Source organism: Streptomyces sp. NPDC005496 (assembly GCF_042872045.1).
Lineage (GTDB): Bacteria > Actinomycetota > Actinomycetes > Streptomycetales > Streptomycetaceae > Streptomyces.
The window spans coordinates 1-54,697 of record NZ_JBIAJQ010000004.1 but is presented as its reverse complement, the minus strand read 5'-3'; the positions used below and the strand labels follow the sequence as shown (position 1 = coordinate 54,697).

The window sequence follows — 54,697 nt, the reverse complement described above, 5'->3', positions numbered from 1 at the left end:
CGAGAGGTGTCCGTCGTCACCGAGGTGGGGCACGAGGACGAGCGCGGGGTCGTGCAGCCCGTCGACCAGGTCCATCAGCTCGGAGACGTCGGCCGTCAGCGGGCCGCGGGCCTCGGGGCCGTCGATCAGCAGCGGCTGCGTCTCCAGCGTGTGGGCGCACAGCTCCGCCAGGGCCTCGACCTGACGGACGACCTGAGGTGACTGCGGCTCCAGCGGGGACGGCCAGGCGATCTCGAGGACGCCGTGGATGCGGCCGCCCGCCCCGGCCGGCGCGGCGACCCGCCCACCACCCGGGAAGTGCCCGTTGCCGATGGTCGGCAGGCCCTCCTCGGCCAGCGAACCGGTCCACTGGGTCGTACGGTGCGACAGGGCACGGCGTGCCACCGTCGCCACACCCGGCGGCACGTAGCGCCAGCGGGCCGCCTCCGCCGTGGAGAAACCGGCGCAGCCCGCCAGCGTCAGCGAACCGTCGGCGCCCGCCGCCCAGATGGCCACGGCAGCCGCACCCAGCGGAGCCAGGGCGTGCTGCAGCAGCGAGTCGGCGACCGCCTGCGTGTCGTCGGCGGCCAGCGCCCCGCTCTCCGCCTCCCGCAGCCGTACGGCGGAGGAGGCGTCGGGGGCGGACCCGGGATCCGTCGCGGTGGCGAGGAAGGTGCTCGTCACCTCGGACAGCCGGTCGCGTGCCGCCTGGTTGATGACGTCGACGGCCAGTTCGAGCATGGGCACCTTGGCCTGCTCGGTCAGCTCGGCCAGCTGCCGGGCCGCCTGCGCCGGGCCGCAGCCCAGCCGCTCGACCAGGATGCCCTTCGCGAGTTCGATCAGCGCACGCCCGTCGGCCTCGGCCTGGGCGGCCTGGACCTCGCGCCGCAGCCGCTCCACGGTGGCGGCCAGCCTGCCCACCGGGGACGTGGACGGGGCGTCCGGAAGGTCGTCGGCGGGCACGGCGGCCTCCGAGCCGGGACCGGCGACCTCGTCGAGCTCGCTCGAAGCGGCAGGCGGAAGGGAGGGAGCTGTGGATCCGACGGGCTGTTCGCCGGGGCCGGACTCGCCGGACTCCTCAGGAATGCTCACTGTGCGGTTGCTCCTCGGCTGGGACGCCGGACGGCGGGGGGAAGGTGGGGTGCGGGACGGCGCCCGGCCGGCTCGGCGAACCGGCCGGGGCCATCCGGTGTCACACGCTCAGCCAGCGCCGGACGCAGGCGATGAGGTCGTTCGTGTCGACCGGCTTGGTCACGTAGTCGCTGGCACCCGACAGGAGACTCTTCTCCCGGTCGCCGGGCATCGCCTTCGCCGTGACCGCGATGATCGGCAGGTCGGCGTACTGCGGCATCTTGCGGATCTCCGCCGTGGCCGTGTAGCCGTCCATCTCCGGCATCATCACGTCCATCAGGATCAGGGCGACGTCGGGGTGGTTGACCAGCGTCTCGATGCCCTTTCTGCCGTTCTCCGCGTGCAGCACCTGGAAGCCGTGCAGCTCCAGGATCCCGCTGAGCGCGAAGAGGTTGCGCGCGTCGTCGTCGACCACGAGCACGGTCGCCCCCTGGAACGCCTCCCCGACGAGCTGCGCGTCCTGCTGCTGGGCCTCCTCGGCGCCGCGCACCAGCGGCAGCACGTCACCGGGCTCCTCCGCGGAGAGGTGCAGGGCGATCCGCTCCCGCAGCTCGTCCAGGCTGGAGAGGAACTCCAGCGGCCGGTCCCCGCACAGGGACCGCAGCGTCCGCTCCTGCGCCAGGTCCAGCCGGTTGCCGTTGTGGATCAGCACGGGCACGCTGGCCAGCGCCGAGTCGCCCTCGACCGCCTGGAGGAAGTGGGCCGCCTCGCCCTCCGGCATGCCGAGTTCCAGGACCACGCAGTGGCAGGGCTCAGCGGCCAGCGCGCTCGCCGCCTCCTGCGCTCCCACGACCGTGATCACGTCGACCGTCTCGCGGCCCTCGACCTCCTCGCGGCTGCGGCTGACGTCCCCGACCGCGCTCTCGGCGACGAGGGTCAGCAGTCCGCGGGGGCGTTCCTCGACGACCAGCAGCCGCCGCCGGGCCTGCCTGGCGGCGCCGGGCGCGGCCGGCACCGTACGCCGGACGGACACGACCTCGGCGGTCGGCTCGGCCGGCGCCGGCTCCAGCTGGCGGGTGCCGCTGAGCAGCTCCTCGAAGTCGGGGCGGGCGACCGGCAGGAACAGCGTGAACGTGCTGCCCTGGCCGGGCGTGCTGTCCACGGTGACCGCGCCGCCGAGCAGGTGGGCGATCTCACGGGTGATCGACAGGCCGAGACCGGTGCCGCCGTACTTGCGGCTCGTGGTGCCGTCCGCCTGCTGGAAGGCCCCGAAGATCGTCTCCAGCTGCTGCTCCGGGATGCCGATACCGGTGTCCTTCACGCGGAAGGCGACGATCGTGCCCTCACGCAGCACGCCCTTGGGCACCTCGTCGCCGGCCGCCGGTTCGATGCGCAGTTCGACGCTGCCCTGCTCGGTGAACTTGACCGCGTTCGAAAGCAGGTTGCGCAGGACCTGGCGCAGCCGGGAGTCGTCGGTGAGCAGATCACCGGGGGCGCCGGGCGCCGTGCTGATGGTGAACTCCAGGCTCTTCTGCGACGTCATCGGCCGGAACGTGGCCTCGACGTACTCCAGGAGCTGCCGCAGCGGGACCCGCTCCGGGGTGACGTCCATCTTTCCGGCCTCGACCTTGGACAGGTCGAGGATGTCGTTGATCAGCTGCAGCAGGTCGGAGCCCGCGGAGTGGATGATGCCCGCGTACTCGACCTGCTTGGGGGTGAGGTTGCGCGAGGGGTTCTGCGCGAGCAGCTGGGCGAGGATGAGGAGGCTGTTGAGCGGCGTCCGCAGCTCGTGGCTCATGTTCGCCAGGAACTCCGACTTGTACTTCGACGCCAGCGACAGCTGCTGGGCGCGGGCCTCCAGCTCCTGGCGGGCCTGCTCGATCTGCAGGTTCTTGGCCTCGATGTCGCGGTTCTGCGTGGCGAGCAGCGAGGCCTTGTCCTCCAGTTCGGCGTTGGAGCGCTGCAGCTCGTCCTGCTGGACCTGCAGTTCCTCCGAGCGGGCCTGGAGCTCGGCGGTGAGCCGCTGGGACTCGCCGAGCAGCTCGTCGGTGCGGGCGTTGGCCACGATGGTGCTGACGTTGACGCCGATGGTCTCCATCAGCTGCTCGAGGAAGGTCTGGTGGACCGGCGTGAAGCGGGCCACCGAGGCCAGCTCGATGACGCCGAGCACCTGCTCCTCGACCACGATGGGCAGGACGACGAGTGCGGTGGGCACCGTCTGGCCGAGGCCCGAAGAGATGGTGACGTAGCCCGGCGGCAACTGGTCCACGGTGATGGCGCGGCGGCTGCGGGCCGCCTGTCCGACCAGCGAGCGTCCCATCGGGATACGGGCCGGTCGGTCGTTGTCGTCGGGGTACCCGTACGAGCCGACGAGCCGCAGCTCGGTGCCGCGGGGGGTGTCCTCGGCGAGGTAGAAGGCGCCGAACTGGGCGGACACCAGCGGTGTGAGCTCGTCCATGATCAGCTCGGCGACGACGTCCAGGTCCCGGTAGCCCTGCATGAGACCCGAGATGCGCGCCAGGTTGGTCTTGAGCCAGTCCTGCTCCTGGTTGGCCCGCGTGGTCTCACGCAGGGACTCCACCATGGAGTTGATGTTGTCCTTCAGCTCGGCGACCTCGCCCGAGGCCTCCACGGTGATGGAGCGGGTCAGGTCGCCCTCGGCCACGGCGCTCGCGACCTCGGCGATGGCCCGCACCTGGCGGGTCAGGTTCCCCGCCAGCTCGTTCACGTTCTCCGTCAGCCGCTTCCACGTACCGGAGACGCCCTCGACCTCGGCCTGGCCACCCAGGCGGCCCTCGCTGCCCACCTCGCGCGCCACTCGGGTCACCTCGGCGGCGAAGGCGGAGAGCTGGTCGACCATCGTGTTGATGGTCGTCTTGAGTTCCAGGATCTCGCCGCGGGCGTCGACGTCGATCTTCTTCGACAGGTCGCCCTTGGCCACCGCGGTGGTCACCAGCGCGATGTTGCGCACCTGGCCGGTGAGGTTGTTGGCCATCGAGTTGACGTTGTCGGTGAGGTCCTTCCAGGTGCCCGCCACGTTCGGCACGTGCGCCTGGCCGCCGAGACGGCCCTCGGTGCCCACCTCGCGGGCCACGCGGGTGACCTCGTCGGCGAACGCGGACAGGGTGTCGACCATCGTGTTGATGACGTCCGCGAGCGCCGCCACCTCGCCCTTGGCCTCGACGGTGATCTTCTGGGAGAGGTCGCCGCGCGCCACGGCCGTGGCGACCTGCGCGATGGACCGCACCTGACCGGTCAGGTTCGACGCCATCACGTTGACGTTGTCGGTCAGGTCCTTCCAGGTGCCGGAGACACCGCGCACGGTGGCCTGGCCGCCCAGGTTGCCGGCGGTGCCCACCTCGCGGGCGACTCGGGTGACCTCGTCGGCGAAGGCGGACAGCTGGTCGACCATCGTGTTGATGGTGTCCTTGAGCTCCAGGATCTCGCCGCGGGCGTCCACGGTGATCTTCTGGGAGAGGTCGCCCTTGGCCACCGCCGTGGCCACCTGGGCGATGGACCGGACCTGCGAGGTCAGGTTCCCCGCCATGAAGTTCACGGAGTCGGTGAGGTCGCGCCAGGTGCCCTTGACGCCCTTGACGTCGGCCTGGCCGCCGAGGCGTCCCTCGGTACCGACCTCCCGGGCGACTCGGGTGACCTCGTCGGCGAAGGCGGACAACTGGTCGACCATCGTGTTGATGGTGGACTTCAGTTCCAGGATCTCGCCGCGGGCGTCCACGGTGATCTTCTGGGAGAGGTCGCCCTTGGCCACCGCCGTGGTCACCTGCGCCACGTTGCGGACCTGGGCGGTGAGGTTGCCCGCCATGAGGTTCACCGAGTCGGTGAGGTCCCGCCACACACCGCCGACGCCCGGCACCTGGGCCTGGCCGCCGAGGCGCCCCTCGCTGCCCACCTCGCGGGCGACGCGGGTGACCTCGTCGGCGAAGGCGGACAGCTGGTCGACCATCGTGTTGACGGTCTCCTTCAGCTGGAGGATCTCGCCGCGCGCGGGGACGTCGATCTTCTGGGAGAGGTCGCCCTTGGCGACGGCCGTGGCGACCTGGGCGATGTCGCGGACCTGGGTGGTCAGGTTTCCGGCCATGGCGTTGACCGAGTCGGTCAGATCCGCCCAGGTGCCGGAGACTCCCGGGACCTCGGCCTGGCCGCCCAGGGTTCCCTCGGTGCCCACCTCGCGGGCCACCCGGGTCACCTCGGAGGTGAACACCGACAGCTGGTCCACCATGCCGTTGAACACGGTGGCGATGTCGCCCAGAAGGCCACCGGCCTCGTCCGGCAGACGTGTGCCGAAGTCTCCGTCGCGCACGGCTGTCAGGCCGGCCAGCAGTTGCCGCAGCTCCTGCTCGCCCGGCGTCCGGCTCGAAGGCTCGGTCGTTGTGACGGTCATGCGTACCCCTCGTTCCGCTCCCCAAGAGTCCCCGGGAGAAGGACTCGGAACCACGCCGCACCCGCGGACGGTCTCACATGCCGTACACGGTATTCCCGCAGATCACGGATCTGCCGATGAGAAAATACGCCGCAGGCTAACCCAGAAGGCACGTGCTGAACAAAGCGGTGGGCGTAACCAACGGTACGGCCGAGAAAGTTGCCGGGACGAGGCATGACTTCGCGAAGTGGGGATACACAGAACCCTCTCGGTCTGTCCCCCTCCGGGCCGCCGCGAAAACCGCTGCGTCCCGAGTCCCCGCCGGTGCCGCCGAGGTGCGGGGGACGGCGTACGTGGGCGGACGCGAAGATCCCGCCGCCCTGGTGCACCGAGGGGACGGTGACGACCGGGACGGCGGGACCGGGGGCCTCGCGGGGGTCAGGGGTGTCAGGCGACGGCCGGGTCCAGCAGGCCCTTGCGCAGGCGCTTCAGGATGCGGGTGATCAGCCGCGAGACGTGCATCTGGGAGATGCCGAGCTCCTCACCGATCTGGGCCTGGGTGCGCTCCTCAACGAACCGCAGGTGGACGATCTGCCGCTCGCGGTCGTCGAGCTCGGCGATCAGCGGGGCCAGGGAGTGGAAGTCCTCGACGAGCTGGAGGGAGGGGTCGTCCTCACCGATGAAGTCGGCCAGCACGCTCTCGCCGTCCGCCCCGCCGTTGCCGACGAGCGCCGCGTCCAGGGACGTCGGGCTGTAGGCGTTGGCGGCCTTGCGGGCCTCGATGACGTCCTCCTCGGGGAGGGACATCAGTTCCGACAGCTCGCGCGTGGTGGGGTTGCGGCCGAGGCGGGTCTGCAGTTCCTCGGTGGCCTTGGCGAGCTCGACGCGGGCCTCCTGGAGCCGGCGGGGCACGTGGACGGCCCAGCTGGTGTCACGGAAGAAGCGCTTGATCTCGCCGACGATGTAGGGGACGGCGAAGGAGGTGAACTCGACCTCGCGCGTCAGCTCGAACCGGTCGATCGCCTTGATCAGGCCGATGGTGCCGACCTGGACGATGTCCTCCATGGAGTCGCCGCGGCTGCGGAAGCGCGAGGCGGCGTAGCGCACCAGGGAGAGGTTCATCTCGATCAGGGTGTTGCGCACGTACTGGTACTCGTGCGTGCCCTCCTCCAGCACCGCGAGCCGGTCGAAGAACTGGCGCGAGAGGTCGCGGGCGTCCTTCGGCTTGACCTTCGAGGGGTCGTCGATGAAGGGGAGGTCCGTCTCGGAGACCTCGGCCGCCTCGCGCGCCGTGCCCGTTGCCTGCACCGCCGTCACGGCTGCCATGCCGTCCACCCCAATCGTCGAAGATCTTGAATGACAGAGCGCGCCTGCCCGGGTTCGAGAGATCTAATCCACCCGAACTGACGAAAACATGCATACCAGAGTGACTGGAGTGACGGCCGTCCGCCCCGGGCCGGCCGCGGTGGGGCGGCGCCGCGGCCCGGACGGGTGACCCCGTCCCGGTGCCGGAGCCTCGGGGAAGGCGGCGGGCCGTCGGTACGGCCGAGTACGCTTGGGCCTCTCAGGTGAGGCGGTGCAGATGGCGTACGGCGGTGGGGGGCCGGAGATGGCCCCCGTGTCTCGGCAGCTCGGTGGAGCCGTGCTTCAGGCATACGCACTCGCGGAGCGACCGGGTATACGTATGATCGGCGAGATCAGCCCGCCCACCCGTCCAGTCTGGCGGGACGCCCTGGGCCGGCTGGCGCGCCGGTCCGACCACGTCTGCTTCCTGGAGATGTCGGCGATCACGTTCGTCGACGTCGCCGGGGCCGCCGATCTGGCGCGCACCGCACAAAGCCTGCATGGGAAGCGGCGTCTGGTACTGGAACAGCCTCCGCCCGAACTCGAGCGGATCCTGCATATGTTCTGGCCAGACCTTCGGACGATTGAGGTGGCGGCATGACGAGTACGGCCACCCGACCCGACCCCTTCGTCCACCCCGCGCTCTTCTACCGCGGCGACCAGGACTACGTGGAGGGGACCGTGCCCTTCCTGCTGGGCGGCCTGGAGGCGGCCCAGCCGGTGGCGGTGGCGGCGCCCGTCCGGCAGCTGGACCTGATCAGATCGGCGCTGGGGGAGTCGGCGGCCGAGGTGCACTTCGTGGACATGACGCAGGCGGGCCGCAATCCCGGCCGCATCATCCCAGCGGTCCTGCGTGCGTTCGCCGACCGACACTCCGGCAGCCACGTCCGTATCATCGGCGAGCCGATCTGGGCCGGCCGGACCGCCGTGGAGTATCCGGCCTGCGTCCAGCACGAGGCCCTGATCAACGTGGCGTTCAGCGGCCGGGACGTGACGATCCTGTGTCCCTACGACGCCGAAGCGCTGCCCGCCGACGTGATCGACGACGCGCGGGCCACGCACCCCGTGCTCATCGACGGGGGCGAGGAGCAGGTCAGCACCGCCTACGCGGTCGACAGCGTGCTCGCACGCTTCAACGAAACGCTTCGCCACCCGCCCGGAGCGGCGACGGCCGCCTTCGACGCGGAAGCCCTGCCGGTCACCCGCGACTTCGCGCTCGCCGAGGCCCGGGAGCTCGGGATGAGCGCTCCCCGGCTCCAGGACCTGGCGCTCGTCGTCGCGGAGCTGACCACCAACAGCGTCGTGCACGGGGGCGGCTCCGGCACGGTGCGGATCTGGGCCGAGAACGACCAGATCGTCTGCGAGGTGCAGGACGACGGGAAGCTGACCGACCTGCTGGCGGGCCGGCGCCCCGCGCCCCCGCAGCAGCTCGGCGGCCGCGGTCTGCTCCTCGTGCACTACCTGTCCGACCTGGTCCGCGTGCACAGCGGAGCGGTGGGCACGACGGTGCGCAGCTACCTCCCCCGCGCCTGACCCCACACCCTTTTGGGGCCGGCGGGACCCCGACCCCGTGACGCACGAAAGGCCCGGACCCCCGAGGGGCCGGGCCTTCGCCGGTGAACGGGCGGACGGCTAGGGCCTGTCGTTTGGATCAGGTCGGCCGTGACAGACGGTTCGTCCCGGCCGACCCGAGCGGGGTCTGGTGCGTGCAGCTGCAAGGCGGCGGAGGGAGTCGAAGCGATGGGGGTCCCCCCGCTCGAGCGGAGCCGAGAGTGGGGGAGTCGGCGACCGACGACAACGCCGCAGATGTGCGTGCCAGACCCCGCGACACCGGCCTGATCCAAACGACAGGCCCTAGCGCGTCCCGCCCTGCTCGGCGTCCTGTGCCGCCTGGCGCTCGGTCTGCGCGCCGGCCGTGGACAGGGTGCCGCCGGAGCTCTCCAGGTGCGCCCGTACGAACCACTGGAACTGCTCCAGAGCCCGCAGCTGCTCGATGAGGATGTCCTCCGTCACCGGGTCGGTCTTGCCCACCTCGGTCATCGCCGCGCGATGGTCCTCGATGATGCCGGTGTAGACCAGGTCGAGGGCGCCGAGGTGGGCGATGGCGTCGGCGCGACCGACGTCGTAGTCGTCCCAGGTGCGCTCGGCGACCAGGGCGCCCGGGGTGCCGTGCGGCACGCCGCCGAGGGCGGAGATGCGCTCGGCGGTGTCGTCGGCCATCTCGCGCACCCGGTCCACCTGCGGATCGAGCATTTCGTGCACGGCGATGAAATGCGGCCCGACGACATTCCAGTGGACGTGCTTCAGCGTCAGGGAAAGGTCGTTCAGGGCGTGCAGACGCATACGCAGCAGATCGATGACCTTTCCGCCGTCGTGCGTGCTGAGTCCGGGGACCGTGTAGTTCGGGGTCGTGGACGTCGACATCAATTCTCTCCCTTCGTGTGGGGCTGATTGCGGTGCGATTCGCCGTGTCTTCTACCAGCGGTACCAGCGTCCGCGCCGCCCGCCGGACGCTCCGGAACGCATCACGAAGCCCAGCAGCCAGACGACGAGCACGATGACCGCGATCCACCAGAGCGCCTTGAGGGCGAAGCCGGCTCCGAAAAGGAGCAGGGCGAGCAGGAGAACCAGAAGAAGCGGAACCATTGTCATCAACCTCCAAGCCCTCACGTGCCCCGGTTCTTTCCCGATACACGTATGCCGGGGCGAGGCGGACGAAAGGGCCCGGACGACCGGGCGGGAACGCGCCGGGCTCTCTGTCAGACGCGTACGTATTCCCTGCGCACCATCGCCGCGAGTTCCGTCAGTGCCTCCTCGGCAGCCGTCCGGTCGGCGCGGTCGAGGAGCGCGAGCGCGTCCGCCGCGGCCTTCCTGACGGTCTCCGGGACCTCGTCGACGGCCGCCATCCGGTACGCCAGGGAGCGGCGCGCCGCCCGTTCCTCCGGGGTGACGCCCGAGGGTCCGGAACGCGGGAAGACGGCGGCCTCGTAAGCGGCGACCTGGACCAGCACGCCGTGCGCGATGCCCTCCGCGTATCCGCGGGCCCCGGCCCGTTGCTGCGCCGCGCCGAAGTCCGCCAGGGCACGCCGCCGGACGAGGACCGAGGCGGTGGCGCCGGCCGTGGCCGCGGCGAGCGCCGCGAGGAGGCCCACGACCGTGCCCCCGACAAGAGCGCCGAGGAGCCCGCCCGTGGCCGCGAGGAGGCAGGTCAGCCCGCCGGTGAGGAGGAGGAGCGCGCGGGCGGGGGTGAACGAGGCCATGGCGAGCAGTGTGCCAGCCGCCGCCGGGCGGACGGCCGGGAGGTGGCGACCCTCACATGCCGAGGCCGGTGATTCGGCCGATGGCCGGCCCGCCCGCAGGCGCGAGGCTGCGTTTCCCCGATCCGTATCCCTCGGCCCGATGGAGGCAACGCATGCGCAGTCCCGACCGGTTACTCCGGCGGTGGGCCACCGCCACGACCCTGGGCGCGGTGCTCCTCGCCACGCTCCTCGGTCCTTCCCCCGCCGAGGCCGCGCCCTCGCGCGCCGAGGCCGTCAACCCCGTGATCACCGTCCCGCCCGAGGGCAGCCGCGGGTTCCCCTTCCTCGCCGCGGCGGAGGATCTCGGTTCCCTCGGCTACACCGAGAGCGAGTACTTCACGACCGGCACCGCCACGTCGTACGCGAAGTCCGGCATCTGGGGCTCGGACGGCCGCTGGACCGTCCGCGCGAACACCCGCGCCGAGTACCGGACCCGGCTGCTGGTCCGCCGCCCCGTCGACGCCGCGAAGTTCAACGGCACCGTCGTCGTCGAGTGGCTGAACGTCAGCGGCCAGATCGAGCTGTCCCCGGACTACTGGTTCGCCCGGGAGGAGCTCCTGCGCAAGGGGTACGCCTGGGTCGGCGTCTCGGCACAGTCCGTCGGCGTCAACGGCGGCAGCGGCGAGATCCACGGCCTCAAGGGCTGGGACCCGGACCGCTACGGCAGCCTGATCCACCCCGGTGACGCCTACGCCTACGACATCTTCTCCCAGGCGGGGCAGGCGCTGCGTACCCCGAACGGTCCCGATCCGCTCGGCGGGCTGCAGGTCAGGACGCTGCTCGCGGACGGCGAGTCGCAGTCGGCCGGCTTCATGACGACGTACGCCAACGCCGTCCATCCGGTGGCACGCGTCTACGACGGGTTCATGGTGCACAGCAACAGTGCCATCGCTGCGCCGATCAGCGGGCAGCTGGGGGACACGCTCCTGATGCCGTACCCGTCCCGCGTCCGCACCGACCTGACGGTGCCGACCTTCGTCGTGCTCACCGAGACCGACGTGCCCGGCGCCGCCGCCGCACGGCAGCCGGACACCGACCGCGTCGTGCACTGGGAGCTGGCGGGTACCGCCCACGGCGACCAGTGGGCCTACGACACCGGACAGCCGACGGTGATCAGGTCGGCGGGCTCCGCCGCCCCGGCGCCCGGTTGCGCCGCCGGGTCGGCGCCGTTCAACGACGGCCCGGGCCACTGGTCGATGAACGCCGCGCTGCGCCGGCTGGCCGACTGGGCAAGGGGCGGTCCCCGGCCCGCGAGCGGGGCACAGCTGAGCGAGCTGCGTGATCCGGCCACCGGACTGGCCCTCGGCGGCATCCGGCTGCCCGACGTCGCGGTGCCGACCCGTACGCTCACCGGCGAGCGGGACACCAGCGGCAGCGGGCTCTTCTGCGGCCTCTACGGCGCGCGGGACCCGTGGAACGGCGACACCGACCCGTGGGACCGGCACGACGACGGCGATCCCTCCGACCCGTCCTTCCCGGACCGGGCGGAACCGGTGCTGAGCCGGCTGTACCCGACGCACGAGGGATACGTGAGCCGGGTCCGGACGGCCGCGCAGAACTCCGTGACGGCCGGCTTCCTCCTGCCGGAGGACGCGACCGCGATCGTGGCCGCTGCACAGGACTCGAACGTCGGCGGCTGATCCCGCACGCACCGCGAGATCACCTCTCGCGGCCCGAAGTCCCGCTCGCCGAGCGGGACTTCGGGCGTCCGCGCCGTCCGGCGTGGCCGTCGTCCGCGGGCACGCGGTCACGTGAGCACCCACGCTGCGGGCTTCCGGGCCCGCCGTGGTCCGCGGTGGCGCCGGTGCCCCCGCGGGTGCGGGGCGGACAATGCAGGCATGAGCCGACTCGTGAGTGATGTCAGTGGTCCCGCCCGGCTGGCCGGACCGGAGGAGGGCATCAGCCAGGAGGAGCTGGCCCTCGCCGCCCGCAACCACGGGCTGCCCCTGGAGGCGCTGCGCTACGACGTCACCCCGCCGGGGCTGCACTACGTGCTGACCCACTACGACATCCCGTACGCGGACGAGAGCACGTGGGAGCTGACGGTCGGCGGCCTGGTCGACCGGCCGCTGCGCCTCACGCCGGCGGACCTGCGGTCGTTCCCCGCGGTCACCGAGCGGGTGACCATGGAGTGCGCGGGCAACGGCCGGGCCCTGCTGACGCCCCGGCCGGTGAGCCAGCCGTGGCTGGTCGAGGCGGCCGGCACCGCGGAGTGGACCGGGGTGCCGCTGCGGCTGCTGCTCGCCGAGGCCGGCGTCGACCCGGCCGGGGTGGACGTCGTCTTCACCGGTGCCGACCACGGGATCGAGCGAGGCGTGGAGCAGGACTACCAGCGTGCGCTGCCGCTGGAGACGGCGACGGGCCGCGATCCCGACGTCCTCGTCGCGTACGCGATGAACGGCGCACCGCTGCCGCCCCAGCACGGGTACCCGGTGCGGCTGGTGGTGCCGGGCTGGTACGGCATGGCTCATGTGAAGTGGCTGCGGGACATCACCGTGACCGACACCGCGTTCACGGGATTCCAGCAGGCGGTGGCCTACCGGCTCAGGCAGGACGCGGACGACCCCGGGGAGCCGGTGACCCGCATCGCGCCCCGCGCCCTGCTGATCCCGCCGGGGTTCCCGGACTTCATGTCGCGGTCGCGGGTCGTGCGGCCCGGCGTCGTGCCGCTGGAGGGGCGCGCCTGGTCGGGCCGCGCCCCGGTGACCTCCGTGGAGGTGAGCTGGGACGAGGGCCACTCCTGGCACGAGGCCGAACTCGCTCCCGACGCCGGTCACGGGTGGGCGTGGCGTCACTGGCACCTCGACTGGACGGCCGTACCGGGCAGTCACGTGCTGAGCGCCCGTGCCACCGACGCCGAGGGTCACGTCCAGCCCCTGCAACAGCCCTGGAACCGTGGCGGGTTCGCGAACAACCTCGTCCAGCGGGTGCCGGTCCTCTGCCTCGACGCATCGGTGTGAGCGCTCCGGAAGATAGCTGACAGCCCATCAGTTACCCAGCCTGGTAAGTGAGTTGGCGAATTCAGGCAGCCGGATCGCTCATGGGCCTATGAACCTTCGGGTCCTCTCGCTACCCTCCGCCGCATGATTCCCACGGTCGTATGGGGTACCGGCAACGTGGGCCGCGCGGCCATCCGCGCCGTCGACGCCCACCCGGCGCTGGAACTGACGGCAGTACTCGTGCACGACCCCGCGAGGGTCGGGCGTGACGCGGGTGAACTCGGCGGCCTGGACCGGCGCCTCGGGGTCTCGGCGACCGACCGCGTCGGCGCCGTGCTGGACGCCCGACCGGGCGCGGTGGTGTACGCGGCCTCCGGTGACCTCCGGCCGGACGAGGCGCTCGCCGACGTCGTCAGGGCCGTCGCTGCGGGGGCCGTGGTGGTCACTCCCGCGCTGTACCCGCTCTACGACCAGCGCGGCGCGCCGCCGGAGTTCCGGGACCCGGTGCTGGCGGCCGTCGCCGAGGGCGGCGGCTCCCTGTTCGTCTCGGGCGTCGACCCGGGATGGGGCAACGACGTGCTGCCCCTGCTGGTCAGCGGACTCGGTACCGTCGTCGAGGCGGTCCGCTGCCAGGAGATCTTCGACTACTCCACGTACGAGCAGGAGGAGTCCGTCAGGCACCTGATCGGCATGGGCCACCCGATGGACTACGAACCGCTGATGCTCGCGCCCTCGATACCCACCATGGTCTGGGGCGGCCAGATCCGGCTGATGGCGAGGGCGCTGGGCGTCGAACTGGACGACATCCGCGAGACCCTGGACCGGCGCGCCCTCGACGCCACGGTCACCACCCGCACGATGGGCGTCTTCGAGGCCGGCACCCAGGGCGCCGTGCGGTTCGAGGTGCGGGGCGTCGTCGACGGCAGCCCGCGTATCGTCATCGAGCACGTCACCCGCATCCACGCCTCCTGCGCCCCCGACTGGCCCGCCCCGCCCGACGGCGGCGACGGCGCACACCGGGTGATCATCGAGGGCCGCCCCCGGATCGTGGTCACAGTGGAGGCGACCGACGAGGGCGAGAACCGGTCCGCCGGCGGGAACGCCACCGCGGTGGGCCGGCTCGTGGGGGCCATCGACTGGCTCGTGGACGCGGAGCCGGGCCTGTACGACGCGCTCGACGTCCCGCTGCGTCCCGCTACCGGCCGACTCGGAAGGAAATGACCATGCGGATCGACATCCCCGACGGCCAGGAGCCGATCGGCTACGTGTGGGGCGAGATGGTCCCCGGCATCGGCCAGGCCGCCGCGAACTTCTCGCTGTCGGTGTACGAGCACACGACGCTGGGGCTGCGGGAGTTCGAGGCGGCGAGGCTGCGGGTCGCCCAGATCAACGGGTGCCTGTTCTGCCTGGACTGGCGCACGGAACGGGACGGGCGGAAGGTCGAGGAGGAGTTCGCCCTCGCGGTCACCCAGTGGCGTACCACCGACGCGTTCGACGACCGCACGCGGCTGGCCGCGGAGTACGCCGAGCGGTACGCCCTGGATCATCACGGTCTCGACGACGGGTTCTGGGCCCGGATGACCGCCCACTACAGCCAGCGCGAGATCGTGGAGCTCAGTATGAGCATCGGCTCCTGGCTGGCGTTCGGACGGCTCAACCACGTGCTGGGCCTCGACGCCGTGTGCGTCCTGCCGGGCCACTGAACCCGTAAGGGCCGCCGAGCGGGGCCGGTTCCGCTACAGATCGGTGGCGATGATCCGCTCGATGTTCCGTTCGGCGAGGGCCGTGATGGTGACGAACGGGTTGACGCTGGTGTTGCCGGGGATCAGGGCGCCGTCGATGACGTACAGGCCCCGGTACCCGTGCAGCCGGCCGTAGTTGTCGGTGGCCTTGTCGAGCACGGCGCCGCCGAGCGGGTGGTACGTGAGGTGGTCGCCCCAGATCTTGTAGGTGCCGAAGAGGTCGGTGCGGTAGATCGTGCCCTCCTTCGCGTTGATCTTGTCGAAGATCGTCTTGGCCATGTCGATGGACGGCTGCTTCCAGGCGGTCTGCCAGTTCAGCTCCGCCTTGCCCGAGGCGGGGTTCCACGTGAACTGAGCGCGGTTCGGGTTCTTGGTGATGGACAGGTAGAACGAGGCGTAGGTCTCGATTCCCGTGGGCAGGGGTGCGACCTCGGCGAACGCGCCGCCCGCGGCCCAGTTGTCGATCCCGCCGCAGGGGATGCTCGACTGGAGTTTGCCGGTCGGGTCCCACATGTGGTTGGCGCGGCCGCACATGACGTTGCCGTTGTCGCCCCACCCTTTGCCGACCTCGTCGTTCAGGGCGGGCAGGGCGCCGGTGGCCTTCAGCCTGACGAGCAGCTTGCTGGTGCCGACGCTGCCCGCCGCGAAGAACACCCGGTCCGCGGTCACCGTCTTGGTGGCCGTCGTGGCGCCGCCGGTGTCGATCTGGTCGATGACGACCGTGTAGCCGCCGCCGGTGGCCGGGGCGACCGAAGTGACCTTGTGTAGCGGGGAGATGGTGACCTTCCCGGTGGCTCGGGCCCGGGCGATGTACGTCTTCTGGAGTGACTTCTTCCCGTAGTTGTTGCCGTAGAGGATCTCGCCCGCGAGCGCCGACCTGGGGACGGTGCCGGCCGCCTCCTGCTCCATGTAGCCCCAGTCGTACACGTCCGGCACGAAGACGAAGGGGAAGCCGGACCGCTGGGCGTGCTTGCGGCCGACCCGTGCGTACTGGTAGCACTCGGCGGTCTCGAACCACGTCGGGTTCACGGTGGCCACCCCGAGGCCCTGGTTGGCGCGGGGGTAGTAGGTGGCGTACATCTCGGCGGGGTCGACCGACGGGAGGACGGCGCCGAAGTTCTCGCGCCTCGGTGTGACCGCCATGCCGCCGTTGACCAGGGAGCCGCCCCCGACGCCGCGGCCCTGGTACACGATGATGCCGCCCATCTCCTCGGCGTCCAGGATCCCGGTGTAGCGGGGGATGTCCCTGTCGATCGGGAAGCCCAGGAAGTTGCTCAGGGGCTGCTTGGTCCTGGTCCGCAGCCAGTAGGAGCGCTGATCGGGGCTGGTGGTGTTGGCGAAGATCTTGCCGTCCGGGCCGGGGGTGTCCCAGGCCATGCCCATCTCGATCATGTGGACGTCGATGCCGGCCTCGGCGAGCCGCAGGGCGGCGACGGAGCCGCCGTATCCGGTACCGATCACCAGCGCCGGGACATGGGCTCCCGGAGTGATGACGTCGGCCGCCGCCGCGGTGGGCGAAGCGGCCGCCGCGGCGTGGCCGGCGAGCGCCACGACGCCAAAAATAGAACTTGTTCCAGCGATGAATCTACGACGCGAGACACTCCTGGGATCGTTGTCCTGCACGGTAGTTTGGCTCATGTGAGGTTCCTCACTCTCGATGAGTGAGAACAGGTTCTACTGTCACTTGCGCGTCAAGTCACTACATACCTATAGGTAACTTGCGGTCGGCCTTCGGCGGCCTCCCGATGCCCGGGATGCGGCGCGGCGCCCTGGCTTCGATGCTGGGAGGCACAGCCCCGACCAGACGAAGGACGGCCATGGCGAAGGACAAGAAGCTCTCCAAGGGTGACGAGGTGTCGTGGAGCAGTCACGGCCAGACCGTGCCCGGCAAGGTGAAGAAGAAGATCACCCGGCGCACCGAGGCGGCCGGCCGGACCGTCGACGCCTCACCCGAGGACCCGCAGTACGAGGTGGAGAGCGACAAGTCGGGGCGGTCGGCCGTCCACAAGCCCGGTTCGCTGCGCAAGAAGGGCGGCAAGGCGTGAGCGGGCAGGGGGACGGGGACCGCGAGGAGACGCTCACCCGGTTCGGCGAGGCCGTGAACATGACGCCGGGCGAGCTGGAGAAGTGGCTGGAGACCGACGAGTCCCGGAGCGTCGGGCAGAAGGACGGCGGGGAGAGCGTCGGTCACGCCTCGGGGCGCCGGATCGTCGGCCTGCTGCGGGCGAGGAAGTCGGACCTGACGGAGGACGACATCGCGCACATGCGCAAGGTGGTCGGCTATGTGCACCGGCACCTGGAGCAGCGCCCGAAGGGGGACGTCGCCGACACGAGGTGGCGCTACTCCCTCATGAACTGGGGCCACGATCCGCAGAAGTGAGGGACGGCCGGTCCGAGTCGGGCCACAGGTACGGCAGGTCGTCCGGGACGTCCGGGAAGCGGGCGGTGTAGAACTCCGGATCCTTGCGCACGAGGGCCGACCGGTGGCTTCGGTGGAACGCGGGATCGCCCAGCCAGGGCGGCAGTTCACCGTCCTTCGCCAACTGGTCCTGCGTGCGCACGGGGAGACCGGGGCGGTGTGCGGACAGGTCGGTGACGAGCGTGGCGGCACAGGTGTCACCACGGCCCAGTGCCGTCCACACCCCGCAGATCTCCAGGCCGTAGCGCACGAGCGCCTCTTCGTAGCCGTGCCACATGCGGACCGCGGGGTGATGGCGCCAGCCGTACCCGGGCACGGTCAGGCCGCGCAGCACCTGGACGGCCTCGACGCGCTGCTTGCCCAGCCGGCGGGGGTCGAGGACCTCGGCGGACCGGGTGAAGTCGGGGTAGGGAAGAAAGGTCTGCACGCCTCATCCGTACCGCGCGCGGGCTGAGTCCAGACGGCCGACTCGGGTGGCCGCCGCCGGTGCCCTCAGGACTTCACCCGGGCGCGGGCGGCTTCGAGGATCTCGTCGGACAGCAGCGGGTCGCCCTTCACGGCGCGCGCGAGCACGAGGGCGCCGACCAGGGTGCTGAGGTTCGCGAGCCCGTCGTCGTCGGCGGTCGCGAGCCACGCGGCGAACCGGCGTACGCCCTCGGTGTAGGTCTCCTGCGCGGTGCTGTCCTGGGCGCCACGGGACATGTCCGCCGCGAGGGCCGCCGTGGGGCAGCCGCCCGCCGCGTCGTCGCGGTGCTCGGGGGAGAGGTAGTAGTCGATCAGGTGCTCCCGGGCCGCCGCCGGATCGCCCTCGTGGGCCCGGACCGCGTCGGTCCGCCACTCCTCCAGGGTGGTGAAGGCGTGGGCGGTGGCCTCGTCGACCAAGGCCTCCTTGGAGGCGAACTGCTTGTAGAAGCCTCCGTGCGTCAGGCCCGCCGCCTTCATGAGATCGGCGACGCTGACCCCGTCGGTGCCCTGCTCCCGGAACAGGCGCGAGGCGCTGGCGACGACGCGCTCGCGGTTCTCCCGCGCCTGGTCCTTCGATACACGGCCCATGATCGGCTCCCCGTTTTGGATGCTCAGTGACATCTATCCTACGGCTTTCCCTTCCCTTTTTAGATTATGGATGTAATCTAAAGAGGCGGGTGCGGCCGACCGGGCCGCCTCCGATCCGTCTCGAAGGGACAGCACCATGGACCTGAACAACGCCGTCGCGGTCGTCACCGGAGCCAACCGCGGCCTGGGGCGCCACGTCGCCGAGCAGCTGCTCGCACGCGGCGCCAAGGTCTACGCCGCCGCCCGCCGCCCCGAGACGGTCGACCTGCCCGGCGCCGTCCCGCTCCGCCTGGACATCACCGACCCGGAGTCGGTGCTGGCGGCGGCCCGCACGGCGTCCGACGCGACCGTCCTGGTGAACAACGCCGGCATCTCCACCCACACCCAGCTCGTCACCGGCGACTGGGACAACGTGCGGCTGGAGATGGAGACCCACTACTTCGGCACCCTGCAGACCACCCGCGCCTTCGCCCCCGTCCTGGAGGCCAACGGAGGCGGCGCGATCCTGAACGTGCTCTCCGTCCTGTCGTGGCTGCACCCGGCGGGCCTCGGCGCCTACAGCGCGGCAAAGGCCGCGGCCTGGGCCCAGACGAACTCGGTGCGCGAGGAGCTGGCCCCGCGCGGCATCCAGGTCACCGCACTGCACGTCGGGTACATGGACACCGACATGGCCGCGGACGTCGACCCGGCGCAGAAGATCAGCCCCGCGACCGTCGCCGGCCTCGCGCTGGACGGCCTGGAGAAGGGCGCTCACGAGGTGCTGGCCGACGAGCTGACCCGCCAGGTCAAGACGGGACTCGGCGTGCTGGCCGGCTGACCCGCGACGCGGGTCAGCCGGCCCCGCCGGCGCTGCTCCGCCTGGAGTACGCCCGCGCGACACCCGGCGGGCCGCCCGACAGGGTGGAGGGCATGACTGAGGAGAGCACCGTACTGACCGGTCAGGCCCCGCCGCCGGTCCGCGACTGGCCCGCGCTCGACCTGGACGGGACGGAATTCGACCCGGTGCTCGCGGAGCTGATGCGAGAAGGGCCGCTCACCCGGATCAGCCTTCCCCACGGTGAGGGCTGGGCCTGGCTGGCGACCCGGTACGACGACGTCAAGATGATCACCAACGACCCACGCTTCAGCCGCGCGGAGGTCGTCGGTCGTGAGGTCACCCGCCTCGCACCGCACTTCAAGCCGAAGCCCGGCTCCCTCGCGTTCGCCGACCAGCCCGACCACAACCGCCTCCGCCGGGCGGTCGCGGGCGCCTTCACGGTGAGCGCGATGAAGCGGCTGCGGCCCCGGGCGCAGGAGATGCTCGACGGCCTGGTCCACACCGTGGTGCGCGACGGGCCGCCCGCCGACCTCGTCGAGCGCGTCCTCGAACCGTTCCCGATCGCCGTGGTCTGCGAGGTCATGGGCGTACCCGCGGCCGACCGCGAGCAGATGCACGCGTGGACCCGGCAGATCATCTCCACGGCGGGCGGCGCGGAGGCCGGCGAGCGCGCCAAGAACGGCATGTACGGATGGATCGCCGAAGCCGTCCGCGAGCGCCGCGACAGCGACGGCGAGGACGTCCTGTCCCTGCTGGGCGCCGCCGTCGGACGCGGAGACCTGAGCGAGGAGGAGGCGATCGGGCTGGCCGGCCCGCTCCAGATCGGCGGCGAGGCCGTCACCCACAACTGCGGACAGATGCTCTTCGTCCTGCTGACCCGCCCCGACCTGCTCGACCGGCTGCGCGGAGCGCCCGAGCTGCGGCCCGCGGCCATCGACGAACTCCTGCGCCACATCCCGCACCGCACCTCCGTGGGCCTGGCCAGGATCGCGCTGGAGGACGTCGACGTGCGGGGCGTGCGGATCGGCGCCGGGGACGCCGTCTACGTCTCCTACCTCGCCGCCAACCGCGACCCGGACGTCTTCCCCGTGCCCGACCGGATCGACTTCGACCGGGAGAGCGGCGGCCACCTCGCCTTCGGCAACGGGCCGCACCACTGCACGGGCGTCGTGCTGGCCCGTATGCAGACCGAGCTGCTGATCGACACCTTGCTGGACCGGCTGCCCGGACTGCGTCTGTCGGTCCCCGCCGATCAGGTGCCGTGGCGCCGGAAGACCATGATCCGCGGTCCCCGGACGCTGCCCGTCACCTGGTGACGTCGCCCCCGCCTCAGCCGACGGGCGGCCGCCAGGCGAGCTCGGCGGCTTGCGCGGTGGGGTGCGTGGTGAACACCTGGTCCAGGCCGATGACACGGAAGGTCCGGTCGACGCGGTCGGGCACGGCGCTCAGGGCCATGCCCGCGCGCGCCGCCAAGGCGTGGTTGCGGGCGGCGATCAGCGTAGTGATGCCGCTGGAGTCGCAGAACGTGACCCCGGTGAGGTCGATGACCAGTTGCTGTCCCGCCAGCAGGCCCAGGCCGGGCAGCAGCGCCTGGACGCCGGGCGCGCTCAGGTGGTCGAAGGCGCCCACGAGTTCGATCACGGGACCCGCCGGGGTGTTCCGTGTGTGGACCTGCAGACGGTTCATGGACGCTCTTCACTGATCTGTCGGGGCACGTTGATCGCCAGTACGGCGGTGTCGTCGTCCACGCCCGTGCCGAACGTGTCGAGCAGTTCCCGGATCGCCGCGACGGAGTCCGCTGCCGTGGTCGGTGCCAGTTCGCGGGCGAACTCCAGCAGTGCCTCGTCGCCGTAGCGGTCGCCGGCGGCGGCCGTGTGCGCCTCGGTGAGTCCGTCGGTGTAGAGCAGGAGGGTGTCGCCCGGGTCCAGGCGCAGCGAGGTGGTGGCGATGTGCGCGTCGGGCAGCACGCCGATCAGCTGGCCTCCGGGCGTGGGCAGGTAGTCGGTGCTGCCGTCGGCGCGCATCAGCAGGGCCGGCGGGTGCCCGCCGCTCGCCAGCGTGATGCGGAAGCCGCCCTCGTCGCCGTCCGGGGTCAGCAGTCCGAGGATGACCGTGCAGAAGCGCGGGTCGGGTCCCTGGTACTCGTGGTTCAGGACGGTGTTGAGGTTGCCGAGCACCGCGGCCGGGTCCGGGTCGTAGACCGCGGCTGCGCGCAGTGTGTAGCGGGCGAGCGAGGTCACGGCCGCCGCGGCGGCGCCCTTGCCGCACACGTCCCCGAGGAACATCCCCCAGGTCCCGGAGCCGAGCGGGAACAGGTCGTAGAAGTCGCCGCCCACCTCGTCCGTGGAGGCGATGTGGTAGTACGCGGCGACGTCCAGTCCGGGCACGTCCGCGAGCGTCGGCGGCAGCAGGGTCCGCTGGAGGGCGTCGTTCAGCCGCTTGAGGCGCTGCCGTTCCTCCTCGGACTCCTGCCGGGCGCGCAGCAGTTCGGTCTCGTAGGCGCGACGGTCACGGGCGTCGAAGACGGTGGTGCGGATCAGGACCGGTTGCCCGTCGCCGCCCAGTTTCACGTGCGAGGTGACCAGGACCGGAAGACGGCTGCCGTCCGCGGCTTTCAGCTCCAGCGCGATGCCGCTGATCTCGCCCTGCATGCGCAGCAGCGGGGCGAAATGCGTCTCGTGGTAGAGCCGGCCGCCCACGGTGAGCAGGTCGGAGAACCGCATGCGGCCCACGAGGTCGCCCCGTTCGTAGCCCAGCCACTTGAGCAGGGTCCCGTTGACCTTGGCGATCTGCCCGTCCAGGAGAGTGGAGAGGTAGCCGCACGGGGCGTTCTCGTAGAGGTCCTCGATGCTGTCCTCGAGCAGGGCCGAGAACAGCGCCTCCTCGTTCCGCGCCCGGTCCTGCTCCGGATCCCGGCCGTCCTCCTCGCACATCACCGCAGGACGCCGGCGCGGTCACGGACGGCGGCGACGCCTCCAAGGGAACCGGACAGCGGGCGGTGGCAGGTCGCGGACGTCCGGGAGGGGCGGCGGAAGACGGTCACGCCACGCCGGACACCGCGCTCGCGGACGGACCGCGGACGCGCCGGACCGCGGCACTCGCCGCTCACCCGCACGTGGTCTCCGATCCGCACGTCCATGCCCTACATCCTCGCAGACGCCCGTCCGGTTCACCTTCCGCATGCTCCCTCCGGTACACGCCCCGGCACGGTGGACCGGTGTCCGGGCATCACCTCGGCCGGCGGCGGCTCAGGGAGCGATCCCGACACCGTCCACACGGCTCCACGCCTTCTCCTGTACGGCGGTCATGGCGGGCCAGTGGAGTCCACCCGGCCGGGGCCCGACCCGTGAGGCGTACGAGCCGGGACGGTACTCCGGGCTGAGGAAGCAACCGGTGCCGTACGTGCGGTCGAACGCCGCGCAGGACGCCGCGACCGACCGCGGCGTCGGCTTCCGGCCGGTGCGCGTCCACGCGTCGAGGGCGGACAGGGCGTTCGCGTACTCGGAGTCGCTCAGCGCACTGTGCTCGCTCTCGGTGGTGAACGTCTGCACCAGGTGCCTCTCCCGGTGCGCGCCCTCCAGCGTGGCCCGGTAGGCGGACTCGTGCTCGACGAACGCCGTGGGGTCGCCGATCGCGTGCAGGGTGAGGACGGGGACGTCGACCCCGCCGGTGAGGTCGCTGTCGTACGACAGGTCGCGCACGGCCTCCGGATCGGCGGCGAAGCGCTCCACCCCGGAGTTCAGCGCGGCGTCGTCGTGCGATCCCGCGTATCGCACGCCCCGGTTGCCGAACGGATTGCGGCCGCCGAGCCGGTTGTGCACGATGTCGCGGAAGGTGAAGGTCGCGAAGCGCAGGTGCGACTCCAGGGCGCGTTCCGGGATCCCCGTCACGGCGAGGATGTCGTCCAGGTTCCGCTGCTGTACGGCGGTCCGGTCCCCGGGGGCGGAGGCGTACCCCGTGCACTCCTGGAGCCGGGAGCGCAGCCCGGCGGCCGTCATCGTCGAACCGGCCCGCAGTCCCTCCCACAGCGGGTACTGCGCTTCCTCGGGACGCGGGTGGTTCCGGCAGTAGTACTGGTAGACGACCCGCAGGTCGACGCGGTAGTCGTAGCCGCGCGAGCCGCCGGCGAGGACACCGCTGGTGAGCAGTGCCCCGTCGTAGCGGCCGTGCTTCGCGCCGTAGGTCTCGACGACCTTGGCCGCGACGTTCCCGCCCCAGGACTGGCCGTGCACATAGGTCCGCAGCGGCCGGCCGAACTCCCGGACGAACAGGCGCCGTACGTTCTCGGTGTCGGCGGCGGCCATGCGTGTTCCGTAGCCGCCGCGCCGGTAGGACGAGCCGGCCCAGGCGTAGCCCTCGTCCACCATCACCGACCAGCGGTCCAGGTCCTCGGCGCTGCGCGCGGGGTCGGACTCCTCCCCGAGGTCTGGGCCGCCGTGGGCGTGCACTACCAGCGAGCCGTTCCACGAGGCGGGGACGGCGATCGCGTAGTGCGCGCCGTTCACGTCCCGGCCGGTGTAGCAGGTCGCCTTGCCGGTGAGGCTCGGCGGACAGGCGACGGCCTGCGGGCGGGCGGCGTCCGCGTGCGCGGCGGGGGCGCCGAGCAGGGCCGCGGCGGTGGCCGTGGCGGCCAGAAACGCGGCCGGCCGTCCTGCGGTCCACGGCCGTCGGGGGGTGCGTGCGAACGTTCTCGACCTGATCAAGGCGCGGCTCCTCGTCCCATGGGCGCACCGTCGCGCCGCGGGCCGATGCTAGGGAGACGCATGAACGAGGGCCATGCCCTTGATCGTTGTGTTCATACTGTTCGCCGGCGCCGGGCCGGCACGACGCGCAAGCGCCCCTGTTCCGTCCCCCGGCGCTGTTTCCCGGCGGCATCCGCGCAATGAAGCCCCTGACGGGGGTACACGCAGCGAAACGGGGTGCAGCGAGTGCGAAAGGATGACCATGAGCGGATCGTCGATGAAGGCTGTGGGCTGGGCACGTTCCATGCCCCTCTCCCGCGGTGTCAACGAGGCCAGGCAGTGGGCCCGCGAGCACCTGGAGGCTCTCGGGTGGACCACGACCGCACCCGAGACCACGGACGCGGTCCTGCTGACGGTCTCGGAGCTGGTGACCAACGCTCATGTGCACGCGCACAGCAGTGCGCAGCTGCTGCTGACCTGGGACACCGAGTGCCTGCACGTGAGCGTGCACGACGCCTCGACCAAGCTGCCCGAACCACGGGCGGCGGACCCGGAGAGCCTCGGCGGACGCGGCATGTTCCTGGTCGACGCGCTGGCGGACACCTGGCAGGCGCGGCGCTGCCCCAACGGCAAGACGGTGACCGCCTGCTTCCACCTGCCGGAGGCGGCCGAGTCCGGCGAGAAGACGTGACGCCTTCGCCGAACGCGCCCCGGAGCAGGGTGCCGTCCGGCCGGTGGCGGACCGGCCGACGGAACGGCTGCCGGAAAAGAGCGGCGACGACCGCGTCCGGCGTTCTAAGGTACGGACCTGACGGAGTCGCGAATCGAAGTGACCACGGCCCAGCGACCTTCGGCCGGCACCGCGACCCGTAGTCGCACATGAACGGTGTCCGGAGAGCGGACGTCCCGAAGGATGCCTGAATGGTCATGTCCGCCGCCGCCCCGGCCCGCCTGTGGACCTGGAACTTCAACCTCTACTTCACGGCCCGCACCATGTCGGTGCTGGGCGACACGATGATCCCGGTGGCCATGGCGGTCGCGATGCTGTCACTGGGATACGGAGCCAGCGGCGTCGGTTTCGCGCTCGCCGCGTGGATGGGCGCGTTCGCCCTCTTCGTCGTGTTCGGCGGGGTGTTCGCGGACCGCTTCCACCCGCGGCCCCAGATGATCGGCGCCGACGCCGTCCGCTGTGTCATCCAACTGTCCCTCGCGGCCTGTCTCTTCCTGGGGCACCCGCCGCTGTGGTTCATCGTCGTGGGGTCGCTGCTCGGCGGCATCGCGACCGCGATGTTCCAGCCGGGTGTCTCCGGACTGGTGCCGCACGTCGCCACCGACCTGCACCGGGCCAACGGAGTCCTGCGGGTGAGCCAGGGGATCTCCACGATGGCCGGGCCCGCGCTGGCCGGGCTGCTCGTCGCCACCACCTCGGCGGCGACGGTCTTCCTGGTCGACGCCGCCACCTTTGCGGTCAGCGGGATCTGCCTGGTGGCCCTGCGGCTGCCCCGGTACGCGGTGGACCGGACGGCCTCCACGCTCGCCAACCTGCGCACCGGCTGGGACGAGTTCCGCTCCCGGTCGTGGATGTGGGGAGTCATCCTGATCTGGTGGGTGCTCGGCGTCTTCGTCTGGGGCCCGATCACCCCGGTCGGGGCCGTGTCGGTCATCGAGGCCCACGGCAAGGCGGCGTTCGGCTACGCCGAGAGCGCCTTCGGGGCCGGCTGCGTCCTCGGCGGTCTGGCGGCGATCCGCGTACGGCCGCCGCGCCCGCTCCTCGCGGGCGGCCTCGCGATGTTCCTCTTCCCGATGATGCCGCTCGCCGCGGCCCTGGTCCCCGCACTGCCGCTGCTCATGCTCGGCTACGCGGTGAGCGGTATCGGCTGGGCGTTCTGGGGAGTCCAGTGGGCCACAGCCGTGCAGACCCACATCCCCGAGGACCGGCTCAACCGGGTGACCGCCTACGAGATCGCCGGCTCCATCCTGGCCGTCCCGTTCGGACAGGCGATCGCCGGTCCCGCCAGCGCGCTCGTCGGCGTCCACCGCCTCCTGTTCGCGGGCGCCCTGATCGCGCTGTGCTGCGCCGTCGCCCTCGTCGCCTGCGGACCCGTCCGCCGCCTGCCAAGAAACCGGCCCACCGCCGACATCCGGCTCACCGCCGGGCTCCCGGCCCCGGCGCCGAGCCCGGGATCCGTGTGAGACGACCCGACGTGGTCGACGCGGGGGAGCGCCGGCGCCCTTCTGCGTGTTCGGCGCGGGGGCGCGCGGGCCGCTGTGCATGATGGGCCGTCAGATATGAGCCGGCGTGCGGAGGCGGAGTGAGCGCAGGGTGCCGATTCGGCGGGACGCGGCTCCTGCCCCTGCTCGTGCCCGCTCTCCGCCGCCCCGCCACCGAGAGGGGACGCCGTGCTGACGCCTCCGCCGCGGCGAGCGGGTCCGAGCCGGTGGGCGCCTCCCGTTCCGCTTCTGGCGTCGAGCTGTGAAGCCCTCACCGGTACCGCCCGGGGCGACGGGACCGGACGCGGCACGTCCCTCGGGCTCGGGGACGTCTACCACGTCGGCAAACGGGAACCTGGTTCAACCTCCGCCGGACTACGGCCGGCTCCCGCAGCGAACGGAGAAGGTGGTCTTCGTGGGGCGCAAGGACCGGATTGCCGAACCCTGGGGCACGCGCACCCCGTACGGGCCCGGCGAGACCTGGCCCGTGCGGGTCGACACCCACCTGGCGGACGGCGTCACCCCCGACGAGGTGGACCGCTGGGTGCGCTCGGCCTCCCTCCTGCACTCCAACGGCGACGCCATGGACATCGCCGTCAAGGACGGCCGCATCGTCGGTGTGCGCGGCCGGGCGGACGACCGGGTCAACCACGGGCGGCTGGGCCCCAAGGACCTGTTCGGCTGGCAGGCGAACGCGTCGGCCGACCGGCTGACCCGCCCGCTGATCCGGCAGGACGGCCGGCTCGTCGCATGCGACTGGGACACCGCGATGAGCAGGATCACCGGCCGCACCCAGGAGTTGCTGGACGAACAGGGACCGAGCGCCATCGGCTTCTACACCACCGGGCAGCTGTTCGCGGAGGAGTACTACACGCTCGGTGTGATCGCCCGGGGTGGCATCGGCACGAACCACGTGGACGGCAACACCCGGCTGTGCACGGCGACGGCGGCGGCCGCGCTCAAGGAGTCGTTCGGCTGCGACGGGCAGCCCGGCTCGTACACCGACATCGACCACGCCGACGTCATCGCGCTGTTCGGCCACAACATGGCGGAGACGCAGAGCGTGCTGTGGACCCGGATCCTGGACCGGCTCGCCGGTCCCCGGCCACCCGCGGTGATCTGCGTCGACCCCCGGATGACACCGGTCGCCCGCGCCGCCACCGTCCATCTCGCGCCGCTGCCCGGCACGAACGTGGCCCTGATGAACGGCCTGCTGCACGAGATCCTCGCCAACGGCTGGATCGACCGCGACTATGTCGACGCGCACGTCGTCGGCTTCGAGGAGCTCAGCCGGCGGGTCGGCGAGTACCCGCCCGAACGTACCGCGGAGATCTGCGGCGTGCCGGCGGCGCAGATCCGGGAAGCGGCGCGCGTCCTCGGCGGCGCCCGGCGGCTGCTGTCCACCGTGCTCCAGGGGTTCTACCAGTCCCACCAGGCCACCGCTGCCGCGGTCCAGGTCAACAACCTGCACCTGGTACGGGGCATGCTCGGCGAACCCGGCTGCGGCGTGCTCCAGATGAACGGCCAGCCCACCGCGCAGAACACCCGCGAGTGCGGGGCCGACGGGGACCTGCCCGGCTTCCGCAACTGGGCCAACGACGCGCACGTCGAGGAACTCGCCCGGCTCTGGAACGTCGACCCGCTCCAGATCCCGCACTACGGGCCGCCCACGCACGCCATGCAGATGATGCGCTACGTCGAGGACGGGTCGATCCGCATGCTGTGGGTGAGCGGCACGAACCCGGCCGTCTCCCTGCCCGAACTGCGGCGCACCCGCGCGCTCCTGTCCCAGGACCGCCTCTTCCTCGTCGTCCAGGACATCTTCCTCACGGAGACCGCGCAACTGGCCGACGTCGTCCTGCCGGCCGCCACCTGGGGCGAGAAGACCGGCACGTTCACCAACGCGGACCGCACCGTCCACCTGTCGGAGAAGGCCGTCGAGCCGCCCGGCGACGCCCGGCCCGACCTGGACATCTTCCTGGACTACGCCCGTCGGCTCGACCTGTGCGACAAGGACGGCGAGCCCTTGGTGAAGTGGGACGACCCGGAGTCCGCGTTCGAGGCATGGAAGGAGTGCAGCCGCGGCCGGCCCTGCGACTACACGGGCATCACCTACGCGAAACTGCGCGAACGCGGCGGCATCCAGTGGCCCTGCGACGACGAACACCCCGACGGCACCGAACGCCTCTACACCGGCGGCGCGTTCCTGAGCGACCCCTCGTACTGCGAGAGCTACGGACGTGACCTGATCACCGGCGCGCCGCTCGAACCGGCCGAGTACCGGGCGATGAACCCCTCCGGCAAGGCCGTCGTCAAGGCCGCCGCCTACGTGCCGCCGCACGAGAAGCCCAGCCGTGACCACCCCTTCGCCCTGACCACGGGCCGCACGCTCTTCCACTTCCACACCCGCACCAAGACCGCGCGCGCCCCCCAACTCCAGGCAGCCGCACCGGAGGTGTGGGTGGAGTGCTCCGCCCGCGACGCCGCCGCCCGCGAACTGGCCGAGGGCGACCTGGTGGAGGTGACCACCCCGCGGGGCAGCGTCCGAGCCAGGCTGCGCGTCAGCGGCATCCGCGACGGGGTCCTCTTTCTCCCCTTCCACTACGGGTACTGGGACACGGACACCGGATACGAACCGGGGGACCACGGCCGCGCCGCCAACGAACTCACCCTGACCGACTGGGATCCGGCGTCCAAGCAGCCGATCTTCAAGACCGCCGCCGCTGCCCTGCGCCGCGTCGAGGCGGACCCGCGGCCTTCGGCCGCGCCGACGAACACGGCCTCGGCCCCCGTCACCGGGGACCTCGCACCGACGCGCGGCGGACCGGACGCGCAGGCCGACGAGGAACTCACCCGACCGCTGGAGGCGGATGCCCGATGAAGGTCGGCCTGCTCCTTCAGGAACTGCACCGCGACGAGAACGACCTCGCGCACGAACTGCTCCGAGTCTGCGAACGGCACCGGTCCGACCACGAGGTCCACCACGTCGGCCGCGACCTGGCCCGCTGGTCCCAGGAGCACGTGCGGATCCTCGCCGCACTCGGCGAGCGCTTCGACGTGACGCTCGACCCCGACCCGGTGGACGACCTCACCGGCGCCGAACGCCTGCGGGAGAAGGCCGGCGAACTCCTCGGGCGGCGCCCCGAGAGCGGCCTGCTGCTCCTGCGCGACCTGCGCGAGGTGTACCTCAAGGCCTCCGGCGTCAGCGTCGACTGGGAGATGCTCGGCCAGGCCGCCCAGGCACTCAAGGACAACGCGCTCCTGAAGACCGTGCGGCGCTGCCACCCCGACGCCCTGCGCCAGATGCGCTGGGCGAACGGGAAGCTGAAGGAGTCCTCGCCGCAGATCCTGCTGAGCTGAGCCCGCGCGGCACGCGCTCCCGCCGGGGTCAGTGCGACAGGGCGAAGGAGACCAGGAACCCCGCGACGGTGATCAGGCCGATGGCCAGATGCGCCTCGTCGAACGCCTCGGGGATCATCGTGTCGGCGATCATCGCCAGGATGGCCCCCGCGGCCACGGCCGTCACACCGGCCACGACCGAGTCGGACATGCCGCCCACGATGCTGTAGCCGAGCACCGCGGCGACCGTGCTCGCCGCGGCGATCGCCGACCACACCCCGAAGACGTAGCCCTTGCCGCGCCCCGCCTTCTTCATGCCGGCGGAGCTGGAGAGCCCTTCGGGGACATTGCTGATGAACACGGCGGCCACCGTGACCATGCTGACCGCGCCGCCGTGCAGCAGGCTGACGCCGATCACCGCGGACTCAGGCACCCCGTCGAGCAGGGCACCCAGCGCGAGCGCCGTGCCGGAGCCGGACTGCTCCGTCTCGCTCGGCTGCGCGTGCCGCTCCGCGTTGCCGGAACGCTTGCGGTGGCGGGCGCCTCGACGCGCGAGCCACATGTTCCCGCCCGTGTACGCGAGGGCCCCGCCGAGGGCTCCGATCGCGGCGGGCGCCAGACCGGCCTGGTCGTAGGCCTCGCCCATCAGCTCGTAGGCCACCGCCGAGATGAGCACACCGGAGCCGAAGGCCATCACGGAGGCGATCACCTTCGGCGGCACCCGCAGCCCGTATCCCAGCGCGGCACCCACCAGGAGCGCCGACCCGGCCACCAGACCCCACAGACCCGCTTGCATCACTTCAGCCACAGCGCACCGACTACCCCGATCGGGGGCGGTCCATGGCTCGGGCCCGGCCCGACCGCGTCCGGGCCGCCCGGGAGAGGGACGAAGTGCCGGTGCAGCCGGCCCGGGCGCGGGCCGGCTGCGGGGAGGGTCAGGCGGTGTGGAGGGTGAGTCCGTAGCGGTTCAGGATCTCGTTGACGGGCTGGTACCAGGTCTCGCCGCCGCTGCCGCAGTTGCCCCAGCCGCCCGAGGTGACGCCCTGTGCCTGGTCGCCGCTGATGAAGGAGCCGCCGGAGTCGCCGGGCTCGGCGCACACGCTCGTCTTCGTCATCTGGTGCACGGCGCCCTGGCTGTAGTTGACCGTCTCGTTCTTGGCGAGGACGGTGCCGCAGTGCCAGTGGGAGGTGGATCCGGACCGGCAGATGGAGGCGCCGACGGGAGCCTCACCCGAACCGCGCACGAGCTGGTCGGAGACGGTGCCCCAGCCGAGGACGACCGGCACGGTCCACCAGCCGCTGCCGACGTTCACCCAGGCGTAGTCGTTGTCGGGGAAGGAGGAGCCCTGGAAGTTGCCGATGTAGCTGCGGTCCCAGCCGCTGACGCCGGCGCCGGCCTGCCCGCAGTGGCCGGCGGTCACGAAGCCGCCGTACACGGAGAAGCCGATGGAACAGCGGACGTTGCCCGTGTAGTAGGGGTCGCCGCCCACGGTGCCCGCGGCGAAGGTGCGCGGCGACTGCCGTGTCTCGCGCACGGTCACGGGGCCGGCTTCCCGGGCGCGGTCCAGGAACGCCTGGACATCGTTGTCATCCTTCTGGGAGGTGACCACGCCCACGACGACCGAGTTGCTCCTCGGGTCGACGTGCCAGCTGCTGACCCCGGCCGGGGCGTCGAGCTTGTCGAGCCGCTTCAGGGTGGCGTCCAGCTGCCGCCCGCTGTGCTCGACGAGGGTCACCCGGGCGCCGGTCGCCTCGACGGCGTCCCGGTCCGCGGGGTCGGTGACGGCGACGGTGAGTTTCCCGTTCTTCGCCTCGAACCACGAGCCGGCGTAGGAGCTGCCCGCGGCGCGGCGGGCAGCACGGTCGACGCCGCGCGCCTTCGTCTCGGCCTTCAGCCGGGCGGTCGCCTGGGTCTTCGACAGGCCGAGGTCGCGCTGCATGGCGGTGATCAGCGCGTCAGACGCGGGAGCCTCGGAGACGGTGGGGGAGGGGGCCGCGGACGCCTGCGTGGTCAGACCGGCCGCCACGGTGCTCAGAAGCAGGGCCGCCGACAGGCCCGCGCGCAGAACTGTGGTGCGTCTCAAGGGAGTTGCCTTTCGTCGTTCCGGACGTGGGGGAGGAGCGGAAGGGCGGAGAGAGCGCTCTCAAGGACGTGCGCGAACGAGATTAGCGGCGGATCATGGGCAGGTCCATGCCAATGCACGAGATGGTCCGATGTGCTGGTGCTGGTGCTGGTGCTGGTGCAAGGGCAGGGGGTGTGGGGGCGCGGCCTCGGGCGGGCGTGTGCGGGCATACGGAGCGGCCGGGCGGTGTGCACCGCCCGGCCGCTCGGTTCTCGGTTTCTTACGGCAGCAGCTTGTCCATGGCCGCCTGGCCGTCCTCCGCCAGCCTGCGCTCGGCCCAGGCGAGGTTCTTCGGGTTGACGTCACGGCCGGCGGCGAGCACCAGGTCCTCGGCGGAGACCTCGCCCCCCGCGCCGGTGTGCAGAAGGGCGTCCGGGGTGGTCGCGTCGTCGGACGGGGAAGACGAACCGGGCTGAGTCTTTGACATGGTGTTCTCCCTGGTCGACCTGTTCTGTCTCACGGGTACCCCTGGCCCGCTCTGGTGCACTCCCGGTTCGGGAGTCACCTGGTGCCGGCATCTGGAGACGCACAATCGATGGATGTACCTCGTATTGTTCCCGTAACGGTCGAACCCTGCATTCCGGGCGGGCTGTCCGGGCCCTGCGGGGATGCCCGTCCGGAGAGGCCCCCGACGGCCGCCGGACCCGTTCGGCCGTACATCAATGTCGGTCGCCGGTTCCCGAGGTCATGGTGAAGAGACCGCAACCGTGCGACTGATGGGAGCTTGTAATGCGTATCCGCCTGATGACTGCGGCCGCCCTGGCCACCGTGTCCGTCCTGGGGACCGCCGGTGCAGCCGCCGCGGACTCCGATGCCACCGGGGTCGCGGTGAACAGCCCTGGCGTGCTCTCGGGCAATGTCATCCAGGTTCCGGTCCACATTCCGGTCAACGTGTGCGGCAACACCGTCAACGTGGTCGGTCTGCTGAACCCGGCGTTCGGCAACAAGTGTGTGAACGACTGATCGCGGGTGACCCGGGCCGTTCGGTGACGTCCGGCGGCCCGGCGAACCCGTGACGGCAAAGGCCCGGGGCGATGCCCCGGGCCTTTGCCGTCCGTCCGCGGTGCGCGTCGGCTCAGCCGCGGTGCGCGCTCAGGGCGGCGAGGGCGCGGTCCGCGTGGACGCTCATCCGCAGTTCGCTGCGGACCACCTCCAGGACGGTGCGGTCCTGTGCGATCACGAAGGTGATCCGCTTCGTGGGGGCGATGGAGAAGCCCCGCTTGACTCCGAACCGCTCCCGGACCGTCCCGTCGACGTCGGACAGCAGCGGGAACCCGAGCGTGTGGCGCCCGGCGAACTCCTGCTGCCGGTCGACGGGGTCGCCGCTTATGCCCACCGGCCGCGCTCCGGCGGCGGCGAACTCGGCCGAGAGGTCGCGGAAGTGGCAGGCCTCGGCGGTGCAGCCGGGCGTGAGGGCGGCGGGGTAGAAGAACAGCACGACGGGTCCGTCGCCGAGCAGCTCGGACAGGTGCCGGGGCGTGCCCGTCTCGTCCGGCAGGGCGAAGTCCTCGACCTTGTCGCCCACGTCCACGCGACTCGTCATGACAGGCCTTTCTGGTTCTTTGCGACACCGCGCGCCCACAGCACGAGCGGCACCTGGAGGGGTAGCCGGGCCAGGGCCGCGGCCTTGAGGGGGGCGGGACGGTGCCGCCAGTCCACCGCCATCTGCACATTGGCGGGGAACACGCCGACGAAGAACGCGGCCGTGGCCAGGGCGGCGGCGCGCCGCGTACGGGGCACGGCCACACCGGCGGCGAGCGCCAGCTCGACGACACCGCTCGCGTACGTCCACGTCCGGGGTGTCCCCGGCAGCGCGCGGGGGATGGTCGCGTCGAAGGACCGCGGCGCGGCGAAATGGGCGACGCCCGCCGAGGCCAGCAGGCCGGCGAGCAGCAGGGGTGAGCGTTCCGACCTGGGCACGGTTCCTCCTCGGGGGGCCTGCCGCGCGATATTACTCGACGGTAAGGAGGGGTGGGCGGCCCGGTGCGCCCGCTGCGCGGGAACCGGACACGGCCTGGTGTCCTGTTCCCACGTCAGCGGGAAGCGGCGGGAGACCGCGAGGGGCCGGTGAGAGCGCGGATCACTCGAACCGCGTGGGGTCACCCGCTCCGCGCCGTACGATCTCGGCCTCGCCGCTGGAGAAGTCGATGACGGTCGTCGGTTCGGTCCCGCAGTCCCCGGAGTCCACGACCGCGTCCACCACGTGGTCGAGCCGCTCCTTGATCTCCCAGCCCTGGGTCAGCGGTTCCTCCTCGTCGGGCAGCAGCAGCGTGCTGGAGAGGAGCGGCTCACCGAGCTCGGCGAGCAGCGCCTGCGCGACCACGTGGTCGGGGATGCGGACGCCCACGGTGTGCTTCTTCGGGTGGAGCAGCTTGCGCGGCACTTCCTTCGTCGCGGGCAGGATGAAGGTGTAGCGGCCGGGCGTCGACGCCTTGATGGCGCGGAAGACGTCCTTGTCGACCCTTACGAACTGGCCGAGTTGGGCGAAGTTCTGGCACGCCAGGGTGAAGTGGTGGCGGTCGTCGAGCTGCCGGATCGTACGGATCCGGTCGATGCCGTCCCGGCTTCCGAGTTGGCATCCCAACGCGAAACAGGAGTCGGTCGGATAGACGACGAGCGCACCGGAGCGGATGCTGTCCGCCACCTGGGAGATGGTGCGCTGCTGAGGGTTGTCCGGGTGCACGTCGAAGTACTTCGCCATCCGCCGAGCTTATGCTCTCCGCCGCCTCGCCCGGCGCAGCCCCGGCGCCGAGTCCTGCCGTCGGGCGGCGGGCGGCGCGCATCCGGCGTCCGGGGTGACCCGGACGCCGGAGAGCCGCCGCGTCAGTCCTTGAGCCGGTCGATCTGCCTGATCTTGTTGGTGGCGTCGAGGGCGGCCACCTTGTAGGACTCGGCGAGTGTCGGGTAGTTGAAGACGGCGTCGACCAGGTAGTCGACGGTGCCGCCGCACCCCATCACGGACTGGCCGATGTGGATGAGTTCGGTGGCGCCGGTGCCGAAGCAGTGCACGCCGAGCAGCGTGCGGTCGTCGGGGGAGACCAGCAGCTTGAGCATGCCGTGCGAGTCGCCGATGATCTGGCCGCGGGCTAGTTCGCGGTAGCGGGAGATGCCGACCTCGAACGGCACGCGGGCCTCGGTCAGTTGGTCCTCGGTCTTTCCGATGAAGCTGATCTCGGGAATGGTGTAGATGCCGATCGGCTGGAGGTCGTGCATCCGGTTCACCGGTTCACCGCACGCGTGGTACGCGGCCGTCCGGCCCTGTTCCATGGAGGTGGCGGCCAGGGCGGGGAAGCCGATGACGTCGCCCACGGCGTAGATGTGCGGCACCTCGGTGCGGTAGTGCTCGTCCACGGTGATCCGGCCGCGCCGGTCGGCGGACAACCCGGCCTTGTCGAGGTCGAGTTCGTCGGTGAGGCCCTGCCGTCCCGCGGAGTACATGACGGCGTCCGCGGGGATCTTCTTTCCGCTCTCCAGGACCGTGAGTGTGCCGCGGGGATGACGTTCGACCGCCGCGACGGTCTCGCCGAAGCGGAAGGTGACGGCGAGGTCGCGCAGGTGGTACTTCAGCGACTCGACGACCTCGACGTCGCAGAAGTTGAGCATGCCGGGCCGCTTCTCGACCACCGTGACCTTGCTGCCCAGGGCGGCGAACATGGAGGCGTACTCCATGCCGATCACGCCGGCGCCGACGATGACCATGGAACGCGGCACCCGCTCCAGGTGCAGCACGTTGTCCGAGTCCATGATCGTGCGCTCGTCGAACTCCACGGCGGCGGGCCTGGCGGGCCGCGTGCCGGTCGCGATGACGATGTGCTCGGCGCTCAACAGCCTGTCGTGGCCGTTCACTTCGCGCAGCGCGATGGTGTGGTCGTCCACGAAGCGGCCGGTGCCGCCGAACAGGGCGACGTGGTTGCGGGACAACTGGCTGCGGATGACGTCGACTTCGCGCCCGACCACGTGCTGGGTGCGGGCGGTCAGGTCGGAGACGGTGATGTCCTCCTTGAGCCGGTAGCTCTGGCCGTAGAGATCGCGCTGGGTCAGGCCGGTGAGGTAGAGGACCGCCTCCCGCAGGGTCTTGGAGGGGATGGTCCCGGTGTGGATGGAGACCCCGCCGACCATGTCGGGGCGGTCGATGACGGCGACGCGGCGGCCGAGTTTGGCGGCCGCGATGGCAGCCTTCTGGCCGCCGGGGCCGGATCCGATGACAAGCATGTCGAAGTCGGGCACCCTCCGGAGTCTGGCAGGCGGGGGACCGGTCCCGGAAGAGCGGAGGCCCGACCGTCGGCCGCCCATGCCGCGACGGAAGCGCACGGCGCAGCGAACGGCACGTCGCTTCGGGCACCGTCCGAGGGGACGGAGAGTGCGGCGGAATCCGGAGCGTGAAACCTCCCAGGACGTGTGTCATACGTCTCTGAGGTGGGACTCTCCCCGGTCGCCCATGATCGATCGTGGTGGCGTAGGGTCCTTCATTGGTCGGCCCCGGCTCGGCGGTCGGCCCTGTCATGCAACCGACCCTCAGGAGTCCAGTCCCGTGCCCGCTCTCCCCACCGCACCGGCGCCGATCTACGACCGCCTCGTCGACGAGCAGGGCGATGTCCTCGCGAGCGTCCGCCAGGCCGCGCACGAAACCGCCCGCACCGCGGAGGACGTACTGGACTTCGGAGTGGCGGAGCCGGGCGGCCGGCTGCCCAACGCCTGAGCCCAGGCGGAGGCGGTGCGCGATCCACGCGACGAAGGGTGTCCGCACCGCGCCGGGTGACCCTCCGCCCGGCAGTGACGGCTCTCCGGCGGACCACGACCCGACCGCGGTGAGCGAGGGGCCGTCCGGCGTCCCGACTGTCGGCCGACCGCGCACGCAGGCCGGGCGCGCCGTGGTCAGGCGGCTTCGCCGAACTCCTCCGGGACCTCCTCGTCCCGGTCCCGTCCGGCCGCCGACTTCTCCCGCTTCCGCAGGACCGCCCAGGTGAGGGCCCACACCGGCGTGAGGCACCACGGCATCCGCCAGACCACTCCCCACCAGCCGGACGTCGGCTGAACAACGGCTTCCGCCGCTGCGCCCAGCATGGCGGCGCCCAACGTCCAGCACAGGAGCCTGCCCGCCCACCGCACGGCCTCCGAGAGCCCGGGGGACGCCGCCCCTCCGGGTCTGTGCGTGGGCGTACGGCGACGGCCTGCGCGGCTCTTCATGCGGATCCCCCAGGGGACGGGACGGCAGCCGCGACTCACGGACTGCGCTCGCCTTTCGACGTAAGTCGTCAGTCTGCACGGGGACGACATCAAGACACAGAGGCGCCGGGCCCGCGCCACCAGCTCACGGACACCACGCGCACCAGGGCAATCAGGGACGAAGAACACGAACTGCCGGTCAAACAACGGCAAGTAGGGGCAAAGCCCAAATTCACAGGTGACTAAAAAGCGCCATTTCCGTCCACCTTCCGCGCGCCCCCGGACGGGCGAGGGCTGTCCCCGCTCACGATCGTGCGCTACCGGGCACGCGGGTCGCGGCCGATAACGTGCCGCGGTGTCGGTCAGCGCGTCAACACGTGGGCGACCGCTTCCGCCGGAGTGGCGACCTCCGCCAGCAGTGCCGTACCGGGCGAGGCGAGAGCCTCCGTCGGGACGCTCCAACCCGCCAGGACGGCGACGCGCTTGCCCGCGCGGAGCGCGAGGGCCACCTCGCTCAGCGTCCCCCAGCTGCCTCCCACCGCGATCAGCGCGTCGCAGGAGTTGACGAGAAGGCCGTTGCGCAGTTCGCCGAGACCGGTGGCCACGGCGACCGTCAGATACCGGTTGCCGGAGGCCCGGTCGAGGCCGGGCAGCAGGCCCACCACCGTTCCGCCCGCCGCCGCGGCACCCTCGGCGCACGCTTACATGACTCCGCCCAACCCGCCGCAGAACACGACCGCCCCGCGTCGGCCCAGCAGTGCGCCGACCTCGCGCGCCAGCGCCGTCTCCCGGACGCCGGCCTCGGCCGGTCCCGCGACGCCGACATGGGGAGGGCTGTGAGCGGCGCCGGAATTCATCGAGAGACCTCCGTTCGCGGGGGACGCGGCAGGCCAGGCGCCGCTGCCGCGTCCGGCAACCAGCATGCACCGCACCCCAGGCATACCCGTTTCGCGGGTCAGCTCGTTATATTCCTTGACACGAATATTCGTTACAGTGAATACTAGCCTTCATGGACGCACTCCTCGCCGCACTGGCCGACCCCGCACGCTGGCGGCTGGTGAACCTGCTGGCCGAGCGGCCCCGCTCGGTCGGCGTCCTCGCCCAGCTGGCCGAGGCACGCCAGCCGCAGACCACCAAACACCTGCAGACCCTGGAACGCGCCGGGATCGTCACCTCGCAACGCACGGGCCAGCGCCGCGTCTACGCGCTCCGCGCCACCCCTCTGCGCGAACTGGCCGCCGCGCTCGTCGCGCTCGCGGACACCGTGGAACAGGCCGACGGCCCCCACGCCACCCACGACCGCTACGGACTCGGCCTCCAGGCGGAGCGGCTCGCGGCCGGGGAGCCAGGATGGGCCGACGGCCGCTCGTTCAGCTTCCTCCGGACGCTGAGCGGCAGTCCCGCGCTGGTCTGGCGCCACCTGACCGAGGCCCCGCTCCTCGCCCGGTGGTGGACGCCCGAGGACCTCCGTGTCTCCGAGCTCCTCTTCGAGGCACGCCCCGGCGGACGGATCGTGCAGGAGTACCGCGACGCGGAGGACGCCGACGGCTCCGACCAGGTCGTGGGACGGGCGGAGGGAGTCGTGGACGACGTGCGCCCCGGTGAGCGCCTCACCTACCGGCTCTCCCCGCTTCTCCCGGACGGCGGGATCGCGTTCACCGCCCGGGTCGACCTGGGTCTGAGGCCCGCCGGTTCCGGCACCGAACTCGACGTGCGCTGGCAGATCCGCGACAGCGCCATCGACGCCGCGGACTTCGTCGCGGGCATCGAGATCGGCTTTGGACAGAGCCTCGACACACTCGCGGCGCACCTCGCGGCCGACGCGCACGGCACCGACGACCACACCGATTCAGGGAGCACGACATGACCGAGCAGACCGGCGGCCGCAGGGTCGTCACCAACATGAGCCTGTCCCTCGACGGCCGTTACGCCGGCCGCGACCCGCTCGACATGAGCTGGGTGATGCCGTACGCCCACACCGATGTCGCCCGTGACCACCTGGCCGCCCTCCAGGAGACGGCGACGACCGCCCTCCTGGGCCGGGTCAACGCCGAGGGCTTCCTCGGCTTCTGGCCGACCGTCATCGGCGCGGAGGGAGTCGATCCGCGTGACGAGTCGTTCGCGGAGTGGCTCGTCGGCACCGACAAGGTCGTCCTCTCGTCCACCCTCACCGATGCACCGTGGGAGCGGACGACCGTGGTCGACAAACCGACCGCCGACGTGGTCGCGGAACTCACGGCGACCGAGGGCGGCGACATCCTCGTGCTGTCCAGCGCGAGCGTCATCAAGGCGCTACTGGCGGCGGACCGGGTCGACCGGCTGGCGCTGACGGTCTTCCCCGTCCTCCTCGGAGACGGGCCGCGCCTCTTCGACGACGGGCTGCCCGCGGGCCGCTGGAGTCTCGCAGGTCAGGCCGCCGGCGAGCACGGGACGCTGTCTCTCGTCTACGACCGTGTCCGCTGATTCCGCAGGCCGGCGCGGCTGGACGGGCGTACGGTCCGGGGCCGCTTTCCGGCCCCGGACCGTCTCGTCCCCACCGGGCGACGGACGTGAACGGGCGTGACAGGGACGGCGGGAGACGTCGTCCCGGGCGCCCCGTCACCCTCCGGCTCGACGTGTGCGCAGGCCAGGGGCCCCGGTTGGTGCCGCCGACACCCGGTGACGAGGAGGCTCACCCGGCACGGTGCCTGCCGCGTGCTTGCTCTCGGCCACGCGGGAGGGGTGCTCGCCGGGGAGTCCTTTCCCATGTGGCCCAGCGAACCGGTGCGGCTCATTCCGGTCGTGTCCCGACGGGGCGAGGCGGAAGGAGCCGGGCGCGGCCCGGACGATGGCGCTGTCGCGTTCGGGGCGCCGGGGCAGGGGCACGGTCCTGGGTCGGGGGTCCGTGCACATGCGCGGGTTCTGCGGCGTCCTGCGAGGAAGAAAGGGGGCCGACGCGTCCGAGGAGGGGGGCGAAGGTCGGGACAGCGTCCTCTCGGATCGGCGGCGCTGGTGCGTCGCCGAGAGTGGCGGCTGTGCAGACCGTCGACGAGGACGGCGGGGGGGTGTCGGCACGCTCGGTGGTCCTTGTGGGAGGACTCTTGCGGCGTGGCAGCCGAGCGGAGGGGGGATGGGCGGTGCCGTCGGGCACCGGCCGGGCGCTCGCCCGTTCGGGACCTGCTCGCATCACGTCCGGCACCGCGGGGTGCGCCGGTCCGGGCGGAGCGGGGCTGCGTCCCTGTTACCGCTTGGTGTGCGTGACGATCTGGGTGGTGAAGACGGTGCGGTCGTTCTGCCGGCCGGTGACGTCGACGGTCGGCGTGTCGGTGGTGCTCGGCAGCAGCGTCGTCTCGATCACGAGCGGGGCACGCAGCTCGGCGTAGTTGTGGAAGCGGGTCACGAGGGTGGTGGTGTGGGGGGCCACCGGGTTGTGATGGGCGTGCGCGGCCTGGCGTGCGGCCTCGATGAGGACCATGCCGGGGTAGTGGTCGCCGCCGTGGTCGAAGAGGACCGGGTGGCGGGGGTCGGGGTTGAGGAGCCAGTGGTGGGGCCGGCCGGTGGGGGAGAGGACGACGTCGAAGGGGTTGCGCTTGCCGACGACGGCGGGTGCCACGAGGGGGGCCGGGTGGGGGCGGTCGAAGGGGTTCGCGGGAATGGGGGTGTCGGTGGCGTCGCCGCTGCCCCGGAGCCGGCGGTACGTGGCGGGGGTCAGGCAGGTGAAGCGGCCGCCCCCCGTGGCGTAGGGGCGCTCGTCGTCACCCACCACCGCGATGTCCATGCGGAACTCGGCCAGGCGCTTCCCCTTGCGGACCACGTCGGTGCAGGTGGCGCGCAGGACGAGGTCGGTCGGGAGGGCGCCGATGGCCATCTGGTCCGGATGCGTGGTGACGGTCAGGTCGTGAAGGAGGAAGTGGTTTCCGAGGGGGACGCCGAGTTCGGCGTGGGCGAGGTAGAGACCCGTCTGGCGAATGGTTTCCGCCGCCTGCAGCGAGTCGTGGTGCGTGCCGTCCGGGGTGGTGAAGAAGGTGTGGGCGCGCGGCCACTGCCCGCTCAGGGTGTAGTGCGCGTCGTCGTGCTTGCGGCAGCCGGTGAGGAAGACCTCGGCGTGGCTTGCCCGGTGGACGTACTCGCGGGGAACGGTGGTGGTGAGGCCGAGGGGCCCCATCGGTCCGGTCTCCGCGGTACGTCCGGTCGGTATGGAGGGTCTCGCCTGTATGTCGGCCGCGGACGGTTCGATGGGCGAGGTCGCGTCGTGTGCCGGGTGAATGGTGAGAAGGGTCATCTCGTGCCGCCTCTTTCCGCGTCTACGCAGGAGTGGATGGGGACGGTGCCTGAGGTTCAGACTCGATAAGATACGGACCCACCGGTTTTGTTTTCAAGGTATCTGGCGGAATTCCACCCGGCGGGAATCGGACGGGCTGCCCCCGGTTTTAAGTGACGCAACCCCCTCCGCTACCGCTGCCGCGGCAGGCAGGTGGCGCATGGGTGAATATCGGGCACCACACGGTGTGACCGTCGTGGAAACCAGGCGTGCGGTTTTGTTAGGGATCACGTGGCGCAAGCGGGCCGGTTCCCAGGCGCCGCACGGGTCCGGCCGGACGAGGCAGCGGAGTACGGGCGCGGGTCGGCGGGGGTGGGAAGGCGTCCTGAGGGCGGGCCGGGCGGGCGTCCGGGAGCACTCGGCGGGTGCCATGGCAGGGCCGGGGCGGGGAAACCGGACGGGCATGGACGCAACGACAACGACGCAACTGCGGCGGGTCGCCGCGCTGTTCGCGGTCATCCCGCTCGTCGCCGCCTGCGGTGGAGGCCACGGGCACGACGGCGCCTCACCGACGGGCGGAACCAGTCCGGCGCTGAACCGCGGGGCGAGCCTGGTGATCACCACCGACAACGGCGTACGACTGCGCCCCGCCGACGGCGACACCGTCGGCGTCGACCGCAGGGTAGACGGCCACTGGTCCCACCGGGACGACACCTGGGTGCTGGACCTGTCGTGCCCGGCCGAGGGCGAGCGCCATGAGGATTGCCCGCGCATGCCGGAGATCGACGTCCCGGCGGACACCGCCGTCAGCGTCTCCGCCCGCAACGCCGGCATCGACGTCGCCGGGATCTCCGCCGGCCTGGACCTCACCACCGTCAACGGCGATGTGAGCGTGGCGCGTTCCGGCGGGCGCGGCGCGGCGGTACGGCTGACGACCCGCAACGGCTCCATCCACGCGCAGACGCTGAGGGCGGAGCGGTTGCACGCCGACACGGTGAACGGTGACGTGGTGCTCGACTGCGGCAGCTCCCCGGACGGAGCCACCGCGGCCACCACGAACGGCTCCGTCCGCGTCACGGTCCCGCACGACGCCCCCGCCTACCGGGTCTCGGCGACCACCCACAACGGCCGGCCCTCGGTCACCGTCCCCACCTCGGGGGCCACCGAGGACCGCACCATGACGCTCACCACCGTCAACGGTGACGTCACCGCCGCCCGGACGTGAGGTGACCGAGCGGCAGCGTCTCGGCCGGGCCCGGTGTGGCCCCGGGTTCCCGGACCACGCGCTGTCGTGTCTCCGCGGCGGCCTTGGACGACAGGCGTGTCAGAGGACGGGGCCGCCGTCGGCGGCGACCGCCCACGGCTCGGGGCCGGTACCGTCGCTCCACGCCTCCAGCGCCTCGCGGTCGACGCACAGGATCCCGCACTGCTCGGCGTACTCGACCGCGGGCGCGGTGAACGCGCTGGTGGTCACCACCACGGCGACGTCGGCGGCGTGGACGGTGTAGCACGTCCCGCCGAAGCGCTGCATGTCCTGCGAGCCGACCCTGTTGGCCTCGCAGTAGCGTTTGCACTGGATGATGAGGCGCCGTCCGTCCGGCGCCGTGGCCACCACGTCGGCGCCCAAGTCTCCGGCTCCTCCGACGACTTCGACGTCCGAGCAGCCGTCGCGCTCGCACAGGGCGGCGATCGCCTGCTCGAACTCGTCGGCGTCCAGGGCCTCGTAGTCGACCGCCTCGGGCTCCGCCTCCGCGAGGACCTCGGTCGGCTCCGCCGGTCCGGTGCCGAGCGGGAGGGTCGGCTCCTGACCCACGGGGGCGAGCGTCTCGGCCGCCACCGGAGCGGGGGAGGGGAGCGGTTCGGTCTCCAGGGTGTGCAGGGCGGTGGCGGTCCCCTCGTCCAGGGCGGCGACGGCCCGGCGCGCGGCCCGCCTCGCGGAGAACCGGCGTCGGCCGCTGCGGAGGGCCAGGGCGGCCGGAACTCCCACCAGGCAGAGCACGACGACCAGTTCCGGGCGCCGTTCGAGGACACCGACGGCGACCTTGGCGGCAGCGCCCAGGATGCCGATGACCGCGGCGAGGAGCCCGAACAGCAGCGCCGTGGAACGCAGATCGAAGCCGCGCCGGCGGTTCATGGGCTGTATTCGGCGCACGGGTGTGGCCATGTGCGGTCATCCCCTCTCACGGACAGTACGAAGATCACTTCTGCCGTCTGCCCATGATCGAGAAGTTCAGCGCGTCGGGTGAGGTCGGTGATCGCTTGCTGCGTCTACGAGTTGACGCCGTATCAGTCCACCGGGGGCCGGGATGAGGCCGAGGAGCCGCCGAGACGTCGGAAGTGGCCGGTGCAAGTCGCGTTCGTGGCACGGGGGTTGCGGAAGCCGCGCGGTCCTGGCGAGGTCGCTGGTGGAGGTCGGCGGGGGGCATCGTTTGAGTGCGCTGCGGACGCGAGCGACCGGGAGGTCGGGGCGGCGGAGGCGGGCGACGGGGTGCGTACCAGGCGCCACCCGGTCGAGGCCGACGTACGGGAGTTCGCGAGGGGCGCGACACGGCCAGGGGCCGGACAGTCGCGGAGGCCGGCCGTACTCGCCGTCGCCCGCGCGCTGTCCGGCCCCTGGCCTGGTCTCGCGTCCGTGGAGCCGCTCTGCGGCGGCCCCTGCCTCAGTCCGTCCTCTCGGGATGCTGGCCGGGGCCGCCCCGGTGGGGGGACAGGGGAGTGGGAGAGAGGTCGGTGGGTTCCTCGCCGCGCTCCAGCAGGGTGTCGGCGGCCCCGATGATCAGCGGATCGGCGTCCCCGATCGCCGTCTCGTCCTTGGCGGTGTAGTCGCAGCGCAGCAGGAGATGGCGGATCGCCTCCAGCCGCCCCCGGCGCTTGTCGTTGGTCTTCACCACCGTCCACGGCGCGTACGGGGTGTCCGTGGCGCGAAACATGTCGACCTTCGCCTGGGTGTAGGCGTCCCACAGGTCCAGCGAGGCCAGGTCTGTCGGGGACAGCTTCCACTGCCGTACCGGGTCGACCTGGCGGATCGCGAAACGCGTGCGCTGCTCGCCGCGGGAGACCGAGAACCAGAACTTGACCAGCACGATGCCGTCGTCGGTGAGCAGCTGCTCGAACACGGGGGCCTGGGCGTAGAAGTGCCGGTACTCGGCGGGGGTGCAGAAGCCCATGACCCGCTCCACCCCGGCCCGGTTGTACCAGGACCGGTCGAAGAAGACGATCTCTCCGGGGGCGGGCAGGTGGGGCACGTAACGCTGGAAGTACCACTGTCCGGACTCGCGCTCCGTGGGCTTGTCCAGGGCGACCACGCGGGCCCCGCGAGGATTGAGGCGCTCCGTGAAGCGCTTGATGGTGCCGCCCTTGCCCGCCGCGTCCCGGCCCTCGCAGACCACGACGACCCGTTGGCCGGTCTCGCGCACCCACTTCTGCAGTTTGAGCAGCTCGATCTGCAGGATGCGCTTCTGCCGCTCGTAGGACTTGCGCCCGAGCTTCGTGTCGTACGGATAATTTTCACGCCAGGTGTCGAGGGGCTTGCCGTCACGGTCCAGAAGGACGGGCTGTTCCGGCCGTTCCTCGTCGACCTGGAGCCCGTCGAGGAGTTCCGCCCCGGGGGACGTGCCCGAGCGGTTCGCGGCTGTCGCCTCCGGCCTCACCGGATCAACCACGGACTTGGTTCCTTCCTGCTCACGAACTCACCGGCTGCTGTCGCCGGGGCCGGGCGCCACGGGTCGGCGCCCGGCGGGAAAGGACCCCTACCAGCTCAGAATGGCATGTGACCGCGCGCCCGGCGCCCCGTGGAGCCGCTGCGGCCGACGGCCTTGGAGCTGCTGCGGAACGGCTTGCTCAGCCAGCGGCCCAGACGGCCCGGGGCCTTGCCGGCGGCCTGCGAGCCGGCACCGAGCGTGCGCTGTGTCCCACGCTCGGGACCGTGCGAGAGCCGCGGCACCAGAAAGGCCAGGACCAGCAGGACGACGCACACGGCGACGACGGCGAGGACGACCATGACATACCTCAGTTCTCGTTACGACGGGGGCCACCGCCTGCCCGCCCCGTTCTCCTGCTTAGGGGAGACCGGGGTGTCAGGGAGCGGTGCTGTGCCCCTCCGGGGTGTTCCACGTGCCCGCTGGTCCGCCGTTCATGCGCCGCCCGCCGCCCCCCCCCGGCGCGCGCGTCCCCGGTCGGACCGGCGGCGGTCACGGCGTGTCGCCGTCGCCCGGCGGGGAGTACGGCCCGGCGGCGCCCGGGGCGCTCATCGCCGTACGAGCCGGTGCAGCGCCAGCCGCGCCGGACCGGCGTACAGGGCGAGCGCGGGCGCCGGGCCCTCCATGCGCAGTGTCGTCGCCGTGCCGTCCCCGCGCTCCCGGACCGCGTGGTGCAGGCGCAGCCGCACGGGCCCGAGCCGTACCCGCCAGGTCCACTCCCGCCGCTCCTCGTCGACCGACTCGATGACGAAGGACGCCGTGATCCGGGCCAGGGAGACGACCTGGCCGCTCATGCCGGGGACGATACGGTCCGTGGCCACCCGCACGGCCCGGATCTGCGGCGACCACGACGGCCAGCGCGACGGGGTGACGTAGCGCAGCCACACCTCGTCCACGGGCGCGGTTCCTTCGGCGTGCAACGTCATCGTGGCCACGGGGTGCGTGCTCCGATCGGGACGGTGGAGGGACCAGCGGTGGCCGCCCGGCCCCGGCGTGAGACCGGACCGCCGCCACCAGCCTCGCAGCCGGGAGGCCCGTACGCCCCGTGACCTGAGCCGGGCGTGGCCCGGCCGGGACCGGCGAGCCGGCCGTGGCCGGGACTGCCACTGTCGACTTACGGGTAGCAGGCTCTCCGCCGGGCCCCACCATCCGAAGGGACAACATGAGCGAGAACCGCGAAGCCGACGGCCTGTCCGAGGGCAGAGCCATGACGGCGGCGGAGTTCAGGGTCGTACGCGAGTCCCTCGGCCTGGCCCAGGACTGGCTGGCCGGGCACGTGGGCGTCCCGACCGCCACGATCGAGGCGTGGGAACGGGGCGGTGAGCGGATTCCCGGCGTCGTCCGGGCCGCCCTCGGTGACCTTGAGCGCCTGACCGGTGAGTTCGTCGGCAAGGCCGTCGCGGATCTCGCCGGCCTCCCGGAGCCCGGGATCGTCACCTACCGGGACGACGCGGAGTACCGGGCCGCGCACCCCGAGTCCGGATACCCGGCCGCCTGGCACCGCGCCGTCGTGGCGCGGGTCGCCCAGGAGATCCCCGGCCTGTCCATCGCGTACGCGAGCGATGTCGCGTCGGACGACGTGAAGGTGTCCGCGAAGTAGCGGCGCGCCGGAGCCACGACCGGAGACGAGCCCCCCGCCCCGGACCTGGGCAGGGCGGCTTCGTCGTGCCGGTGGTCCTCCGGGCACGAGCGCCGGTGGCTGCTGGCCCCGGGCGCGGGGTGGACCTGGGAGAACGGATGCCGCGCCATGCCGGGACAGGAGAGAATCCCGGCATGAAGACGACCGCGGGGGCGCTCAACCGTGCCACGCTCGCCCGGCAGTTGCTCCTGCGGCGCGAGCCGCTCGACGTCGTGGAGGCGGTGCGACGGGTGGTCGCCCTGCAGGCGCAGCAGCCCGCCTCGCCGTACGTGGCGCTCTGGAACCGGCTGAGCGGCTTCGACCCGGCCGACCTCGACGCGGCCGTGGCCGACCGGCGGACGGTGAAGGCCACGCTGATGCGGCTCACCCTGCACGCGGTCCACGCCGACGACTACGCGCCGTTCCGCGCGGCCATGGAGCCGACGCTGCGCGGCTCTCGGCTCGGCGACCCCCGGTTCACCGCGTCCGGACTCACCGCCGCCGACGCCGACACCCTCGTCGTGGAACTGCTGAAGTACGCCGACCGCCCCCGCACGGTGGCCGAACTGGGCGGGCGGATCGAGGAGCTCCTCGGAGCGCCGATGGAGCCGGGCGCGCAGCGCATGCTGCGCCAGTACGTGCCCTTGTGGCACGCCCCCACCGGCGGCCCCTGGTCGTACGGCCACCGCCCCTCGTACGTCGCGTCGGACGGCACGCCCGCACCGGCGGACCCCGATGCCGCCGCGGCCGGCCTGCGCACCCTCGTACGCCGCTACCTGGAGGGCTTCGGACCGGCGTCCGTGGCCGACATCGCGCAGTTCGCCATGGTCCAGCGGTCCCGGGCCAGAGTGGCGGTGCAGGCGCTCGCCGATGAACTCGACGTGCTGGAAGGCCCGGACGGCACGGCGGTGTACGACATCCCCGGGGCGCCCCGCCCGGCCGAGGACGTCCCCGCGCCGCCCAGGCTGATGGCGATGTGGGACAGCGTCCTGCTGGCCTACGCCGACCGCAGCCGGCTGATCCCGCCCGCCTACCGCAAGCTCGTGACCCGGGTGAACGGCGACGTGCTGCCCACACTGCTGGTCGACGGTCACGTCGCCGGCGTCTGGCGCACCGTCGAGGGCGGCGTCGAGGCCACCGCCTTCCACCACCTCACCGAGCGGGCCTGGGAAGGACTCGCCGCGGAGGCCGCGTCGCTCACCGCGTTCCTCGCCTCCCGCGAGCCGCACGTCTACCGGCGCTACGACCACTGGTGGGCCAAGGGGCTGCCCGCGGCGGAGACGCGGCTGCTCCCAACTGCCGTGTGAGGCGCTCGAGATGGTGTGCCAGACTACGGTGATCGAAGTACTGGACCCCCTTCGCGCGCCGGAGCCCGCCATGACGACCGACACACCTCACCCCCCGCGGATCGACACCAGCCGGGCGCATCCCGCGAGGGTCTACGACTGGCTCCTGGGCGGCAAGGACAACTACCCGGTCGACGAGGCCGTCGGTGAGAAGCTGCCGCCCGAGGCGCGCGACGCGGCGCGGCAGAACCGGCAGTTCATGCACCGCGCGGCCGCCTGGCTCGCCGGGGAGGGTGTCGACCAGTTCCTCGACATCGGTACGGGCATCCCCACCGAGCCCAACCTGCACCAGATCGTCCAGCGCCTGGTGCCGACCGCCAGGGTCGTCTACACCGACAACGACCCGATCGTGCTGCGGCACGCCGAGGCGCTGCTGATCAGCCACCGCGAAGGTGCCACGGACTACATCCAGGCGGACGTGCGGGAACCGGCGACGATCCTCGAACGTGCCCGCGCCGTCCTGGACTTCGACCGGCCGATCGCGCTGTCCCTCATCGCCCTGATGCACTTCATCCCCGACGCGCAGGACGCGCACGGCATCGTCCGCAACCTGGTCGCCACACTCCCCTCGGGCAGCTACCTGGTGCTGTCGCACGCCGCCTCCGACCTCTACCCAGAGCTGGCGGAGCAGGTCACCGCGGAGTACGCCAAGGCCGGCATCCAGCTCGGCTTCCGCACCCACGCCGAGGTCACCCGGTTCTTCGACGGCCTGGAGCTCGTCGAGCCCGGCCTGGTCACGGCGCCGGAGTGGTTCCGCACGGCACCGGCCCCCGAGCCCGAGGGCAGCGGCATCTACGCGGGCGTGGCGCGCATCCCCTGACGGACACACCCGGGCACCGGCCCCGTAGGCCCCAACACCCCCACCGTGAGCCGTACTTGACTCGCTTACGGGCGGGGGTGCGGGGTATCCGGGAACCCTCACGACAACGGAGGGAGCGGTGACATGTCGATACGGGGGACGGACCAGGTGTCCGGGCTCGGTGACCTCGAACCGGGGACCCGGCAGAGGGCCCAACTGCGCACGCGTCTCGCGGACATCGCCTGGACGTCGCTGTGCGTCGTCCTGCTGCTCTGGGGGATCTGGACCGCCGTCGGACTGGCCCGCGGTGTGACCGCCTGGGCCTACTGCGCCGTGGCGTGGGTGCTGCTCGCCGCGGCCCTCGGGCTGCGCGTCGCCGCGATCCGGCGCAGGACCCGGATCTAGCGGGGACGCCGTGGAGAAGATCAACACCTTTCTGGCCGAGCGCCTCTGGCTCCAGATCGCCCTGTCCATCGTCTGCGCCACCGCGGCGATCCTGCTGATCAGCCCGGGTGAGTCCCCGGTGGCGGTGCTGCTGCGCGTCGCGGGATCCTCGATCGGCGGTGTGCTCGTGCTGGTTCTCCTGCGGCGCAGGGAGAAGCGCGCGGCGGGCGGTTCGGCGACCGGCCTCGTGGCCCTGGACAAGAAGCTGCGCGACGGCGAGGCGCCCACGGAGCCGGCGGAGCGGCAGGCCATGCGGGACCTGGTCGCGCAGCGGCTGCACCGCACCCGCCACCACACCGTGGCCACTTCCGTCCTGGCCGTCCTCGTCGTCACCCTCGTGCTCCTGACGGCAGCGACGTCGGGCCTCCGGCAGACCGTCGGCTACGCCCTGCTCGGGGTGGCCGGCCTCGGCTGGCTCGTGATCGAGGGAAGGCGGCAGCGGCGTCGTCTGCGGCACATGCGTGACGCTCTGGGCGTCGCGCCGGACGCGTCGGCCGAGGTCCCGGACCGCGGCTGAGGCGGGCGGCCGTCGCAGCGCTCGCGCCGGCGGAAATCCGTTGGCGTGCGGAGCGGTCCGCGGCGGATCATCGGCGCATGCTCTACTCCGGACCGCCGCTCTCGCCGGTGCGGGTTCCCGCGCCGATCGCCGTCCTGTCCGAGGGACGTCCGGTCCTGCCTGTGTGGCAGAACCAGCTGGGCGGACTGACCTTCCGCATCGGCGACGGGCCTCACGGGCTCTTCGCCAAATGGGCTCCGGCCGGGTCGGGGCTCGACCTGGCCGCCGAGGCCGTACGGCTGCGCTGGGCCGCCGTCCACACGCCGGTGCCCCGGGTCCGCGAACACGGAGCGGACGCCTCGGGGGAGTGGCTCGTCACCCACGCGCTGCCCGGCGAGAGTGCCGTCAGCGACCGGTGGAAGGCCGAACCGGCGCGGGCCGTCCGCGCGCTGGGCACCGGGCTGCGGGCGCTGCACGAGCGCCTGCCCGTCGCGGAGTGCCCGTTCGACTGGTCGGTGGGCCGGCGGCTGGCCCGGGCCCGGCGGGCGGGCATCGAGGTGCCCGCCGACCTGCCCGAGCCCCCGCCCGTCGACCGTCTCGTGGTCTGCCACGGCGACCCGTGCGCACCCAACACGCTGTTGCACGACGACGGTTCGTGGTCCGCCCACGTCGACATGGGCGCGCTCGGCGTCGCCGACCGGTGGGCCGACCTCGCCGTGGCGACCTGGAACACCCGGTGGAACTACGGCCCCGGCTGGGAGGACGCCCTCCTGGACGCCTACGGCATCGCTCCCGACCCGCGGCGCATGAACTTCTACCGCCGCCTGTGGGACGCGACCTGAGCACACCGCCGGCCGCCCCGGCCGATCGCCCCGGCCGCTGCCGCGCGCATTCCCCGGCTGCTCGGTCCGGCCGTCAGACCGGAAGGTGACGGCTGCCGTGGTGCCGGCTGATGTTCCCCTCCAGAAGACGGGTGGACGCGGCCACGGTCGCACCGCCCGGCGTGGGCTCCGGAAGGCGCCCGTCCGCGTCCTTGAGCCGCCGGAGGGCGTCGTCGACGGCGTCGTGCGCGGCGAACAGGCAGGGAGTGCTGTAGATCGCCACGTCGACGCCCAGCTCCGTCAGCTCGGACAGGGACAGCCGGGGGGACCTGCCGCCGCCGATCTGGTTGAACAGCAGCGGCACCCCGCCGGTGACCTCGCGGATCCGGCGGATGGACTCGACGGTGCGCACCCCGTCGACCAGGACCACGTCCGCCCCGCTCTTCGCCAGCGCGACCGCCCGACGCTCGATCTCCGCGTCGTCCGTGGCGTCGGTGCGGGCCACCACGAGCATCTCCGAGCGGCTGTCGAGCACCATGCGGAGCTTGTCCAGGTACTCCTCCAGCGGCAGGATCTGCTTGCCGTCCGCGTGCCCGCAGCGGCGGGGGCGCTTCTGGTCCTCCAGGACGACCCCGGACGCCCCCGCCCGCTCCAGCCGCTGCACGACGTGACAGGCCACCTCCGGGTCCGCGTAGCCGTCGTCGATGTCCACGAGCAGGTGGTGCCGGGGGAACGCGAGCCGCAGCCGCTCCGCGAAGGCCACGATGTCGGGCCAGGCGATGAACCCGATGTCGGGCAGTCCGTAGTGCGAGGCGGCGAAGCCGAAGCCCGACACGAACAGGCCGTCGTAGTGGCGCGCCGCGAGGGATGCCGAGTACATGTCGTAGATGCCGATCAGCGGTGTCGTCTCCGCGTCGGTGATGGCTTCACGCAGTGCGAGCCCGTAGCCCATTGACCCTCCGAGGGGCAGGCGGCAGCGTCGATGACTGCCGTGATGGCGAAGTGCGCGGTGATCTTCGCAGCGCCGTCGCCGGCGGTGCGAATCGCCATCACTCGACCGGACGCTCCTCTTTCGGACACTCGCTCGCATCCGGTGGCCGGTTTCCTCGCGGGACGCCGCTTCCGCCCCTCGGGCCCCGGCTCTCACGGGCGGTTCACTCCAACGGGTTGTTCCGGCGGCGGCGCGCCGAGCCGGGCGCATGAGGTGCCGCCCGCTGGGGATGAACCGTCCGCCGAAAGGGCCCGTCCGTCCACGTCCGAAGGAGCCGGCCTATGTCCGACGTCGTCTTCACGGCCGACTTCAGTTCGCGCGCCCAATGGGTGGCCGGACGGTCGTGGGCCTATCCCGGTGGCGGTCCCGTCAACCCGTCGGACGACAAGCTCGACTACCTGGTCTCGCACCCCGCCTACAGCCGCACCGGCACCTTCCGCGCGCGGCGACGGCGCGACGGGCTGTGGAGCGCCGGCCTGCTGACCACCGAGGGGAGCGAGGACGAGTTCACCCTGCGCACGGGAGACGTGCTGGAGGCACGGGTCCGCCTGCCCGAGGAGATCGGTGCCTGGCCCGCCGTCTGGACCTGGCGGGACGGCGGCCAGGAGATCGACGTGTTCGAGTACCACCCCGACAATCCCGACCTGCTGGAACTGTCCAACCACGTCCGAGGGGGCCAGCACTACCACCGGGACGAGGCCGTCCGCCCCGGCGGGCACGTCGAACTGCGCGTGGAGTTCGGCGCCGGCTCCGTGGTGTGGTGGGTGAACGGCGCACGCGTCTTCGCCGACGGACGCGGGGTCGGGGAGGACTGGTACGCCTACCTCATCGTCAACATCTCGGTGTGCGGCGGGCGTTACCACCCGCCTCCCGATCCGGGGACCAGGGAGATGTCGTTCGCCGTGGAGCGCCTGGTCGTCCGCCGTCCAGCGTCGGACGACGCGATGGTGTGACCGGACGGCCACCTCGCGGGACCGCGCCGGACAGGCGCGGGAGCCCGCCGAAGCGGACGTTCCGGCACGGCCGTGAGCGGGGAGCGGCGGGCCCGGTGGGCCGTACCGCTCCCCGTCCCCGTCAGGGCGCCCAGGGCGCCTCGACGGCCCAGGTGGTGTCCTCGGTGAACGAGGTCGGGTTGTCCCACGTGTGGGTTCCGCCCGGAGTGGCCAGCCACAGTTCGGCGTTGTAGTGCCGCAGGTACTGCTCGGGGAAGTTCGACGCGGACAGGCGCACCGCCCCGCCCGCGCCCCGCACCGCGCAGAAGGTCGCGTCGGCCTTGAACACGTCCCCGCTGCCCGCCTCCTTGTAGACGCGGAAGTCGCGGTGACGCAGGTACTGGCCGGGGTAGTTGCGTGACTCGAATGAGTAGCACGCACTGTTGGCGAGGCCCGGCACGATCCTCCAGGTGGCGTCGTTCTTCAGCAGGGCGGTGCTGTTCGCGTCGACGACGTCGGTGTAGGCGGCGCCGTCCCGGTGCCGCAGGTAGCGGTTCGTGTAGCCCGGGGTGGTCACCCGCAGGGACCTGTACTGGTTCGCCGGCAGGGTGACGGGCGCGGCCGGGGACCGGGACGCGTCGATGAGCGCCCGGTTGGCGGCCTGGACCCGGGCCGCGTCCACCTTGACGACCTGCCGGTCATAGGTGAGGAGGCCGTTCGCCTCGTTCTCCACGTCGGTGATCTCCGTGTAGACGGACGCGGAGAGTCCGGCGGGCATCCGCACCTCGCGTAGCGCGTCCAGGAGCCCGACGAAGCGGTTGTCGAGGTGCGCACGGTCCGCCTGGTCCTCGTAGCTGAAGCCGCCGCCGGGATACCACTCGTGGCCGGTCACCTTGAAGCCCAGGCCGCCGTACTCGCCGAGGACGGCGGCGCGGGTGGCGCTCGGCACGGTGGTTCCGGGACCGACGTAGACGTGGTGGTCCAGGACGTCGCCGTTGCCGCCGTCGACCGCCCCGCAGCAGTTGACGCCGCTCATGTTGTCGACCAGCCGCGAGGGGTCGTACGCCTTCACGTGGTCGGCGATGCGGGCCTGGTCGTACTGGCCCCAGCCCTCGTTCTGGTCGACCCACATCACCACGGACGGCGAGCTGCGGTGCTGGTCGATGACGCGGTCGTACTCGGCCTCCCACTGCGTCCGGGCGGCGCCGTCCGGGGTGCGGGTGTCCATCGCCGGCATGTCCTGCCAGACCAGCAGTCCCAGCTTGTCCGCCCAGTAGAACCAGCGCTGCGGTTCGACTTTGATGTGCTTGCGCACCATGTTGAAGCCGAGGTCTTTGTGCTTCTGCAGGTCGTACTTGAGGGCGTCGTCGGTCGGCGCGGTGTAGATGCCGTCCGGCCAGTAGCCCTGGTCGAGGGTGCCGGTCTGGAACACGAACCTGCCGTTGAGGACGGGACGCAGGACTCCGTCGACCTTCGCGATGCCGACGGAGCGCATCCCGGTGTAGCTGCCCACGGAGTCGACCGTGGTGGAACCGGAGACCAGGTCCGCCTTGACGTCGTAGAGGAAGGGGTCGTCGGGCGTCCACAGGTGCGGGCCGGGTACCGGCACCGTGAACGTGCTGCCGACCGGGCCTGTCGCGCTGCCCACCGTGGATGAGCCGGAGGACACGGTCACCCGGGCGCTCTGGCCCGAGACGCCGTCGCCCCTGACGGTGACCTTCAGGGTGTTGTTCGACAGGTCGGGCACCATGTCGAGCCGGGTGATGTGGGCGGCGGACGTGGGCTCCAGCCACACCGTCTGCCAGATGCCCGAGGCGGCGGTGTAGAAGATCCCGCCCCCGGCGTGCGGGGTCACGTCGTTGATGCGCTGCTTGCCGATCGCCTGGCCGCCCGTCTGGGTGGGGTCCCAGACGGACACGACGACGGTGTTGGTGCCGCCGTTGAGCCGGTCGGTGATGTCGTACGAGAAGGAGTCGTAGCCCCCGCTGTGCGTGGTGCCGACCTGCGTGCCGTTGACCCAGACCGTCGTACGCCAGTCGCTGGCACCGAAGTTGAGCTGGACGCGGCGGCCGTTCCAGCCGGCCGGGACGGTGAAGGTGCGCTTGTACCAGAGCTTGTCGTTCTGGGTGATCTTGCGCTGGATGCCGGACAGGGCCGACTCGGCGACGAAGGGCACCCGGATCTGGTCGGGGAACGACGAGGGCAGGCCGGCGTCCGCAGAGGTGACGGCGAAGTCCCAGATGCCGTTGAGGTTGGCCCAGTCGGGGCGGGTGAGCTGCGGGCGCGGGTACTCCGGCAGCGGCTTGTCGACCGGGACCTGGTTCGTCCACGGGGTGGTCATGGGGGCGGGTTTGGGGGTCCACGCGGCGGGTGCCGCCTGAGCCGGGGCCGTGGCGGTCAGCGCGGCCGTGCACACCAGTGTGAGCGTGGCCAGGGCGGTGGTGATCCGCCTCGCTCCGCGTCTGAGCCAGGCGGTCGCGGGGGGTGGAGCGGCGGTGCTGCGCATCGTGACTCCTCGGGGGGTTCGGGTGGGGGCAAGGACGTGCGCGTACGCCGGGCGGCTGCGGCGCCCGGTACCGGAGCCCGCGGGCCGGGCGCGGGGTGCGGACCGCGCGCTGAGGCCGGGGCTGGGTCGAGCGAAGGGGGTGGCGGCTAGGGCCTGTCGTTTGGATCAGGTCGGTGTCGCGGGGTCTGGCACGCACATCTGCGGCGTTGTCGTCGGTCGCCGAAGCTCCGCTTCGACTCCC

Annotated in this window: 54 protein-coding genes and 1 pseudogene (1 of these 55 cut by a window edge); 26 read left to right on the top strand and 29 right to left on the bottom strand. The window is 71.9% G+C overall.

Features of this window, described 5'->3' with window-relative positions; all coding sequences use genetic code 11:
* The 3 genes from ACFYQQ_RS12740 to ACFYQQ_RS12730 form a co-directional block, all read right to left on the bottom strand.
* On the bottom strand, positions 1-1,071 hold the 5' portion of the coding sequence (locus ACFYQQ_RS12740; protein ID WP_388904451.1) for a SpoIIE family protein phosphatase. Its footprint begins 1,422 nt before the window's first position; the window shows 1,071 of its 2,493 coding nt (coding positions 1-1,071); it begins with the start codon at positions 1,069-1,071; its stop codon lies beyond the left edge, outside the window.
* 100 nt (positions 1,072-1,171) lie between these two features.
* Positions 1,172-5,452, bottom strand: coding sequence for a HAMP domain-containing protein (locus ACFYQQ_RS12735; protein WP_356244036.1), 4,281 nt, complete (start codon positions 5,450-5,452; stop codon positions 1,172-1,174).
* Between the two features lie 426 nt (positions 5,453-5,878).
* A complete protein-coding gene (locus ACFYQQ_RS12730) occupies positions 5,879-6,757 on the bottom strand; it encodes an RNA polymerase sigma factor SigF (protein WP_355786582.1) in 879 nt (292 codons plus the stop codon).
* A gap of 256 nt (positions 6,758-7,013) precedes the next feature.
* Between ACFYQQ_RS12730 and ACFYQQ_RS12725 the strand changes: the two genes are divergently transcribed.
* The gene (locus ACFYQQ_RS12725; protein ID WP_355786597.1) at positions 7,014-7,376 is read left to right on the top strand and encodes an STAS domain-containing protein; all 363 of its coding nucleotides are present in this window, start codon (positions 7,014-7,016) and stop codon (positions 7,374-7,376) included.
* Positions 7,373-8,308: an anti-sigma factor RsbA family regulatory protein gene (locus ACFYQQ_RS12720; RefSeq protein ID WP_355786579.1), complete on the top strand. Its 936-nt coding sequence runs from the start codon at positions 7,373-7,375 to the stop codon at positions 8,306-8,308. The genes ACFYQQ_RS12725 and ACFYQQ_RS12720 overlap by 4 nt, the downstream gene beginning before the upstream one ends.
* A gap of 321 nt (positions 8,309-8,629) precedes the next feature.
* Here ACFYQQ_RS12720 and ACFYQQ_RS12715 read toward each other — a convergent pair whose 3' ends face one another.
* The 3 genes from ACFYQQ_RS12715 to ACFYQQ_RS12705 all read right to left on the bottom strand — a co-directional run bounded on the left by ACFYQQ_RS12715 (position 8,630) and on the right by ACFYQQ_RS12705 (position 10,035).
* On the bottom strand, positions 8,630-9,199 hold the full coding sequence (locus ACFYQQ_RS12715) for a DNA starvation/stationary phase protection protein (RefSeq protein ID WP_355795608.1): 570 nt from the start codon (positions 9,197-9,199) through the stop codon (positions 8,630-8,632).
* A 51-nt stretch (positions 9,200-9,250) separates the two neighbouring features.
* Entirely contained in the window at positions 9,251-9,421 is a 171-nt protein-coding gene (locus ACFYQQ_RS12710; protein WP_355795605.1) for a hydrophobic protein, read from the bottom strand.
* 113 nt (positions 9,422-9,534) lie between these two features.
* Positions 9,535-10,035 (bottom strand): hypothetical protein, encoded by a 501-nt coding sequence (locus ACFYQQ_RS12705; protein WP_356244039.1) that lies wholly within the window; start codon positions 10,033-10,035, stop codon positions 9,535-9,537.
* A 152-nt stretch (positions 10,036-10,187) separates the two neighbouring features.
* On the opposite strand from ACFYQQ_RS12705, the gene ACFYQQ_RS12700 reads away from it, so the two are divergent.
* The 4 genes from ACFYQQ_RS12700 (at position 10,188) to ACFYQQ_RS12685 (ending at position 14,716) form a co-directional block, all read left to right on the top strand.
* Positions 10,188-11,714: an alpha/beta hydrolase domain-containing protein gene (locus tag ACFYQQ_RS12700; protein WP_355794719.1), complete on the top strand. Its 1,527-nt coding sequence runs from the start codon at positions 10,188-10,190 to the stop codon at positions 11,712-11,714.
* Positions 11,715-11,912: 198 nt separating this feature from the next.
* Positions 11,913-13,034: a sulfite oxidase gene (locus tag ACFYQQ_RS12695; protein ID WP_356175974.1), complete on the top strand. Its 1,122-nt coding sequence runs from the start codon at positions 11,913-11,915 to the stop codon at positions 13,032-13,034.
* 123 nt (positions 13,035-13,157) lie between these two features.
* The gene (locus tag ACFYQQ_RS12690; RefSeq protein ID WP_356244043.1) at positions 13,158-14,234 is read left to right on the top strand and encodes a dihydrodipicolinate reductase; all 1,077 of its coding nucleotides are present in this window, start codon (positions 13,158-13,160) and stop codon (positions 14,232-14,234) included.
* 2 nt (positions 14,235-14,236) lie between these two features.
* The gene (locus ACFYQQ_RS12685) at positions 14,237-14,716 is read left to right on the top strand and encodes a carboxymuconolactone decarboxylase family protein (protein WP_355789400.1); all 480 of its coding nucleotides are present in this window, start codon (positions 14,237-14,239) and stop codon (positions 14,714-14,716) included.
* Positions 14,717-14,749: 33 nt separating this feature from the next.
* Here the strand turns inward: ACFYQQ_RS12685 and ACFYQQ_RS12680 are convergent, their stop codons facing one another.
* Positions 14,750-16,393, bottom strand: coding sequence for a GMC oxidoreductase (locus tag ACFYQQ_RS12680; protein ID WP_355789397.1), 1,644 nt, complete (start codon positions 16,391-16,393; stop codon positions 14,750-14,752).
* A gap of 179 nt (positions 16,394-16,572) precedes the next feature.
* Between ACFYQQ_RS12680 and ACFYQQ_RS12675 the strand changes: the two genes are divergently transcribed.
* Entirely contained in the window at positions 16,573-16,800 is a 228-nt protein-coding gene (locus ACFYQQ_RS12675) for a DUF2945 domain-containing protein (protein WP_355789394.1), read from the top strand.
* A 59-nt stretch (positions 16,801-16,859) separates the two neighbouring features.
* The gene (locus ACFYQQ_RS12670) at positions 16,860-17,135 is read left to right on the top strand and encodes a DUF3140 domain-containing protein (protein ID WP_388904778.1); all 276 of its coding nucleotides are present in this window, start codon (positions 16,860-16,862) and stop codon (positions 17,133-17,135) included.
* On the opposite strand, the gene ACFYQQ_RS12665 is transcribed toward ACFYQQ_RS12670, so the two are convergent.
* Positions 17,104-17,601: an MSMEG_6728 family protein gene (locus ACFYQQ_RS12665; protein WP_355789388.1), complete on the bottom strand. Its 498-nt coding sequence runs from the start codon at positions 17,599-17,601 to the stop codon at positions 17,104-17,106. The genes ACFYQQ_RS12670 and ACFYQQ_RS12665 overlap by 32 nt on opposite strands.
* A gap of 65 nt (positions 17,602-17,666) precedes the next feature.
* A complete protein-coding gene (locus tag ACFYQQ_RS12660; protein WP_355789385.1) occupies positions 17,667-18,227 on the bottom strand; it encodes a TetR/AcrR family transcriptional regulator in 561 nt (186 codons plus the stop codon).
* A gap of 136 nt (positions 18,228-18,363) precedes the next feature.
* Here ACFYQQ_RS12660 and ACFYQQ_RS12655 point away from each other — a divergent pair, with 136 nt between their 5' ends.
* Entirely contained in the window at positions 18,364-19,044 is a 681-nt protein-coding gene (locus tag ACFYQQ_RS12655) for an SDR family oxidoreductase (RefSeq protein ID WP_355789382.1), read from the top strand.
* A 92-nt stretch (positions 19,045-19,136) separates the two neighbouring features.
* A complete protein-coding gene (locus ACFYQQ_RS12650; protein WP_356175963.1) occupies positions 19,137-20,360 on the top strand; it encodes a cytochrome P450 in 1,224 nt (407 codons plus the stop codon).
* A gap of 13 nt (positions 20,361-20,373) precedes the next feature.
* On the opposite strand, the gene ACFYQQ_RS12645 is transcribed toward ACFYQQ_RS12650, so the two are convergent.
* The 4 genes from ACFYQQ_RS12645 to ACFYQQ_RS12630 all read right to left on the bottom strand — a co-directional run bounded on the left by ACFYQQ_RS12645 (position 20,374) and on the right by ACFYQQ_RS12630 (position 23,747).
* Complete coding sequence (locus ACFYQQ_RS12645) at positions 20,374-20,730, bottom strand: STAS domain-containing protein (RefSeq protein ID WP_355794315.1); 357 nt, start codon at positions 20,728-20,730, stop codon at positions 20,374-20,376.
* Entirely contained in the window at positions 20,727-21,977 is a 1,251-nt protein-coding gene (locus tag ACFYQQ_RS12640) for a SpoIIE family protein phosphatase (RefSeq protein WP_355794314.1), read from the bottom strand. Before ACFYQQ_RS12640 ends, ACFYQQ_RS12645 begins: the two co-directional genes overlap by 4 nt.
* Positions 21,977-22,183: a hypothetical protein gene (locus ACFYQQ_RS12635; RefSeq protein WP_355794313.1), complete on the bottom strand. Its 207-nt coding sequence runs from the start codon at positions 22,181-22,183 to the stop codon at positions 21,977-21,979. Before ACFYQQ_RS12635 ends, ACFYQQ_RS12640 begins: the two co-directional genes overlap by 1 nt.
* A 109-nt stretch (positions 22,184-22,292) precedes the next feature.
* Positions 22,293-23,747, bottom strand: coding sequence for a hypothetical protein (locus ACFYQQ_RS12630; RefSeq protein WP_388904442.1), 1,455 nt, complete (start codon positions 23,745-23,747; stop codon positions 22,293-22,295).
* 241 nt (positions 23,748-23,988) lie between these two features.
* On the opposite strand from ACFYQQ_RS12630, the gene ACFYQQ_RS12625 reads away from it, so the two are divergent.
* The 4 genes from ACFYQQ_RS12625 (at position 23,989) to ACFYQQ_RS12610 (ending at position 29,297) form a co-directional block, all read left to right on the top strand.
* A complete protein-coding gene (locus ACFYQQ_RS12625) occupies positions 23,989-24,417 on the top strand; it encodes an ATP-binding protein (protein ID WP_355794166.1) in 429 nt (142 codons plus the stop codon).
* 230 nt (positions 24,418-24,647) lie between these two features.
* Positions 24,648-25,919, top strand: coding sequence for an MFS transporter (locus ACFYQQ_RS12620; RefSeq protein ID WP_355794167.1), 1,272 nt, complete (start codon positions 24,648-24,650; stop codon positions 25,917-25,919).
* Between the two features lie 433 nt (positions 25,920-26,352).
* On the top strand, positions 26,353-28,818 hold the full coding sequence (locus ACFYQQ_RS12615; RefSeq protein ID WP_356244048.1) for a nitrate reductase: 2,466 nt from the start codon (positions 26,353-26,355) through the stop codon (positions 28,816-28,818).
* On the top strand, positions 28,815-29,297 hold the full coding sequence (locus ACFYQQ_RS12610; RefSeq protein ID WP_355793837.1) for a hypothetical protein: 483 nt from the start codon (positions 28,815-28,817) through the stop codon (positions 29,295-29,297). The genes ACFYQQ_RS12615 and ACFYQQ_RS12610 overlap by 4 nt, the downstream gene beginning before the upstream one ends.
* 28 nt (positions 29,298-29,325) lie before the next feature.
* Here the strand turns inward: ACFYQQ_RS12610 and ACFYQQ_RS12605 are convergent, their stop codons facing one another.
* The 3 genes from ACFYQQ_RS12605 to ACFYQQ_RS12595 form a co-directional block, all read right to left on the bottom strand.
* Entirely contained in the window at positions 29,326-30,084 is a 759-nt protein-coding gene (locus ACFYQQ_RS12605) for a ZIP family zinc transporter (protein ID WP_355793839.1), read from the bottom strand.
* Between the two features lie 127 nt (positions 30,085-30,211).
* Positions 30,212-31,360, bottom strand: coding sequence for a S1 family peptidase (locus tag ACFYQQ_RS12600; RefSeq protein ID WP_355793841.1), 1,149 nt, complete (start codon positions 31,358-31,360; stop codon positions 30,212-30,214).
* Positions 31,361-31,619: 259 nt separating this feature from the next.
* Entirely contained in the window at positions 31,620-31,826 is a 207-nt protein-coding gene (locus ACFYQQ_RS12595) for a hypothetical protein (protein WP_356175985.1), read from the bottom strand.
* A 302-nt stretch (positions 31,827-32,128) separates the two neighbouring features.
* Here ACFYQQ_RS12595 and ACFYQQ_RS12590 point away from each other — a divergent pair, with 302 nt between their 5' ends.
* On the top strand, positions 32,129-32,362 hold the full coding sequence (locus tag ACFYQQ_RS12590) for a chaplin (RefSeq protein ID WP_356175988.1): 234 nt from the start codon (positions 32,129-32,131) through the stop codon (positions 32,360-32,362).
* A gap of 112 nt (positions 32,363-32,474) precedes the next feature.
* Here ACFYQQ_RS12590 and ACFYQQ_RS12585 read toward each other — a convergent pair whose 3' ends face one another.
* From ACFYQQ_RS12585 to sthA, 4 genes are all read right to left on the bottom strand, one after another.
* A complete protein-coding gene (locus tag ACFYQQ_RS12585; protein WP_356175991.1) occupies positions 32,475-32,942 on the bottom strand; it encodes a peroxiredoxin in 468 nt (155 codons plus the stop codon).
* Positions 32,939-33,319: a DoxX family protein gene (locus ACFYQQ_RS12580; protein ID WP_355789040.1), complete on the bottom strand. Its 381-nt coding sequence runs from the start codon at positions 33,317-33,319 to the stop codon at positions 32,939-32,941. Before ACFYQQ_RS12580 ends, ACFYQQ_RS12585 begins: the two co-directional genes overlap by 4 nt.
* 160 nt (positions 33,320-33,479) lie before the next feature.
* Positions 33,480-34,100 (bottom strand): L-threonylcarbamoyladenylate synthase, encoded by a 621-nt coding sequence (locus ACFYQQ_RS12575; protein WP_355789037.1) that lies wholly within the window; start codon positions 34,098-34,100, stop codon positions 33,480-33,482.
* 122 nt (positions 34,101-34,222) lie between these two features.
* Positions 34,223-35,626, bottom strand: coding sequence for a Si-specific NAD(P)(+) transhydrogenase (gene sthA / locus ACFYQQ_RS12570; RefSeq protein WP_355789035.1), 1,404 nt, complete (start codon positions 35,624-35,626; stop codon positions 34,223-34,225).
* 304 nt (positions 35,627-35,930) lie between these two features.
* Here sthA and ACFYQQ_RS12565 point away from each other — a divergent pair, with 304 nt between their 5' ends.
* The gene (locus ACFYQQ_RS12565) at positions 35,931-36,098 is read left to right on the top strand and encodes a hypothetical protein (protein ID WP_355789032.1); all 168 of its coding nucleotides are present in this window, start codon (positions 35,931-35,933) and stop codon (positions 36,096-36,098) included.
* Between the two features lie 176 nt (positions 36,099-36,274).
* Here the strand turns inward: ACFYQQ_RS12565 and ACFYQQ_RS12560 are convergent, their stop codons facing one another.
* Both ACFYQQ_RS12560 and ACFYQQ_RS12555 read right to left on the bottom strand, forming a co-directional pair.
* Positions 36,275-36,463 (bottom strand): hypothetical protein, encoded by a 189-nt coding sequence (locus ACFYQQ_RS12560; RefSeq protein ID WP_356244059.1) that lies wholly within the window; start codon positions 36,461-36,463, stop codon positions 36,275-36,277.
* Positions 36,464-36,927: 464 nt separating this feature from the next.
* Positions 36,928-37,422, bottom strand: a pseudogene (locus tag ACFYQQ_RS12555) (TIGR00725 family protein).
* Positions 37,423-37,574: 152 nt separating this feature from the next.
* Here ACFYQQ_RS12555 and ACFYQQ_RS12550 point away from each other — a divergent pair.
* Both ACFYQQ_RS12550 and ACFYQQ_RS12545 read left to right on the top strand, forming a co-directional pair.
* Positions 37,575-38,432 (top strand): metalloregulator ArsR/SmtB family transcription factor, encoded by an 858-nt coding sequence (locus ACFYQQ_RS12550; RefSeq protein ID WP_356175998.1) that lies wholly within the window; start codon positions 37,575-37,577, stop codon positions 38,430-38,432.
* A complete protein-coding gene (locus ACFYQQ_RS12545) occupies positions 38,429-39,028 on the top strand; it encodes a dihydrofolate reductase family protein (protein WP_355791516.1) in 600 nt (199 codons plus the stop codon). Before ACFYQQ_RS12550 ends, ACFYQQ_RS12545 begins: the two co-directional genes overlap by 4 nt.
* 757 nt (positions 39,029-39,785) lie before the next feature.
* On the opposite strand, the gene ACFYQQ_RS12540 is transcribed toward ACFYQQ_RS12545, so the two are convergent.
* Positions 39,786-40,709: a ScbA/BarX family gamma-butyrolactone biosynthesis protein gene (locus tag ACFYQQ_RS12540; RefSeq protein ID WP_355791518.1), complete on the bottom strand. Its 924-nt coding sequence runs from the start codon at positions 40,707-40,709 to the stop codon at positions 39,786-39,788.
* Positions 40,710-41,268: 559 nt separating this feature from the next.
* Here ACFYQQ_RS12540 and ACFYQQ_RS12535 point away from each other — a divergent pair.
* On the top strand, positions 41,269-42,030 hold the full coding sequence (locus tag ACFYQQ_RS12535; RefSeq protein ID WP_356176005.1) for a DUF4097 family beta strand repeat-containing protein: 762 nt from the start codon (positions 41,269-41,271) through the stop codon (positions 42,028-42,030).
* A gap of 99 nt (positions 42,031-42,129) precedes the next feature.
* Here ACFYQQ_RS12535 and ACFYQQ_RS12530 read toward each other — a convergent pair whose 3' ends face one another.
* The 4 genes from ACFYQQ_RS12530 to ACFYQQ_RS12515 all read right to left on the bottom strand — a co-directional run bounded on the left by ACFYQQ_RS12530 (position 42,130) and on the right by ACFYQQ_RS12515 (position 45,429).
* Positions 42,130-42,969, bottom strand: coding sequence for a restriction endonuclease (locus ACFYQQ_RS12530; protein WP_388904433.1), 840 nt, complete (start codon positions 42,967-42,969; stop codon positions 42,130-42,132).
* 496 nt (positions 42,970-43,465) lie between these two features.
* On the bottom strand, positions 43,466-44,455 hold the full coding sequence (gene ppk2 / locus ACFYQQ_RS12525; protein ID WP_356176024.1) for a polyphosphate kinase 2: 990 nt from the start codon (positions 44,453-44,455) through the stop codon (positions 43,466-43,468).
* 107 nt (positions 44,456-44,562) lie between these two features.
* The gene (locus ACFYQQ_RS12520) at positions 44,563-44,805 is read right to left on the bottom strand and encodes a DUF6411 family protein (protein WP_355789978.1); all 243 of its coding nucleotides are present in this window, start codon (positions 44,803-44,805) and stop codon (positions 44,563-44,565) included.
* Positions 44,806-45,051: 246 nt separating this feature from the next.
* The gene (locus tag ACFYQQ_RS12515; protein ID WP_355794877.1) at positions 45,052-45,429 is read right to left on the bottom strand and encodes an SRPBCC family protein; all 378 of its coding nucleotides are present in this window, start codon (positions 45,427-45,429) and stop codon (positions 45,052-45,054) included.
* A 236-nt stretch (positions 45,430-45,665) separates the two neighbouring features.
* Between ACFYQQ_RS12515 and ACFYQQ_RS12510 the strand changes: the two genes are divergently transcribed.
* From ACFYQQ_RS12510 to ACFYQQ_RS12485, 6 genes are all read left to right on the top strand, one after another.
* Positions 45,666-46,103 carry a transcriptional regulator gene (locus ACFYQQ_RS12510; RefSeq protein WP_355794875.1) on the top strand — a complete coding sequence of 146 codons (438 nt, stop codon included), beginning with the start codon at positions 45,666-45,668 and terminating at the stop codon, positions 46,101-46,103.
* Between the two features lie 173 nt (positions 46,104-46,276).
* On the top strand, positions 46,277-47,428 hold the full coding sequence (locus ACFYQQ_RS12505; RefSeq protein ID WP_356244064.1) for a winged helix DNA-binding domain-containing protein: 1,152 nt from the start codon (positions 46,277-46,279) through the stop codon (positions 47,426-47,428).
* 70 nt (positions 47,429-47,498) lie between these two features.
* Entirely contained in the window at positions 47,499-48,287 is a 789-nt protein-coding gene (locus tag ACFYQQ_RS12500; RefSeq protein WP_355789461.1) for an SAM-dependent methyltransferase, read from the top strand.
* 123 nt (positions 48,288-48,410) lie between these two features.
* The gene (locus tag ACFYQQ_RS12495; RefSeq protein ID WP_355789464.1) at positions 48,411-48,671 is read left to right on the top strand and encodes a hypothetical protein; all 261 of its coding nucleotides are present in this window, start codon (positions 48,411-48,413) and stop codon (positions 48,669-48,671) included.
* A 10-nt stretch (positions 48,672-48,681) separates the two neighbouring features.
* Entirely contained in the window at positions 48,682-49,227 is a 546-nt protein-coding gene (locus ACFYQQ_RS12490; protein WP_355789467.1) for a hypothetical protein, read from the top strand.
* Between the two features lie 77 nt (positions 49,228-49,304).
* Positions 49,305-50,048 carry an aminoglycoside 3'-phosphotransferase gene (locus tag ACFYQQ_RS12485; RefSeq protein WP_355789470.1) on the top strand — a complete coding sequence of 248 codons (744 nt, stop codon included), beginning with the start codon at positions 49,305-49,307 and terminating at the stop codon, positions 50,046-50,048.
* A gap of 73 nt (positions 50,049-50,121) precedes the next feature.
* Here the strand turns inward: ACFYQQ_RS12485 and ACFYQQ_RS12480 are convergent, their stop codons facing one another.
* Positions 50,122-50,979, bottom strand: coding sequence for an isocitrate lyase/PEP mutase family protein (locus ACFYQQ_RS12480; protein ID WP_355789472.1), 858 nt, complete (start codon positions 50,977-50,979; stop codon positions 50,122-50,124).
* A gap of 320 nt (positions 50,980-51,299) precedes the next feature.
* Between ACFYQQ_RS12480 and ACFYQQ_RS12475 the strand changes: the two genes are divergently transcribed.
* Positions 51,300-51,971, top strand: coding sequence for a beta-glucanase (locus ACFYQQ_RS12475; protein WP_356176019.1), 672 nt, complete (start codon positions 51,300-51,302; stop codon positions 51,969-51,971).
* 121 nt (positions 51,972-52,092) lie between these two features.
* Here the strand turns inward: ACFYQQ_RS12475 and ACFYQQ_RS12470 are convergent, their stop codons facing one another.
* Positions 52,093-54,456 carry an AbfB domain-containing protein gene (locus tag ACFYQQ_RS12470; RefSeq protein ID WP_356244069.1) on the bottom strand — a complete coding sequence of 788 codons (2,364 nt, stop codon included), beginning with the start codon at positions 54,454-54,456 and terminating at the stop codon, positions 52,093-52,095.
* Between the last annotated feature and the right edge of the window lie 241 nt (positions 54,457-54,697).

Bases quoted from the DNA above. Each gene is read 5' to 3' on its own strand.
- ACFYQQ_RS12735 (WP_356244036.1), bottom strand. From the start codon at position 5,452: ATGACCGTCACAACGACCGAGCCTTCGAGCCGGACGCCGGGCGAGCAG.
- ACFYQQ_RS12730 (WP_355786582.1), bottom strand. From the start codon at position 6,757: ATGGCAGCCGTGACGGCGGTGCAGGCAACGGGCACGGCGCGCGAGGCG.
- ACFYQQ_RS12725 (WP_355786597.1), top strand. From the start codon at position 7,014: ATGGCGTACGGCGGTGGGGGGCCGGAGATGGCCCCCGTGTCTCGGCAG.
- ACFYQQ_RS12720 (WP_355786579.1), top strand. From the start codon at position 7,373: ATGACGAGTACGGCCACCCGACCCGACCCCTTCGTCCACCCCGCGCTC.
- ACFYQQ_RS12715 (WP_355795608.1), bottom strand. From the start codon at position 9,199: ATGTCGACGTCCACGACCCCGAACTACACGGTCCCCGGACTCAGCACG.
- ACFYQQ_RS12710 (WP_355795605.1), bottom strand. From the start codon at position 9,421: ATGGTTCCGCTTCTTCTGGTTCTCCTGCTCGCCCTGCTCCTTTTCGGA.
- ACFYQQ_RS12705 (WP_356244039.1), bottom strand. From the start codon at position 10,035: ATGGCCTCGTTCACCCCCGCCCGCGCGCTCCTCCTCCTCACCGGCGGG.
- ACFYQQ_RS12700 (WP_355794719.1), top strand. From the start codon at position 10,188: ATGCGCAGTCCCGACCGGTTACTCCGGCGGTGGGCCACCGCCACGACC.
- ACFYQQ_RS12695 (WP_356175974.1), top strand. From the start codon at position 11,913: ATGAGCCGACTCGTGAGTGATGTCAGTGGTCCCGCCCGGCTGGCCGGA.
- ACFYQQ_RS12690 (WP_356244043.1), top strand. From the start codon at position 13,158: ATGATTCCCACGGTCGTATGGGGTACCGGCAACGTGGGCCGCGCGGCC.
- ACFYQQ_RS12685 (WP_355789400.1), top strand. From the start codon at position 14,237: ATGCGGATCGACATCCCCGACGGCCAGGAGCCGATCGGCTACGTGTGG.
- ACFYQQ_RS12680 (WP_355789397.1), bottom strand. From the start codon at position 16,393: ATGAGCCAAACTACCGTGCAGGACAACGATCCCAGGAGTGTCTCGCGT.
- ACFYQQ_RS12675 (WP_355789394.1), top strand. From the start codon at position 16,573: ATGGCGAAGGACAAGAAGCTCTCCAAGGGTGACGAGGTGTCGTGGAGC.
- ACFYQQ_RS12670 (WP_388904778.1), top strand. From the start codon at position 16,860: ATGACGCCGGGCGAGCTGGAGAAGTGGCTGGAGACCGACGAGTCCCGG.
- ACFYQQ_RS12660 (WP_355789385.1), bottom strand. From the start codon at position 18,227: ATGGGCCGTGTATCGAAGGACCAGGCGCGGGAGAACCGCGAGCGCGTC.
- ACFYQQ_RS12655 (WP_355789382.1), top strand. From the start codon at position 18,364: ATGGACCTGAACAACGCCGTCGCGGTCGTCACCGGAGCCAACCGCGGC.
- ACFYQQ_RS12650 (WP_356175963.1), top strand. From the start codon at position 19,137: ATGACTGAGGAGAGCACCGTACTGACCGGTCAGGCCCCGCCGCCGGTC.
- ACFYQQ_RS12645 (WP_355794315.1), bottom strand. From the start codon at position 20,730: ATGAACCGTCTGCAGGTCCACACACGGAACACCCCGGCGGGTCCCGTG.
- ACFYQQ_RS12640 (WP_355794314.1), bottom strand. From the start codon at position 21,977: ATGTGCGAGGAGGACGGCCGGGATCCGGAGCAGGACCGGGCGCGGAAC.
- ACFYQQ_RS12635 (WP_355794313.1), bottom strand. From the start codon at position 22,183: ATGGACGTGCGGATCGGAGACCACGTGCGGGTGAGCGGCGAGTGCCGC.
- ACFYQQ_RS12625 (WP_355794166.1), top strand. From the start codon at position 23,989: ATGAGCGGATCGTCGATGAAGGCTGTGGGCTGGGCACGTTCCATGCCC.
- ACFYQQ_RS12620 (WP_355794167.1), top strand. From the start codon at position 24,648: ATGGTCATGTCCGCCGCCGCCCCGGCCCGCCTGTGGACCTGGAACTTC.
- ACFYQQ_RS12610 (WP_355793837.1), top strand. From the start codon at position 28,815: ATGAAGGTCGGCCTGCTCCTTCAGGAACTGCACCGCGACGAGAACGAC.
- ACFYQQ_RS12595 (WP_356175985.1), bottom strand. From the start codon at position 31,826: ATGTCAAAGACTCAGCCCGGTTCGTCTTCCCCGTCCGACGACGCGACC.
- ACFYQQ_RS12590 (WP_356175988.1), top strand. From the start codon at position 32,129: ATGCGTATCCGCCTGATGACTGCGGCCGCCCTGGCCACCGTGTCCGTC.
- ACFYQQ_RS12585 (WP_356175991.1), bottom strand. From the start codon at position 32,942: ATGACGAGTCGCGTGGACGTGGGCGACAAGGTCGAGGACTTCGCCCTG.
- ACFYQQ_RS12575 (WP_355789037.1), bottom strand. From the start codon at position 34,100: ATGGCGAAGTACTTCGACGTGCACCCGGACAACCCTCAGCAGCGCACC.
- ACFYQQ_RS12560 (WP_356244059.1), bottom strand. From the start codon at position 36,463: ATGCTGGGCGCAGCGGCGGAAGCCGTTGTTCAGCCGACGTCCGGCTGG.
- ACFYQQ_RS12550 (WP_356175998.1), top strand. From the start codon at position 37,575: ATGGACGCACTCCTCGCCGCACTGGCCGACCCCGCACGCTGGCGGCTG.
- ACFYQQ_RS12545 (WP_355791516.1), top strand. From the start codon at position 38,429: ATGACCGAGCAGACCGGCGGCCGCAGGGTCGTCACCAACATGAGCCTG.
- ACFYQQ_RS12540 (WP_355791518.1), bottom strand. From the start codon at position 40,709: ATGGGGCCCCTCGGCCTCACCACCACCGTTCCCCGCGAGTACGTCCAC.
- ACFYQQ_RS12535 (WP_356176005.1), top strand. From the start codon at position 41,269: ATGGACGCAACGACAACGACGCAACTGCGGCGGGTCGCCGCGCTGTTC.
- ACFYQQ_RS12530 (WP_388904433.1), bottom strand. From the start codon at position 42,969: ATGGCCACACCCGTGCGCCGAATACAGCCCATGAACCGCCGGCGCGGC.
- ACFYQQ_RS12520 (WP_355789978.1), bottom strand. From the start codon at position 44,805: ATGGTCGTCCTCGCCGTCGTCGCCGTGTGCGTCGTCCTGCTGGTCCTG.
- ACFYQQ_RS12515 (WP_355794877.1), bottom strand. From the start codon at position 45,429: ATGACGTTGCACGCCGAAGGAACCGCGCCCGTGGACGAGGTGTGGCTG.
- ACFYQQ_RS12510 (WP_355794875.1), top strand. From the start codon at position 45,666: ATGAGCGAGAACCGCGAAGCCGACGGCCTGTCCGAGGGCAGAGCCATG.
- ACFYQQ_RS12505 (WP_356244064.1), top strand. From the start codon at position 46,277: ATGAAGACGACCGCGGGGGCGCTCAACCGTGCCACGCTCGCCCGGCAG.
- ACFYQQ_RS12500 (WP_355789461.1), top strand. From the start codon at position 47,499: ATGACGACCGACACACCTCACCCCCCGCGGATCGACACCAGCCGGGCG.
- ACFYQQ_RS12495 (WP_355789464.1), top strand. From the start codon at position 48,411: ATGTCGATACGGGGGACGGACCAGGTGTCCGGGCTCGGTGACCTCGAA.
- ACFYQQ_RS12485 (WP_355789470.1), top strand. From the start codon at position 49,305: ATGCTCTACTCCGGACCGCCGCTCTCGCCGGTGCGGGTTCCCGCGCCG.
- ACFYQQ_RS12480 (WP_355789472.1), bottom strand. From the start codon at position 50,979: ATGGGCTACGGGCTCGCACTGCGTGAAGCCATCACCGACGCGGAGACG.
- ACFYQQ_RS12475 (WP_356176019.1), top strand. From the start codon at position 51,300: ATGTCCGACGTCGTCTTCACGGCCGACTTCAGTTCGCGCGCCCAATGG.
- ACFYQQ_RS12470 (WP_356244069.1), bottom strand. From the start codon at position 54,456: ATGCGCAGCACCGCCGCTCCACCCCCCGCGACCGCCTGGCTCAGACGC.